Source organism: Streptomyces chiangmaiensis, assembly GCF_036281785.1.
GTDB lineage: Bacteria > Actinomycetota > Actinomycetes > Streptomycetales > Streptomycetaceae > Streptomyces > Streptomyces chiangmaiensis.
Window position 1 is genome coordinate 1 of record NZ_JAYWVC010000053.1, and the last position, 42,258, is coordinate 42,258.

The window sequence follows — 42,258 nt, forward strand, 5'->3', positions numbered from 1 at the left end:
AAGTCCAGGGCCGGAACCCATCGAGGGTTCCGGCCCTGGCGCATGTGCGGCCGGAGCACCGCCGCACCCCGCTGTCGGTGGCCGCGTGGTCCCTGCAGAGCGCCGGCGCACGACAAAGGACCCCGGCACCTCGGTGGTGCCGGGGTCCTTCGCAGAGCCTTGGTTACGCCGCCGCGCAGTCCGGGCACAGGCCGCGGTACGTCACCTCGACGTCCGAGACCGCGAAACCGAAACGCTCGGACTCCGGGAGGTCGGCGAGCGGGTTGCCGGTCGGGTGGACGTCCCGGATCGAGCCGCAGCGGGCGCACACCAGGTGGTGGTGCGGCCGGTGCGCGTTCGGGTCGTAGCGCTTGGCGCGCCGGTCCGTGGCGACCTCGAGCACCTCGCCGAGGGAGACCAGCTCGCCCAGCGTGTTGTACACGGTCGCGCGGGAGATCTCGGGCAGCTTGGCAACGGCCCGTGCGTGCACCTCGTCGGCCGTCAGATGGACGTGCTCGCCGTCGAGGACCTCGGCCACGACACGTCGCTGCGCGGTCATCCGCCATCCGCGTCCGCGCAGCCGTTCCAACAGGTCACTCATGGCAACCAGCCTAGCAGCAAGAGGGCCAGATTCCGAACGGGTGTGACTTTGGAAGGCTGCTTGACTTAGATAATGTCCATTGTAGGATCGAAAACGGCTTTGGCCAGAGATAGGACTTGCACAGAAAGACGCAGGAGGAGCACGTGACGCAGGGACCGCTCACGACGGAGGCCGGTGCTCCGGCCGCCGACAATCAGAACAGCGAGACCGCGGGCGTCGGCGGCCCGGTGCTCGTTCAGGACCAGCTCCTGATGGAGAAGCTCGCGCACTTCAACCGCGAGCGCATTCCGGAGCGTGTGGTGCACGCCCGTGGAGCGGGCGCCTACGGCACCTTCACGGTCACCGCCGACGTCACCCGGTACACGCGCGCCAGGTTCCTCTCCGAGGTCGGCAAGCAGACCGAGACCTTCCTGCGCTTCTCCACCGTGGCCGGCAACCTCGGTGCCGCGGACGCCGTCCGCGACCCCCGGGGCTGGGCGCTGAAGTTCTACACCGAAGAGGGCAACTACGACCTCGTCGGCAACAACACCCCGGTGTTCTTCGTCAAGGACGCCATCAAGTTCCCCGACTTCATCCACACCCAGAAGCGCGACCCGTACACGGGCTCGCAGGAGGCGGACAACGTCTGGGACTTCTGGGGTCTGTCGCCCGAGTCCACGCACCAGGTGACCTGGCTGTTCGGCGACCGCGGCATTCCCGCCTCGTACCGCCACATGAACGGCTACGGCTCCCACACCTACCAGTGGAACAACGAGGCCGGCGAGGTCTTCTGGGTCAAGTACCACTTCAAGACGGACCAGGGGATCAAGAACCTCACCCAGGAAGAGGCCGGCAAGCTCGCGGGTGAGGACCCCGACTCCCACCAGCGCGACCTGCGCGAGGCCATCGAGCGCGGCGAGTACCCGAGCTGGACCGTGCAGGTCCAGATCATGCCGGCCGCCGATGCCGCGACCTACCGCTTCAACCCGTTCGACCTCACCAAGGTCTGGCCGCACGCGGACTACCCGCCGATCGAGATCGGCAAGCTGGAGCTCAACCGCAACCCGGAGAACATCTTCGCCGAGGTCGAGCAGTCGATCTTCAGCCCCGCGCACTTCGTGCCCGGCATCGGTCCTTCGCCGGACAAGATGCTCCAGGGCCGCCTCTTCGCCTACGGCGACGCCCACCGCTACCGCGTCGGCATCAACGCCGACCACCTGCCGGTGAACCGCCCGCACGCCGCCGAGGCGCGTACCCACTCCCGTGACGGCTATCTGTACGACGGCCGCCACAAGGGCGCGAAGAACTACGAGCCGAACAGCTTCGGCGGCCCGTTCCAGACGGACCGTCCGCTGTGGCAGTCGTTCGACGGCTTCACGGCAGGCACCGGCAACCACGAGGCGCCGGTCCACGCGGAGGACAACGACTTCGTGCAGGCGGGCAACCTCTACCGGCTGATGTCGGAGGACGAGAAGGAGCGCCTGATCGCCAACCTGGCGGGCTTCATCGCCAAGGTCTCGCGCGACGACATCGCCGAGCGCGCGATCGGCAACTTCCGTCAGGCCGACGGAGACTTCGGCAAGCGCCTGGAAGCCGCAGTCCAGGCCGTGCGCGGCTGACCCGGGTTGGACCGCTTGTCGTAGGGGACGGGCCGGAATCCCTGTGGGGGTTCCGGCCCGTTCGCGTGCGCGAGCCTAGGAGGCGGTGGCGGCGACGTGCTCCCGGGCCGGTGCCCAGCAGCGGATGATGTCGCGGACCGAGACGACCCCGACCGGTTCGCCGCGTTCGAGGACCACCAGATGCCGGAAGCCGCCGTGGGCCATCGCGCTCGCGGCCTCCTCGAGGGTCCAGCCCGGTGTGGCGAAAACGACGTCCGTCGTGGTGTGGGCGTGGACCCGCTCGACGTCCGGGCTCTGACCCAGACCCACGGAGTTGAGAATGTCACGCTCGGTGAGGATCCCGAGACCGCCTGCGTCCGGGTCGAGGACCACGGCCGCGCCGACGTGGCGAGCGGACATCAGGGATGCTGCCTGGCGGAGGGTATGTGCGGGGCCGATGGTGAGGACCACCGTGCTCATGGCGTCGCGGACGAGCATGGGGCGGAGCCACCTCCTAGGTACGCGGGGGGAACGCACAGGCGCAGGGTTCCGGAGCCGCCGGATTCGGGCCGCCGGTGAACCTGTGCAAGATTTCACAAATTCACAAGTGGGGGGACTTTCAGAGTCGCAGGCAAAGGGCGGGTCAACAAGGGGGCGCGCGATGTGAGTTCAGGGGCGCCTGCGGTGCACAGGGGTACCGCAGGCGCCTAGTACCGGCCGCTCAGATAGTCGAGCAGGCTGTCGTGGAGGATGCCGTTGGACGCGGCCGCGTTGCCGCTGTGCGGGCCGGGGCGGCCGTCGAGGCCTGTGAAGGAGCCGCCCGCCTCCGTGACGACGATCGCGTTCGCCGCCATGTCCCACAGGGACAGCTCGGGCTCGGCACAGATGTCGACCGAGCCCTCGGCGACCATCATGTACGGCCAGAAGTCCCCGTATCCGCGGGTGCGCCACACCGCGCGCGTCAGGTCGAGGAAGCCGTTCAGCCGGCCCTGCTCCTCCCAGCCCGACAGCGAGGAGTAGGCGAAGGACGCGTCCGACAGCCTGGAGACTCGGGAGACGCGCAGCCTGGACGCCGAGGACAGGCTGCGCCCGGTGAACGCGCCGTGCCCCTTCGCGGCCCACCAGCGGCGGCTCAGCGCGGGGGCGGAGACGACGCCGACGACGGGCTGGTAGCCGCCCTCGCCCGCCTGCATGAGAGAGATCAGCGTGGCCCACACCGGCACGCCGCGCACGTAGTTCTTGGTGCCGTCGATCGGGTCGACCACCCAGCGGCGCGGGCCCGTGCCCTCGATGCCGTACTCCTCGCCGAGGACCGCGTCGCGCGGCCGGGCGCGCTGCAACTGGCCGCGGATCAGTTCCTCGGCGGCCTTGTCGGCCTCGCTCACCGGCGTCATGTCCGGCTTGGTCTCGACCTTGAGGTCGAGGGCCTTGAAGCGGTCCATGGTGGCGGCGTCCGCGGCGTCCGCGAGCACATGGGCGAGCCGTAGGTCATCGAGATAGTCGGGCATGACCGAACGGTATCTGCCCGATGCACGGCACTTCCACACGGCCCGGAGGATCTTCGGGGGTCACTTTCGGCCTCCCGGCCCGGCGGTGCGGATCACCGCCGTGTGATCACGGAGTGCGGTGGCCGATGCACGCCCCCGGCGCCGCCGCGAACCCTTGACAGTGAATGTGTGCGCGTCAAACCTGTCCGTCAGAGCCGCCATGCCGGCCCCGAGGGAGGCGACGATGCCTGCAGCGCGGGAATCCCTACTGGATGCCGCCTCTATGGCGCTCCAGCGCCGCCCCTGGCCGGCCGTGCGCATGGTGGACGTGGCCGCCATGGCCGGTGTCTCCCGCCAGACGCTCTACAACGAGTTCGGCAGCAAGGAGGGGCTCGCCCGGGCATTGGTGCGCCGGGAGGCCGACGGATATCTGGCCGGTGTCGAGCGGGTACTCCTCGCCCCCGCCGATCGCCGCGAGCGGCTGATCGCCCTCGCCGAGTGGATCGTGTCGGCCGGCCGCGGCAGCGCTCTCGTGCGCGCCATGCTCACCGGCTGCTGGAGCGAGCGGCTGCCCTCGCCGACGCTGTCGGCGGTGCCGTCCAGCTCCGCGGTTCCCGCGCAGCGGCGGGCGGACGGCCCGCTGCCGTCGCCGTCGGACTTCGTGGCACTGGTCCGCGACCGGGCCGTCGCGGCGATCGCCGGTCCCGGAGTGAGCAAGGGAGACGTCGCGGAGCTCGCCCGTTCCTGTGAGCTGGTCATCCGGCTCTCGCTGTCGTGCGTGACGGCTCCGCCCGGCGAGGGTGGGGTCTCGGAGCTGGTGCGGATCGTGTGGCCGCGGCAGGTTCGGTGAGGGGTGTGCCCTTCAGGGCGCATCTGCCGAAGCGCCTCTCAGCGCGCCGATCCCGACAGCTGCAGACCGATCACTCCCACGATCACCAGGGTGATCGAGACGATCTTCAGCGTCGAGACCAGGTCACCCAGGAAGATCATGCCGTAGATCGCCGTACCGGCCGCGCCGATGCCGGTCCACACCGCGTAGGCCGGACCCACGTCCAGCTTCTTCAAGGACAGCGTGAGGAGACCGAAGCTGCCGAGCGCGAAGATGCAGAACGCGACCGTCGGCCAGAGCCTGGTGAAGCCGTGTGAGAGTTTGAGGCCGACGGCGAAACCGGTCTCGAGAAGCCCCGCCACGATGACCAGCAGCCACGCCATTGTCTTGTCCTCCCGCATCCCCACGTCGACTGCCTCGTCCGGTCGGATCAGGCCCGGCGCGAGGTAAGCATTTACCTGCCCGCGACGGACCCAAACACCGTAGAGGTCAGTCCCCTTCCTTCCGCTCGCGGGTGGCGAGCAGTCTGCGCAGCGAGTACAGCCGCGCCGGGTCCGCGTGCCCCTCCGCCACCCACGCGTCCAGCGCGCAGTCCGGTTCGTCGTGGCTGCATGCACGGGGACAGCCCTCGGTTCCCGGCTCCAGGTCCGGGAAGGCGTGGATCACGCGGGACGGATCGATGTGCGCAAGGCCGAAGGAGCGTACGCCCGGGGTGTCGATGACCCAGCCTTCCCCGGACCCTTGGTCCGGTTCGGGCAGGGGGGAGTCCCCGGCTTCCTGCAGCGGCAGCGCGAGGGCCGACGTCGTGGTGTGCCGCCCGCGGCCGGTCACCGCGTTGACATGGCCCGTGGTGCGCCGCCGCTCCTTCGGCACCAAGGCGTTGACCAGCGTCGTCTTGCCCACTCCGGAATGCCCGACGAAGGCCGTGACCTTGCCGGCCAGGTGTTCGCGCACCCGGTCCGCGGCGTCGCCGTTCTCCAGCTCTTCGCGGCTGGTGACGACATAGGGGATGTCCAGCGCCCCGTACAGCTCCAGCAGCGTGTCGGGCGGGGCGAGGTCCGACTTCGTCATCACGAGCAGCGGGTCGAGGCCGCCGTCGTACGCGGCCACCAGGCAGCGGTCGATCAGACGCGGGCGCGGTTCGGGGTCGGCGAGCGCGGTGACGATGGCCAGCTGGTCGGCATTGGCGACGACCACACGCTCGTACGGATCGTCGTCGTCGGCGGTACGGCGCAGGAGGGACGTGCGCTCCTCGATGCGGACGATGCGCGCGAGGGTGTCCTTCGCGCCGGACAGATCACCGACGAGGGCGACGCGGTCGCCGACCACCGCGGCCTTGCGGCCCAGCTCCCGGGCCTTCATCGCCACGACCGTACGGCCGTCGACGAGGCAGGTGAGCCGGCCGCGGTCGACGGTGAGGACCATGCCCTCGGCCGCGTCCTCGTGCTTGGGCCGGATGTGGGTGCGTGGCCGGTTGCCCCTGCGGTTCGGGCGGGTGCGGATGTCGTCCTCGTCGGTGTGCTTGCCGTAGCGCCGCATGATCTCAGGTCCGCCCGTCAGTCCCCGAGCATCCCGGTCCACAGGTCGGGGAAGTCCGGCAGTGTCTTGGCCGTCGTCGCCACGTTCTCGATCTGCACGCCGTCGACCGCGAGTCCGATGATCGCGCCCGCCGTGGCCATGCGGTGGTCGTCGTAGGTGTGGAAGACCCCGCCGTGCAGGCGGCGCGGGCGGATGTGCAGGCCGTCGGCGGCCTCGGTGACGTCGCCGCCCAGCTCGTTGATCTCCTTGGTGAGCGCGGCCAGCCGGTCCGTCTCGTGCAGGCGCAGATGGGCCACGCCGCGCAGGGTGGACGGCGAGTCCGCGAGGGCGGCGACCGCAGCGACGCCGGGCGTCAGCTCGCCGACCTCGCCGAGGTCCACGTCGATGCCGTGGACGGCACCCGATCCGGTGAACTCCAGGCCACGCTCGGTCAGAGTGCAGGAACCGCCCATCTCGGTGAAGATCTGGCGCAGCCGGTCCCCGGGCTGGGTCGTGCGGGCCGGCCAGTCGGGGATGACGACCTTGCCGCCGGCCACCAGGGCGGCCGCGAGGAACGGCTGGGCGTTGGACAGGTCCGGCTCCACGGTCAGGTCCCGGCCGAGCAGGGCTCCCGGGGTGACCCGCCAGACGTCGGGTTCGCCGCCGGACTCCGGGGTGTCCACCTGGGCGCCGACCGCGCGCAGCATGTCGACGGTCATGCGGATGTGCGGCATGGAGGGCAGCGTCGAGCCGGTGTGGCGGACCTCGACGCCCTGGTTGAAGCGCGGCGCGGACAGCAGCAGGGCGCTGACGAACTGGGAGGACGAGGACGCGTCGATCGACACCGGGCCGCCGTCCAGAGCGCCGCCACCGTGCACGGTCAGCGGCACCGCGCCGCGGCCGTCGTCGTCGATCCGGGCGCCGAGGACCCGCAGGGCGTCGATCACGCCGTTCAGGGGGCGCTCGTACGAACGCGGATCCCCGTCGAAGCGGATGGGCCCGTCGGCAAGGGCGGCCACCGGGGGCAGGAAGCGCATCACGGTGCCTGCGTTGCCGACGTCGACCGTGGCCGGGCCGTGCAGTGCGGCGGGGATCACCCGCCAGGTCTCGCCCGAGCCGTCGGGGCCGACCCCTTCCTCGATGCCCACGCCCATCGCGCGCAGGGCCGACGCCATCAGCAGCGTGTCGCGGGAGCGCAGGGGCCGGCGCAGCCAGCCGGGCTCGGAGGCGAGGGCGGCGAGGACGAGGGCGCGGTTGGTGACCGACTTGGATCCCGGCACGTGGACCGTCGCATCGACGGCTCCGCTCGCGTGCGGGGCGGGCCAGAGGACGGTTTGCGCGGGGTTCACGGTCATGGACCCCACTGTAGTGGCTGGTTCAGTTCGTAGATCTTGATCAAAGGCGGCGAAATCTGAGCGAAACCGTTGTCTGATATGTCGGGCAGAGCGTGCTGTGGACGGATGCACGGCACCGGCGGTCGCCCATCCGTGGCCGCCGGCGTGCCGGGCCTCTCAGATCCGCAGGAGCCACCGGCCTCCCCCCATCAGCGAGCACAGCGACACCACATGGAACAGGAAGAGCCACAGGCCCGCCGGCACATGGGTGAGCCGGGACAGCTGGTCCGCGTCCGAGTCCCCGGCACCGCCGCGCGACCGCTTCGCCTGCAGTTCGAACGCCGGACGTACGCCGCCGACCAGCAGGAACCACACCACCGTGTACGCGAAGGCCGCCTGGACCTGCGGACCGGCCAGCCACGACACCAGCAGGAACATGCCCCCGGTGAGGACCACGGTCAGCGCCCCGTAGGCGTTGCGGATCATCACCAGCATCACCAGGAGCAGGGCCGTGGCCAGCCACAGCAGCAGGGTGATGTGTCCGGCGGCAAGCAGCGCCGCGCCACCGAGGCCGAGGAGCGGGGGAGCGGTGTAGCCCGCGGCCGCCGTGAGGATCATGCCGAGGCCGTACGGCTTGCCGCGGCTGACGGTGAGGCCACTGGTGTCGGAGTGGAGCCGGATACCGGTCAGGGTGCGCCCGGTGAGCAGCGCGACCAGGCCGTGGCCGCCCTCGTGCGCGATGGTGACGGTGTTGCGCGATATCCGCCACGCGCCCTGCGGGACGACCACGGCGAGCGCGGCGACCAGGGTGGCGATCACCACCCACAGATCGGGATCGGGCTGGCTCCCGAAGATCCGGTCCCAAAGGTCGGGCAGCGCGCTCAGCGATGTCGAGGCGAGGGTGTCCATGGGGGGTGGTGGCTCCTGGGCTCTCGTCGGGTCTGGCAGTGTTGCACGTATGTGCGGACGGTATGCAGCGAGTCGCAGGCCCGAGGATCTCGCAGGAATCTTCGAGATCGAGATGGGGGTCCCCCCTGCACGAGCGGAGCCGAGTGCTTGGGGGAGGGGGCCGGAGGAGGCCCTGGCCCCCGACTACAACGTGGCTCCGACCAAGGAGGTCTATGCGGTCCTGGACCGTCCAGTGAAGGACGCCGACGACCAGCGGCCGGTTCGCCAGCTGCGCAGGCTCAAGTGGGGCCTCGTCCCGTCCTGGGCGAAGTCGCCCGAGGGCGGGGCCCGGATGATCAACGCGCGCGCCGAGACGGTGCACGAGAAGCCGTCGTACCGCCGCGCGTTCGCGACCCGGCGCTGCATCCTGCCGGCCGACGGCTACTACGAATGGGTCACCGGCAAGGACGAGCGCGATCTGGAGGTGGAGGGCAGGAAGAAGAGGCCACGCAAGCAGCCGTACTTCGTACTGCCCGCCGACGGCTCGGTCTTCGCGATGGCCGGCCTGTACGAGTTCTGGCGGGATCGGACCCTGCCCGACGACCACCCCCAGGCCTGGTGGGCGACCTGCTCGGTGATCACGACGGAGGCGGAGACGACGCCGCTGGCCGTGGCCCCGGCCGAGGGCCCGTACTCCCTGTCCGAGATCCACCCGCGTATGCCGCTCATGCTCACCCCGGACCGCTGGGACGCCTGGCTCGACCCCTCCCGCACGGACACCGACGATCTGCGCTCCCAGCTCGACGCGCCGCCGCCCGGTCTGATGCGCGCCTACCCGGTCTCCACGGCGGTCAGCAACGTCCGCAACAACGGCCCGGAGCTGATGAAGGAGATCGCCGGGCCCGAAGCGGGCACACTGTTCTGACGTGACGGATGTGACAGAGAGCGTCGCGACCGACGCCGGAACGGCCCGCGTCACCTGGCACAGGGCGAAGAGGCCGAGACTCGTGCTCGCCCTGAGCCACGGTGCCGGCGGGGGCATCGGGGCTCCCGACCTGCAGGTCCTGGCCCGGGTGCTGCCCGCACACGCCGTGAGCGTCGTCCTGGTGGAGCAGCCCTGGCGTGTCGCCGGCAAGAAGGTGGCACCCGCTCCGAAGACGCTGGACGTGGGCTGGCGCGGGGTGTGGCCCGTCCTGGAGAAGCCCGGGCTGCCCGTGATCGCCGGAGGGCGCAGTGCCGGGGCCCGGGTCGCCTGCCGTACGGCGGGCGAGCTCGGCGCCGCCGCCGTTCTCGCGCTGAGCTTCCCCTTGCACCCGCCGGGCAGGCCGGAGAAGTCCCGGGCCGACGAACTGCTCGGTGCGGGCGTGCCCACGCTCGTCGTGCAGGGCGGCAACGACCCGTTCGGTAAGCCGGAGGAGTTCCCGAAGGGCTCGTACGACATCGTCGAGGTGCCGTACGGCGATCACGGCCTCGCGGTTCCCCGGCGCGCCGGCATCACCCGGGAAGAGGCACTGGGGACCGTCGCCGACGCTGTCGTGAAGTGGGCCGCGTCACTCGGGTGACTCCCGGGAATGCCGGGGGGCGGACCACTGTTGTGCGGATCAGACGGCACGCCGCATGTGCTGCACCGTACGTACGAGAGGAAGTCCGCCGCATGGGTTCGACCATCTGCCCGAGCCGCCGCAGCAGCGCTGACCTGGACTGGACGGTGTTGCAGGCGGCCAAGGCCACGCCTATTCGGGCGGCGGCGGGTAAGGATGTTCGTCTATCCTCCGATTCCAGTGGGACCGGTTTTGGTCCTGCCACATTGCTGGAGGAGGTGGGTCCGGTACCTGGGACCGACGCAGGGACCGAACACGGCCAGGCGGAGCAGCCCGAGGGCCGGGGCACGGGCGCGGAGACGTCCGGCGAGCGAAGCGCGCGCTTCGAGCGGGACGCGCTCGAATTCCTCGACCAGATGTATTCGGCCGCGCTGCGCATGACGCGCAACCCGGCCGACGCCGAGGACCTGGTCCAGGAGACGTACGCGAAGGCGTACGCGTCCTTCCACCAGTTCCGTGAGGGCACCAACCTCAAGGCGTGGTTGTACCGGATCCTCACCAACACCTTCATCAACTCGTACCGCAAGAAGCAGCGCGAGCCCCAGCGCAGCGCGGCCGAGGAGATCGAGGACTGGCAGCTCGCCCGTGCCGAGTCGCACATGTCGACCGGTCTGCGCTCCGCGGAGTCGCAGGCGCTCGACCACCTGCCCGACTCGGACGTGAAGGAAGCGCTGCAGGCGATCCCCGAGGAATTTCGCATCGCCGTCTATCTCGCGGACGTAGAGGGCTTTGCCTACAAGGAGATCGCGGACATCATGGGGACACCCATCGGCACGGTGATGTCCCGGCTGCACCGGGGCCGCCGTCAACTGCGCGGCATGCTCGAGGACTACGCCCGCGAGCGCGGGCTGGTCCCGGCCGGCGCCGGAGAGTCGGACCAAGCGAAAGGCTCGGGCTCATGAGCTGCGGAGAGCCGCACGAGACGGACTGCAGTGAGGTCCTCGACCATCTCTACGAGTTCCTCGACAGTGAGATGCCGGACGTCGACCGCACCAAGTTCCAGCACCACTTCGAGGAATGCTCGCCGTGCCTGGAGAAGTACGGGCTGGAGCAGGCCGTGAAGAAGCTGGTCAAGCGGTGCTGCGGGCATGACGACGTGCCGAGCGACCTCCGGGCGAAGGTCATGGGCCGTATCGACCTGATCCGTTCGGGCCAGACGGTGCCCGAGCACGATGTGACCGCGACGCCGCAGGAATCCTGAACGCCAGTTCGGGCCCCCGAAGGTCAACCCGCGGTGGATCGTCACCCGAATGTGCTAATCCGCGGGTCATCGACCCGCGGATTCTCCCAATGCCGCCCACGCCGACTGCCTCGCCTCTAGGCTCCGGAGCCTGAAAGGGGCACGACCGGGCCCGCCCGGTGCGGGACGGGTGCGGGCTGCGGGGGAGGTGCGTCATGGGGCCGGTTCGGCCGTGGGCACGCGTGTATGTCGGGTGTGCCGTCCTCGCCGCCCTGCTGTGTGTGGCTCCCGCCCCCGACCTCCCGGTCCATCTGCGGGCGGTCGTGCTGCTCGCCGCGCTCTACGCAGGCTGCGAGCAGATTCCCCTGCCCCGCGTGCTCGGCCGCGCCCGAGCGGGAACGCACCTCGCCGGTCCCCGGGCCCCCGAGGGTATGGGCACTTTCTTCCCCGTGCTGCTCGCCGGGGCCATTCTGCTGCCGCCCTCGGCCGCCGCGCTCGTCCCGCTGCCCGGGGCGCTGTTCGCCCGAGGCGCCGGACGGCCGCCGTGGCTGCGCCGCGCCTGGCGGGCGGCCCAGCTCGCCCTCGCCGTATGGACGGCGTCGCGCACGCACTGGGCGCTCGGTGGCCGCGACGCGGTGGTCGGCCCGCACTTCCCCTACGCGCTCCTGACCGCCGGGGCCGCCGTGGTGGCCTTCTGTCTCACGCTGACCGCGCTCGACGCCGGAATCCTGGCGCTGGCCGAGGGGGTGTCGGGGAGCGCCTCCTGGAGCGGGCTCTTCCTGCGCTCCCTGGCGCCGGTCGCCGTGCACGGGCTCGCCGGCCTGATGATGGCGGTGCTGTGGCGCAGCCCCTACGGGCCGGTCGCCGCCCTGCTCGTGCTGCTGCCCATGTACGTGTCCTGCTGGGTCTTCGCCCAGTACCACCGGGAGCGGGCGGCCCACCAGGCGACGATCCGCGCGCTCGTGCAGGCGGTCGACATCAAGGACGGGTACACCCGAGGGCACAGCGAGCGGGTCGGGCAGGCATCGATGATGATCGCGCGCGAGCTCGGCATGGACGACGAGCGCGTCGAGGTGCTCCGGTTCGCAGGCATCCTGCACGACGTCGGCAAACTCGGTGTTCCCACCCGGCTGTTGCGCAAGGACGGACCGCTGACCCCTCAGGAGCGGCGCATCATCGAACTGCATCCCGAGTACGGCCACGAGATGGTGCGCGGGATCGGGTTCCTCGGCGAGGCGCGGTCCGCGATCCTCCACCACCACGAGCGGCTCGACGGCAGTGGATACCCCTACGGGCTCGTGGGCACCCAGATCCCGGAGTTCGCCCGGGTGGTGGCGGTCGCCGACGCCTTCGACGCGATGACCTCGACCCGCTCCTACCGGCGCGCCCGTCCCGTCCCGGCGGCGCTGGAGGAACTGCGGCGGTGTGCGGGGGCGCAGTTCGATCCGGCGATGGTGCGAGCGCTGATCCACGCGCTGGACCGGCACGGCTGGCATCCGGCGGTGACGGCGGACGAGGAGCACGGGATCGTGCCGGCACCAGTCCCGCCCGTGGCCGGTGAACCGGCGGTGCAGCGCCCCGGCGGGGGTGGTGCATGACCGCCGGCCGTCTTCCCCTCGTCCTCGCCCGCGTGGCGGCCGCGGCTCTGGCCGCCGGCTGCCTCGGCCTCCTCCTCTGGCGTGGCCTCGACCACCCCGTCGTCGCCCTGGCCTTCGGGGTGCTCATCGCCGTGGGGGAGCTGGCCCGGTGGAGCGACGGGGGCGAGCGGGAGCCCGCTCCCCTCGGGGCGGCGGCGGCGCTCTCCTACGCCCTGCTCGGGCAGTACGCCGGGCAGCCGGCCCACCACGGGGTGGAGCAGGTCGTCACCGTCGTCCTCGCGGCCACCCTGGCCGGCTGCGTCCCGCACGCCGCCCGCGGCCATGGGTCGACCGCCGACCACCTCACCCGACGGCTGCTCACCGTCGCCTTCGCCGCCGTCTGCTTCCAACCCATCTACGAGCACGGCAGGTTGCACGGCTGGGGCGGACCCACGTACGACCTGCTCGTTGTCGCGCTGCTCGTACTCACCACCCTGTGCGACGCCGTGCTCGCCGCCGCGCTGGCACACTTCCGGACCCGCTGGCCGTTCGGGCCGCTGCTGCGCGACGAACTGCGGGCCACACTGGGCATCGGCTCGGCCGTGTGCGCGACCGGCGCCGTCATGTCGCTCGCGGTCGCGGTCGTGGGCCTGTGGGCGCTGCCGGTGTTCTCCCTGCCCCTGCTGCTCACCCAGCTCTCCTACCGGCGGTACGCGGCCGTGCGCACCACCTACCGGCAGACGATCACCTCCCTCGCGCGCGCCACCGAGATCGCCGGGTACACGCCCGCGGGGCACGCCCGCCGCGTGGCCGCCCTGAGCAAGGCCGTCGGCCGGGAGCTCGGGCTGTCCGAGCCCGAGCTGACCGTCCTGGAGTATGCGGCCCTCATGCACGACATCGGGCAGCTCAGCCTCGTCGACCCCGTGCCCGCCGGTGCCACCGCTTCGCTGCCGGCCGAGGAACAGCGACGTATAGCGCTCCTGGGCGGGGCCGTCGTTCGCCAGACCGGAGTGGACGCGGAGGTCGCGGTCGTGGTGGAACGGCAGGCGGACCTCTACCGGGAGCAGCCGGTCAACGCAAGAATCGTCCGGACGGTGAACGCGTACGAGGAGATGGCGCGGGAGGAAACGGGTCCGGGGGGACCGCTCAGCGCGCTGGAGCGCCTGCGGCTCGCCTGCGCCCGCGACTACCAGCCGGAGGTCGTGGAGTCACTCGCCAGGGTGCTGCAGAGAGACGGTCTGACCCTGGCCCTGGCGGGGTAACCCATGGGTAATGAGCGCCCGTCCGGCGGTACGTGGTTGGATGCGAGGAGAGGGTGTTCGGGGGCACAGCTCGGCCCGTGGCCCCCGCGGACGTCAAGGAACCGGCAGGCGGGAATCGCAAGGGACTGGCAGGCGGGAATCGTGAGGATCTTCGGGAAGGGACGGCACCGGCCCTCCGCCTCCTGGCGGCAGGCCACCGACCGCGCGTTCACCCTGATCGGCGACGGCCGGTACGAGGACGCAGGGGCGCTGCTGACCCGAGCCGCGGACCTGGAGCCCTGGCTGTCGGAGTCCTGGTTCAACCTCGCCCTGCTGCACAAGTTCCGCCACGACTGGGAGCAGGCCCGCACCGCCGGGCTGCGCGCCGTGGCCCTGCTGGAGAAGGAGTCCGGGGCGCCCGACTGGTGGAACGTGGGCATCGCCGCCACCGCCCTGCAGGACTGGCCGCTGGCCCGTCGGGCCTGGCAGGCGTACGGCCTGAAGGTGCCTGGGGGCCCCTCCCGGCCGAAGGCTGGGGGAGGCGCCGCCGTCTCCGACGAGCTCACCGAGATGGAGCTGGGCAGCGCGGCCGTGCGGCTGTCCCCGGAGGGCGAGGCCGAGGTCGTGTGGGGGCGCAGGCTGGATCCCGCGCGTATCGAGGTGCTGTCCATCCCGCTGCCGTCCTCCGGGCGCCGCTGGGGCGAGGTCGTGCTGCACGACGGCGTACCGCACGGCGAGCGCACGACGGCCGCCGGGCACACCTATCCGGTCTTCGACGAGATCGAGCTGTGGGCGCCCTCGCCGGTGCCCACCTGGGTCGTCCTGCTGGAGGCCGCGACCGAGGACGACCGGGACGCGCTGGAACAGCTGGCCGCCGACGCCGGTTTCGCCGCCGAGGACTGGTCGTCGTCCGTGCGGCTGCTGTGCCGGATGTGCTCCGAGTCCCGGATGCCGGCCGACGAGGGCGACGGCGAGCACCTCGATCCGCACGATCACAGCGAGCCGGGGCACCCTGGGCCGCTGGGGCACCGCACGGACGGGCAGCTGTGGGTGCCGGAGCGCGAGTGCGGCATCGCGGCGCCCGCTTCGCTGGTGCGCGGGCTGCTCGACGGCTGGGTCGCGGACAGCCCCGATTCCCGGGACTGGCGGGACCTCGAAGAGGTCTGCTGAGGCGGACTCCGGGCCACGGATCACGGCGCGGGCGGCAAGGCGCGGCCCCGTAGGCTGTAGTCGCAGGATTTCTCACAGGTTGCAGGAAGGCATACGTCGGTCATGGCGCAGCAGGACACCGATCAGCAGCACGCGGGCGTGCTCCCCGTGGACGACGAGGGCTTCGTCATCGACACCGAGGACCCGGAGGAGCGTGAGACCGCCTGGCGTGAGCGGGGCGTCTCGCGGCCCATCACAGTCGTCGGGAACCCGGTACTGCACAAGGAGTGCAAGGACGTCACCGAGTTCGGCGAGGAACTCCAGCAACTGGTCGCGGACATGTTCACCAGCCAGCGCACCGCCGAGGGAGTGGGTCTTGCCGCCAACCAGATCGGCGTCGACCTGAAGGTCTTCGTCTACGACTGCCCGGACGACGAAGGTGTGCGGCACGTCGGGGTGGTCTGCAACCCGAAGCTGGTGGACCTGCCCGCCGACAAGCGCCGTCTGGACGACAGCAACGAGGGCTGCCTGTCCGTGCCGACCGCCTACGCGCCGCTCGCCCGCCCCGACTACGCCGAGGTGACCGGCCAGGACGAGAAGGGCAACCCGATCAAGGTGCGTGGCACCGGCTACTTCGCTCGCTGTCTGCAGCACGAGACGGACCATCTGTACGGGTACCTCTACATCGACCGGCTCTCCAAGCGCGAGCGCAAGGACGCCCTGCGGCAGATGGCAGAGAACGAGCCCCGCTACCCCGTGGTGGCCAACGACTGACGGTCCTTGCGGCGGCGCCTGGTCGGGTAACCACTCCCGAACAGGCGCCGTTCACATGTGCGTCGCACGTTCGATCCCTTGTGCGCCTGAACTGATCCATATTCAGTCACGCGGGGAGATTCTCGGCACTATGGGGTGGTGAGTGGAGCAAATCCGTTCCCAGACCGGTCAGTTGTAGTGCTCAATGGAAAGCGCGGGGATACGCAACGGCGCGCGCCCGGCACGGCGGGAGGGGTGCGTCGCCAACCGGCGGCTGAGAGGGGTTTGTTCGTGCCAGCTTTCCCACACAGCACTTCATCGACGGCGATCGTGGTCGCGGTTCCACCGGCGCTCTCCTTGCCGGTGATCGAGGCCGAGTTTCCTCGTCGACTGCACCCATATTGGCCCCGCCTGCAGGAGAAGACGCGTTCCTGGCTGCTGGAAAAGCGGCTGATGCCGGCGGACAAGGTCGAAGAACATGCCGACGGACTGTGCTACACCGACCTCATGGCGGGTTACTACATAGGTGCCCCCGACGAGGTCCTGCAGGCGATAGCGGACTACAGTGCGTGGTTCTTCGTCTGGGACGACCGCCACGACCGTGACATCGTCCACCGGCGGCCCGTCGCCTGGCAGCGCCTGAGGTTCCGGTTGCACGAGGCCCTGGACTCTCCCAGGGACCATCTGCACCACCCGGATCCCCTGGTCGCGGGGTTCGCGGACAGCATGGTGCGGCTGTACTCGTTCCTGGGCAAGAAGTGGAACGCACGCTTCGCCCGGCACTTCCACGCGGTGATCGAGGCGTACGACCGGGAGTTCCGCAACCGCACCTCCGGGATCGTCCCGACGGTCGAGGCCTATCTCGAACTCCGCCGGCTCACCTTCGCGCACTGGATCTGGACCGATCTGCTGGAGCCGAGCGCGCAGACAGAGCTGCCGGACGCCGTGCGGAAACATCCCGGATACCGGCGGGCGGCATTGCTGAGCCAGGAATTCGCGGCCTGGTACAACGACCTGTGTTCACTCCCCAAGGAAATCGCGGGGGACGAGGTCCACAATCTCGGAATCAGTCTCATCCATCATGAGGGGTTGACGCTCGAGGAGGCTGTGAAGGAAGTACGCCGACGGGTCGAGGAATGTATATCGGATTTCCTCGTCGCCGAAAAAGAGGCGCTGTGTTTCGCCGATTCCCTCGCGGACGACACCGTGCGCGGCCGGGAATTGAGCGCCGCCATGAAGGCGATCGTCGCGAACATGCGGAACTGGTTCAGCACCGTGTACTGGTTCCACCACGAGTCCGGCCGGTACATGGTCGACAGCTGGGACGATCGCTCGACACCCCCGTACGTCAACAACGAAGCGGCAGGTGAGAAATGACCCTGGAATCGTCCCCCGACCTCTCCGCTCCGCCCGAGAAGGGGGCACCCCCACGGTCCGGGGCCCCGGCGGAGCTCCGCGTCCCGCCGGTCGCCGCGGGCGGCGTGCCCGGTCTCGGCCACGGGTTGAAGCTGGCCCGCGACCCGCTGGGCTTTCTGTCCGGGCTGCGTGACGATGGTGACGTCGTACGGCTGAAGCTCGGGCCGAAGACGGTGTACGCCATCACCACCCCGGAGCTCACCGGCGCCCTCGCCCTCAGCACCGACTTCAAGATCGGCGGCCCGCTGTGGGAGTCGCTCGAGGGGCTGCTCGGCAAGCAGGGGGTGGCCACCACCAACGGGCCGCTGCACCAGCGTCAGCGGCGGTCGATCCAGCCTGCCTTCCGGCTGGAGGCCATCCCCGCCTACGGGCCGATCATGGCGCAGGAGGCGCACGCTCTCGTGGAGCGCTGGCAGTCCGGCGCGACCATCGACGTCATGGCGGAGTCGTTCCGCGTGGCCGTCCGGGTCGCCGCCCGCTGCCTGATGCGCGGCAGCTACATGGACGAGCGGTCCGAGCGGATATGCGCAGCCCTCGCCACACTGTTCAGCGGCATGTACCAACGCATGGTGATACCGCTCGGACCGCTGTATCGCCTGCCGCTCCCGGCCAACCGCGAATTCAACCGGGCGTTGGCCGATTTGCATCTCCTGGTCGACGAGATCGTCGCTGCCCGCCGGGCATCCAGTCAAAAGCCGGACGATTTGCTCTCGGCTTTGCTGGCGGCGAAGGACGAGAATGGCGAGCCCATTGGGGAACAGGAGATCCACGACCAGGTCGTCGCCATCGTCACGGCCGGCAGCGAAACAGTGGGTTCCATGGTCATGTCGCTGCTCCAGGCTCTTACGGATCACCCGGATCAGGCGGACAAGATCCACGGAGAGGTGAAAACGGTCGTGGGCGAGCGGCCGGTCTCATTCGATGATGTCCGAAACTTGCCGCACACCGGGAATGTCATCGTCGAGACAATGCGTTTGCGTCCCGCCGTATGGATTTTGACGCGGCGGGCGGTGACCGACACCGCGCTCGGCGGGTATCGCATTCCGGCCGGGGCCGACGTCGTGTACAGCCCGTACGCCATACAGCGCGACCCCCGGTCGTACGAGCGGCACGCGGAGTTCGATCCCGACCGCTGGCTTCCGGGACGCGCCAAGGACGTCCCCAAGTACGCGATGACCCCGTTCGGCGTGGGCAACCGGAAGTGCCCTGGCGACCACTTCTCGATGGCCGAACTCACGCTCATCACGGCGGCGGTGGCATCCGCCTACCGCTTCGAGCAGGCACCCGGTTCCGACGACAGGCCCCGCATCGGCATCACACTGCGCCCGCGCAGGCTGCTGCTGAAGCCCCTGCCCCGGTGACCGTTCCGGCGCACGTTCAGGCGGCCTGCGGGCCCCTGAACGTGCGCCGGTAGGCGTACGGCGTGATGCCGAGGGCGCGGACGAACTGATGCCGCAGCGCCGCCGCCGTGCCGAAGCCGGTGCGGTCGGCGATCGTGTCCATCGTCTCGTCGGTGCCCTCCAGCAACTCCTGGGCCAACAGCACCCGTTGGCGCAGGATCCAGCGGTACGGGGTGGTGCCGGTCTCCTGCTGGAAACGGCGGGCGAAGGTGCGCGGCGACATATGGGCGCGGACGGCCAGCTGCTCCACGGTCACCTCCTGGTCGAGGTTCCGCTCCATCCACGCCAGCACCTCGGCGACCGTGTCGCACTGCGACCGGGGCAGGGGCCTCTCGATGTACTGGGCCTGGCCGCCGTCGCGGTGCGGCGGAACCACCATGCGCCGGGCGATCTTGTTGGCGACCTCAGGACCCTGCTCCTTGCGCACGATGTGCAGGCAGGCGTCGATGCCGGCGGCGGTGCCGGCGGAGGTGATCACCGGGTCCTCGTCGACATAGAGGACGTCAGGTTCGATGACCGCCCGTGGGTTGCGCAGGGCCAGCTCCCGCGCGTGCCGCCAGTGCACGCTGCACCGCCGCCCGTCCAGCAGCCCCGCGGCGCCCAGCACGAAGACCCCCGAGCACACGCTGAGGACGCGTGCGCCCCGCTCCGCCGCCCGGACCAGGGCGTCGAGCAACTCGGGCGGATAGTCACGCGTGACGTACTCGTTGCCGGCCGGCACGGCGATCAGGTCGGCCTCCTCCAGCCGGTCCAGTCCGTACGGCGTCGAGACCGTGAGACCACCCACGTGGGTGCGGAGCGAGGGGCCCTCCGCCGAGACCACGGCGAAGTCGTACACCGGGAGCCCCTCGTCACTGCGGTCGATGCCGAACACCTCGCACACGACGCCGAGTTCGAAGGGGTGCACACCGTCGAGCAGGACGGCGGCCACGTTCTTCAGCATGCGACCAGTGTGCCTCGGAAGTGGCAGTAATTCGAGAGTGTGCGGCAGCCCTGCCACTGACGGTAAGCAGCATCCGGCGGGACAGTGATGTACATGAACACGAACCAGACGGAAGCCCTGATCGGCATGGCCGTCGTCCTCGCAGCCCTGGTTCTCCTGGTCCTCCCGTCACTGATCGGTGCCGCGCACGAGCGGCGCATCGACCGACAGATCAGGGAGGCCCAGGAGGCACGGGAAGGACAGGAGAAAATGCGGACTCAGAAGTCCTCGTCGAGGTCGACGGTGCCCTCGACCGCCACCTGGTACGCCGAAGGACGCCGCTCGAAGAAGTTGGTCAGCTCCTGAACACCCTGGAGTTCCATGAAGGAGAAGGGGTTCTCGGAGCCGTACACGGGGGCGAAGCCGAGGCGCGTGAGGCGCTGATCGGCGACGCACTCCAGGTACTGCCGCATCGAGTCGGTGTTCATGCCGGGGAGGCCGTCACCGCACAGGTCGCGCGCGAACTGCAGCTCGGCCTCGACGGCCTCCTTCAGCATGTCGGTGACCTGCCGCTCCAGCGCGTCGTCGAAGAGGTCCGGCTCCTCCTTGCGCACGGTGTCCACGACGTCGAAGGCGAAGGACATGTGCATCGTCTCGTCGCGGAACACCCAGTTGGTGCCCGTGGCCAGACCGTGCAGCAGGCCACGGCTGCGGAACCAGTAGACGTAGGCGAAGGCGCCGTAGAAGAAGAGGCCCTCGATGCACGCGGCGAAGCAGATCAGGTTGAGCAGGAAGCGCCGGCGGTCCGCCTCGGTCTCCAGCCGGTCGACCTGCTCCACCGAGTCCATCCATGTGAAGCAGAACTCGGCCTTCTCGCGGATGGAGGGGATGCTCTCGACCGCGGCGAACGCCGCCGCCCGGTCCTCCGGGTCGGGCAGGTAGGTGTCCAGCAGCGTCAGATAGAACTGGACGTGCACCGCTTCCTCGAAGAGCTGCCTGCTCAGATACAGGCGTGCCTCGGGGGAGTTGATGTGCTTGTAGAGCGTCAGCACCAGATTGTTCGCCACGATCGAGTCGCCCGTCGCGAAGAACGCGACCAGACGGCCGATCAGATGCTGCTCGCCCGGCGTGAGCTTGGCGAGGTCGGTGACGTCCGAGTGGAGGTCGACCTCCTCCACGGTCCAGGTGTTCTTGATGGCGTCGCGGTACCGCTCGTAGAAGTCGGGGTAGCGCATCGGGCGCAGAGTCAGCTCGAAGCCGGGGTCGAGCAGGTTCCGGGGTCGGTTCATCACTGTCGGCGCGAAGCGCCGTCCTCCTGGGGTGGTGGTCGGGTGGCGGGGTCGGTTTATTACTGTCGGCGCGAAGCGCCGTCCTCCTGGGGTGGTGGTCGGGTGGCGGGTGGGAATTACTGGCAGGCCTCGCAGGACTCGGGGTTTTCAAGGGAGCAGGCGACGGCTTCGGGGTCGGCGACCTGCTGGAGGGGGATGGCCGGGCGGGCCTGGGCGGCGCGGGCGATGCGGGTCGCGGGACGCGAGCGCAGATAGTACGTCGTCTTCAGGCCCTGCTTCCACGCGTACGCGTACATCGAGGAGAGCTTGCCGATGGTCGGTGTCTCCATGAAGAGGTTCAGGGACTGGGCCTGGTCCAGGAACGGGGTCCGGGCGGCGGCCATGTCGATCAGGCCGCGCTGCGGAATCTCCCACGCGGTGCGGTACAGCGTGCGCACGTCCTCGGGGATCCAGGCGAAGTCCTGCACCGAGCCGTTCGAGTCGCGCAGCGCCTCACGGGTGCGTGCGTCCCAGACGCCCAGCTCCTTGAGGTCCTTCACCAGATACGAGTTGACCTGGAGGAACTCGCCGGACAGTGTCTCGCGCTTGAAGAGGTTGGAGACCTGCGGCTCGATGCACTCGTACACGCCCGCGATGGAGGCGATGGTGGCGGTCGGCGCGATGGCCAGGAGCAGCGAGTTGCGCATGCCGACGGCGGCGATCCGCTCCCGCAGGGCCGACCAGCGTTCCGGCCAGGTCGGCTGAATGCCGTAGTGGTCGGGGTGCAGCACGCCCCGGGCGGTACGGGTCTTCTCCCAGGCGGGCAGCGGGCCGTTGCGCTCGGCGAGGTCGGCGGAGGCCTCGTACGCGGCGAGCATGATGCGCTCGGCGATCCGGGTGGAGAGGGCCTTGGCCTCGGGGGAGTCGAAGGGCAGACGCAGCTGGAAGAAGACGTCTTGCAGACCCATGACGCCGAGGCCGACAGGACGCCACTTGGCGTTGGAGCGGCCCGCCTGCTCGGTCGGGTAGAAGTTGATGTCGACGACGCGGTCGAGGAAGGTGACGGCGGTGCGGACGGTGGCGTCCAGCCGCTCCCAGTCCAGATCGCCGTTCGCGGGGCCGACGAACGCGCCGAGGTTGACGGAGCCCAGGTTGCAGACCGCCGTCTCCCCGTCGTCCGTGACCTCCAGGATCTCCGTGCAGAGGTTGGAGGAGTGGATGACATGGCCCCGCTCGGCCGTCTGGTTGGCGGTGCGGTTGGCGGCGTCCTTGAAGGTCATCCAGCCGTTGCCGGTCTGCGCGAGGGTGCGCATCATCCGGCCGTACAGATCCCGCGCGGGCATGGTCTTCTTCGCCAGACCCGCCGCCTCGGCCCCCCGGTAGGCCGCATCGAACTCCTCGCCCCACAGGTCGGCCAGCTCCGGCACGTCCGACGGAGAGAACAGCGACCACTGCCCGTCGGCGTCGACCCGGCGCATGAACTCGTCCGGGACCCAGTGCGCGAGGTTGAGGTTGTGCGTGCGGCGGGCGTCCTCGCCGGTGTTGTCGCGCAACTCCAGGAACTCCTCGATGTCGGAGTGCCAGGTCTCGAGATAGACGGCGGCGGCACCCTTGCGGCGGCCGCCCTGGTTCACGGCGGCGACGGAGGCGTCGAGGGTCTTCAGGAACGGGACGATGCCGTTGGAGTGCCCGTTCGTGCCCCGGATGAGGGACCCGCGGGAGCGGATGCGCGAGTACGACAGACCGATGCCGCCGGCGTGCTTGGACAGGCGGGCGACCTGGTGGTAGCGCTCGTAGAGGGAGTCCAGCTCGTCCTTCGGGGAATCGAGCAGGTAGCAGGACGACATCTGCGGGTGCCGCGTGCCGGAGTTGAAGAGCGTGGGGGAGGAGGGCAGGTAGTCGAGGCGGCTCATGAGCCCGTAGAGCGAGGCGACTTCGTCCACCGAGCGGGTGGTGTCGTCCCCGGCGAGACCGGAGGCGACCCGGAGCATGAAGTGCTGGGGCGTCTCGATGACCTTGCGGGTGATCGGGTGCCGGAGGAGATAGCGGCTGTGGAGGGTGCGCAGGCCGAAGTAGCCGAAGCGGTCGTCGGCGTCGGAGTCGACGAGGGCGTCGAGGTAATCGGCGTGCAGGCGTACGAACTCGGCGGTGCGGTCGGCGATGAGCCCTTCCCGGTGTCCCACCGCGACGGACTCGGTGAAGGAGGTGACGCCCTGGGAGGCGGCCTCGGCACGGATGCCGATCGTCAGCAGCCGGGCGGCCAGCTTCGAGTAGGCGGGGTCCTCGGAGATGAGGCCGGCGGCCGCCTCCGTGGCCAACTCGCGCAGTTCCGTGACGATCTCGGAGTCCCCGCGAGCGGACCGGCCGCGCAGTGCGGCGGCGGCGACCCGTGCGGGGTCGGCGTCGGGGAGGTCGGCGGTCAGCCCGGTCAAGGTCCGCAGCAGCGCGGCACCGGGACCGTCGGTCACCGTCGGTGTCGTGGACGGTGTCGCTGAAGCCCGATCGGCTGGCGCGATGGTCACGTGGGGCTCTCCCTCGCTCGGCACGGGGGCCTGGCGGAGGGCAGGGGGCAGCTCACGAGCGCACGCGGCGTCGCGTCCACCGGCCCATTCCACGAGACCCGGACGTCGGGCGCCCGGGCCGGACCGGCCGGGCGCACTGTCGGCAGGTCCTCGGACTGACGCGAGCACGCGCCCGTCGGGGGGACGGACACGCACAAGTACACCGTTGCGGGACAGTTCCGGATTCGCACCGGATTCCCCTGCGGCGACAGCGAGCATGAGCATACATCTTGTGCCGGACGGGGGCGCCACCCCCAGATGTTGTGTCGCGCTCGTCTCGGAGCGTCAACGCGTAGGCGAGGAGAGTGATGTCGTCGAGATCGGGGAGGGGATTCCAGTCCCGCTCGGGTGTACGAACGAAGCCCTGACGTTCGTAGAGGCGATGGGCGGAGTGCATGATGCGCTGGGTGGACAGCACGATCCGTTTGCAGCCCTCCGTGGCCCGGGCGTGGTCGACGCACGCGCGGACGAGCGACTCGCCTGCGCCACCGGCCGCGCGCGGCGTGGGCGACCGCGAGCGGTGCCCGACAGGTACGACAACGGGCCGCCGCATTTCAGCTGCCGGCGGCCCGTTGGGGGTCGTACGTGGCGGGGCGCCCCCAGGGGCGGAGCCGCTCAGGGGAACGGTCCCACGCCCTGGGGAGTCGTCCTCGTGTCGGTCAGTGGGTCGTTCCCGCAGTCGCGGACGGCAGGTCCACCTCGACGCCCGGGTCGCCCGCGTCCGCCGTGTAGTCCCCGGGCCGGGTCTCGTCGGTACCCTCCGGAGCCTTGACCGCCTTCAGGACGAAGGTCAGCACCACCGTGACGACGACGTTCAGCAGGAACGCCGTCAGGCCGATGTAGCCGATCTCGCCGATGCCGGGGATCTCCGTGGCCGAGCCGCCGAAGTGCTTCTGGGTGGGTGAGGCGACGCCGTACGCAGCGACCGTGCCGTACACCATGCCGACCGCCCAGCCCGCGAGCAGCGCCCAGCGGTGGAACCAGCGGGTGAACAGACCGCCGACCAGGGCCGGGAAGGTCTGCAGGATCCAGATTCCGCCGAGCAGCTGGAAGTTGATCGCCACCGTCTTGTCCATGGTGAGGACGAAGACCAGGGCGCCCACCTTCACCAGCAGCGACACGATCTTGGAGACCCTGGTCTCCTGCGCGGGCGTGGCGTCGGGCTTGATGAAGTCCTTGTAGATATTGCGCGTGAAGAGGTTCGCGGCCGCAATGGACATGATGGCCGCCGGGACGAGCGCGCCGATGCCGATCGCCGCGAAGGCCACGCCGGCGAACCAGTCCGGGAACATGTTCTCGAACAGCTGCGGGATCGCCAGCTGCCCGTTCTGCACCTTCACACCGGCCGCGATGGCCATGAAGCCGAGCAGTGCCAGCAGGCCCAGCATCAGCGAGTACAGCGGCAGGATGGAGGTGTTGCGGCGGATCACCTCACGGTTGCGCGAGGACAGCGTCGCCGTGATCGAGTGCGGGTACATGAACAGCGCGAGCGCCGAGCCCAGGGCGAGTGTCGCGTAGGTCCACTGGCCCGCCTCCGGAGGTGCGAGGGCGCCACGCGGCTTGCCCGTCGCCGGGTTGACCTCGCTGAACGCCTGGCCCGCCTTCGCGAAGATGTCGTCGAAGCCGCCCAGCTTGATCGGTATGTAGATGATCGCCACCGCGATGACGATGTAGATCAGCGTGTCCTTCACGAATGCGATCAGCGCGGGCGCCCGCAGACCCGAGGAGTACGTGTACGCCGCCAGGACACCGAAGGCGATCAGCAGCGGCAGGTCCTTCACGATCCAGTTCGTGTTCTCACCGCCGCCCACGCCCATCACGTCCAGCACGGCCTGAATGCCGACCAGCTGGAGCGCGATGTAGGGCATCGTCGCCAGGATGCCGGTCACCGCCACCGCCAGCGACAGCCCCTTGGAGCCGAAGCGGCCGCGCACGAAGTCCGAGGTCGTCACGTATCCGTGCCGATGTGACACCGACCACAGGCGGGGCAGGAACGTGAAGATCAGCGGGTAGACGATGATCGTGTACGGCACCGCGAAGAAGCCCGCCGCGCCCGCCGCATAGATCACCGCCGGTACGGCCACGAAGGTGTATGCCGTGTACAGGTCACCGCCGAGCAGGAACCAGGTGACCCAGGTGCCGAACGAGCGACCGCCGAGGCCCCACTCGTCGAGGCTGTGCTCGTTCTCCGCCCTGCGCCAGCGCGCCGCCAGGAACCCCATGACGGTGACGGCCAGGAAGAAGAAGATGCAGACGCCGAGCGCGACGCCGTTCACGCCGTCCTTCATTCCGCCGCACCTCCCTTCCGGCCGGTGCGGGCACGCTGGTCACGCTGCCACAGCTTGTACGCGATCATCGTCAGCGCCGTGGAGATCAGCACCCAGAGCATCTGGTACCAGTAGAAGAACGGGATGCCGATGAAGGCGGGGTCGGTCTTCGCATAGGAGCCGACCCACAGCATGGCTACGAAGGGTGCTACGAGGCAGAGGGCGATGACGACGCGCATGGGCGTCACCACCGCTGCTCTGCTCGCATCTGGCTGATTTGACATCGAGCGGTTCCGTCCCCTCACTGATCACCGATGTAACGCGCAGGCAATGTAGGTGACGTGCAGGGAAAGCGGAAGCCCCCGTCCGCATATCGGTTTCCAACAGAAATGGAAACCCCGCGGCGAGGGCGTGCCGATCTTCACGAATGGGGAGGGGCAGGTCAGGGCCGGGCGCGGGAGCGCATGCGTCCGCGCACGACGATCCGGGGACCCAGGGGCATCGGGCGTTCGCGGTGCGTAACGACCTCCCTCGGCGCTGTGCGGCGCCGGAAGGACCGCGGGGCGGAGGCAGCGGCCCCGCCACACTCCGTGCCGGACCGCGCGTGGCTCATTCCTGTGGCCGCTTGAGCCTGGCCACGAACTTGTACCGGTCCCCTCGGTACACGGACCGCACCCACTCCACCGGGTTGCCCTCCCGGTCCAGTGAGTGCCGGGAGAGCATCAGCATCGGCAGGCCCACGTCCGTGCCGAGCAGACCGGCCTCGCGCGGGGTGGCCAGTGACGTCTCGATGGTCTCCTCGGCCTCCGCGAGGTGGACGTCGTACACCTCCGCGAGCGCCGTGTAGAGGGAGGTGTACTTCACCAGCGACCGCCGCAGCGCCGGGAAGCGCTTGGCGGACAGATGCGTCGTCTCGATCGCCATCGGCTCGCCGCTGGCCAGCCGCAGCCGCTCGATGCGCAGCACCCGGCCGCCGGCCGAGATGTCGAGCAGCCCGGCGAGCGTGTCGTCGGCTGTGATGTAGCCGATGTCCAGCAATTGAGAGGTCGGTTCCAGGCCCTGGGCGCGCATGTCCTCGGTGTACGAGGTGAGTTGCAGCGCCTGCGAGACCTTCGGCTTGGCGACGAACGTGCCCTTGCCCTGGATGCGCTCGAGGCGTCCCTCGACGACCAGTTCCTGGAGGGCCTGGCGCACGGTCGTCCGCGAGGTGTCGAACTCCGCGGCCAGTGTGCGCTCCGGCGGTACCGGCGTACCGGGCGGCAGTGTCTCCGTCATATCGAGCAAATGCTTCTTCAGACGGTAGTACTTGGGCACGCGAGCGGTGCGGACGGTCGGCCCACCCTCGCTCTCCGCACTGCTGACGTCGGCGTTCATGCTCTGCCTTCCCGGCTCCGGGTGCCGAAGCGACCGACACGCCGTCGGCCTCGGCTCACATCGTGGCACGGCTGCACGAGGGGTCACCCCGCATGCTCCGCGATCCCCGTCAAGCGGCCGGGGATCCCCTCTGTATACCTTCGGCACTCCCGATGGTCTAGTCCACCAGGCCGAAGTGGTCCAGTCGAGCACGCTCGAAGTGGTCTACCCGTTTTCGCAGGGTTCTTGCTTATTTTCGCCGGGCTCCTACTTAAAGGTTCTTGCATATATAGGTCCCATAACGGCGGCCTTGAGCGCGGTGAACACCCTTGACACTCCTATTGGTCTGGGCCAAGCTTCCCGCACTGGTCTACACCATTGGTCCAGTTCCCGGCCCCACGGGCGGTACTCGTCGTCAGTCGCCGCGGGGACAAGGGGGGTTGGTGGCATCCCTGAGGAGGATGGCGTGAAGCGCAAGCTGATAGCCGCGATCGGAATCGCGGGCATGATGGTCTCCATCGCGGCGTGCGGGGACAGTGGCAGCAAGTCCGGGGGGTCGGACAAGGGAGCGGACGCCAAGCAACTCACCGTCTGGCTGACGGTCGACGCCCAGAACAACTGGCCCGCCCTGGTGAAGGCCGCCGACGACGCCGTGACGAAGAAGCACCCCGGCCTCAAGATCAAGCACGAGTACTACGGCTGGCCGGACAAGAACACCAAGCTCGACGCCGTCCTCGCCACCGACAAGGCGCCCGACGTGGTCGAGATGGGCAACACCGAGATGCTCGGCTACATGGTCAAGGGCGCCTTCGCCCCCGTCGACCCGTCCGCGTTCGAGAACTCCGGACAGTGGCTGGACGGCCTCAAGGCCTCGGTGACGTACGAGGGCAAGACGTACGGCGTCCCGTACTACGCCGGCGGCCGCGTCGCCAACTGGCGCAAGGACGTCGCCGCTTCGGTCGGCATCAAGGCGCCCCCGAAGACGTACCAGGAGCTGACCGCCGACCTGGACAAGATCCAGAAGAAGGAGGGCGCCAAGTTCAACGCCTGGTACCAGCCGACGCGCGACTGGTACGCGGCGATGTCCTTCGTCTACGACGCGGGCGGGTCGATCGCCAAGGAGGAGGGCGGCCAGTGGAAGGCCAGCCTCTCCTCGCCGGAGTCCCTCAAGGGGCTGAACGAGTTCAAGACCATCGTCGACACGTACATGCACGGCGACAAGACCAAGGACGAGTCGGACCGTTACATCGTCTACGGCCAGGGCAAGTCCGCCATGATCTTCGGTGCCGCGTGGGAGGGCGCGACCGCGGCCGACCCGAAGAACGACAAGACCGGCGAGCTCAAGGACAACCTCGAGAACTTCGTGATGCCCGGCCCGTCCGGCAAGAACATCCCGGTGTTCCTCGGCGGTTCGGACCTCGCGATCCCGGTGAAGTCCAAGGCACAGGCGCTGGCCGCCGAGTGGATCAACGCGTTCACCGGCCCCGAGGGTCAGAAGGGCCTGATGGCCAAGGGCAACCTGCCCAACAACAAGACCGACCTCGCCACGCTGAAGAACGACCCGGCGACGGCGGTCCCGGCCACCGCGGCCGAGTCCAACTGGTTCGTCCCGATGGCACCGGGCTGGGGCCAGGTCGAGAAGGCACAGATCCTGCAGACCATGCTGCAGAACATCGGCACCGGCAAGAAGACGGTCGAGGCCGCCGCGAAGGACGCGGACGCCGCGATCGACAAGGTCATCAACGTCAAGTGACCTGAGCGCAGGGCTCCGTGACCCCGTGGGACTTCGGGGCGGGGCCCTGCCTCCCGTACGCCGCGCGGGCGTCACTCCCGTGCGGCGTACGGGATTCCGCCTTCGTACGACCGTGCGGGGCTTCGCCCTCGTACGACCTGAGGGACTCCTGAGGAGCGCGCGATGAGTGCCGCAGACACGACCACCCCCGCCAAGGTGCCGCCGCCGCGGCCGGCGCCACAACGGGCCGTCCCGGATCGGCCACGCAGAGGGCGCACGTCGAACGGGACCGCGGTCCCGTGGGTGCTGCTTGCGCCCTGCCTGCTGATCCTCGTCCTGGTCATGGGCTATCCACTGGTCCGCCTGGTCACCCTGTCCTTCCAGAAGTTCGGTCAGTCCCAGCTCTGGGGCTTCCAGCCCGCCGAGTCGGTCGGGTTGGCCAACTTCGGGACGGTGCTGGGGGACGGCGAGTTCTGGGCCGTCGTGCTGCGCACGATCGTCTTCGCCGCGGGCTGCGTGATCTTCACCATGGTCGTCGGCATGCTGATCGCGCTGCTGCTGCAGCGGGTCTCCGGCTGGCTGAAAACGCTGATCAACATCGTGCTGGTGGCCAGCTGGGGCATGCCGGTCATCGTGGCCACCACGGTCTTCAAGTGGCTCTTCGACTCGGACTACGGCATCCTCAACGCGCTGCTGAGCAGGCTGCCCGGAGTGGAGCTGATCGGGCACAACTGGTTCGCGAGCGGACCGCAGGGCCTTGCCGTGATCATGCTTCTCGTGGTGTGGGGGGCGGTGCCGTTCGTCGTCATCACGCTCTCCGCCGGCCTGACCCAGGTCCCCAAGGAGCTGGAGGAAGCGGCCCGTCTGGACGGTGCGACCGGGTGGGGCGTCTTCCGCCATGTCACCCTGCCGATCCTCAAGCCGATCATCGTGATGCTCACGACCCTCTCGGTGATCTGGGACATGGGCGTCTTCCCGCAGGTCTTCGTGATGCGCAACGGCCATCCGGAGCCGGAGTTCCAGTTGCTCCAGACCTATTCCTACGACCGCGCGTTCGTCGTCAACGACTACGCACAGGGTTCGGCGATCGCCCTGCTGACCGTGCTGCTGCTGCTCGGTGTGGTCGCCGTGTACATGCGTCAGATGCTGAAGATCGGAGAGGTCGAATGAGCGCCATCGCCACCGGGGGGCGCCGCCGCGCAACGTCCCGGCTCGGCTGGAACCTTCTCGGCCTGCTCGTCTTCGTCACCGCGGGCTTCCCCGTCTACTGGATGGTCGACACGGCCTTCAAACCGGCCAAGGACGCCATCGATCCCGACCCGAGCCTGCTGCCGACGGGCTTCACCCTGGCCAACTTCAGCCGGGCGCTGGACATCGCCGACTTCTGGGGGCCGGTCGGGCGCAGCCTGATCGTGTCGCTGTCCGTCGTCGCCGTCGGCATCGCCGTCGGCCTGCTGGCCGCGCTCGCCATCTCCCGCTTCGCCTTCCGCGGCCGGAAGATCGTGATCGTGGGCATTCTGGCGGTCCAGATGGTGCCGGCGGTCTCCATGATCATCCCGGTCTTCCTGCTCCTCAACGACCTCGGCCAGTACGACAAGTTGACGGGCCTGATCATCACCTACCTCACCTTCATCCTCCCGTTCACGGTGTGGACGCTGCGGGGGTTCGTCGTCAACATCCCGCGCGAACTGGAGGAGGCGGCGATGGTCGACGGCTGCTCGCGCACCGGCGCGTTCCTGCGCGTGGTCTTCCCCCTGCTCGCCCCCGGCCTGGTCGCCACCTCGGTCTACGGCTTCATCCAGGCCTGGAACGAGTATCTGTACGCCCTGATGCTGATGAGCCAGGAGAACCAGACCGCGACCGTCTGGCTCGGCAACTTCACGACCAAGCACGGCACCGAGTACGCCCCGATGATGGCCGGTTCCACGATGATGGCGGTGCCGATCGTTCTTCTCTTCCTCCTCGTCCAGCGCAAGATGGCCGCGGGCCTCACCGCGGGCGCCGTGAAGGGATAACTCCACCCCGATGACGACATTCGCCAGCGGCACCGACACCCTCACGCGCGACGCGCTGACGGTCCTCCAGCCCGGCTTCACCGGTACCACCGCCCCCGACTGGCTGCTGCGGCGCCTCGGCGAGGGCCTGGCGTCGGTGGGACTGTTCGGCCGCAACATCGCCTCGCGGGAGCAACTTGCTGCTCTGACTGCCCAATTGCGCGCCGAACGCGACGACGTGCTCGTCGCCGTCGACGAGGAGGGAGGTGACGTCACCCGTCTGGAGGTGAGAACGGGGTCCTCCTTCCCGGGCAACCACGCTCTGGGCGCGGTGGACGACGTGGACCTGACCCGCCGGGTGGCACACGAACTCGGACGCCGGCTCGCCGAGTGCGGGGTCAACCTCGACTGGGCCCCGTCGGCCGACGTGAATTCCAATCCCGCGAACCCCGTCATCGGGGTGCGCTCCTTCGGCTCGGACACGGATCTGGTGGCCCGGCACACCGCCGCATACGTCACCGGCCTTCAGTCGGCCGGTGTCGCGGCCTGCACCAAGCACTTCCCCGGACACGGTGACACCGCGGTCGACTCCCATCATGCGCTGCCGCGCATCGACGCGGGTCCTTCGGCGCTCCAGGAGCGCGAACTCGCACCGTTCCGCGCGGCCATCGCCGCCGGTACGCGCGCCGTGATGAGCGCGCACATCCTGGTTCCGGCCCTGGACCCGGAGCGCCCGGCGACGCTGTCCCGACGCGTCCTGACCGAGCTGCTGCGGGGCGAACTCGGCTACGACGGGCTGATCGTCACCGACGGCATGGAGATGCAGGCCATCGCCGGGACATACGGCATCGAGCGCGGCAGCGTCCTCGCCATCGCGGCCGGAGCGGACGCCATCTGTGTGGGCGGCGGCCTCGCGGACGACGAGACGGTACGGCGGCTGCGGGACGCCCTGGTCGCGGCCGTGCGTGAGGGCGAACTGGCCGAGGGAAGGCTGGCCGAGGCGGCGGAACGCGTACGGGCCCTGGCGCGGTGGGCGGCGTCGGCTTCGGCGGGAGCCGCGGCGGCGCGGCCGTCCACCGATGACGGCGTCGGCATGGTCGCCGCCCGGCGCGCGCTCACGGTCTCCGGCGCGCAGGGCTTCACCCCGCTCACCGAGCCGCCCTACGTCGCAGCCCTCACCCCGGTCGCCAACATCGCGGTGGGCACGGAGACCCCGTGGGGGGTGGCGGCGGAACTGTCCCGGCTGCTTCCGGGGACGGGGACGGGCAGCTTCGCGGGGGAGGAGGCGGGGCGGGCCGCGCTGGAAGCCGCCGGGGCGCGGCGGCTCGTGGCCGTGATCCGGGACGAGCACCGTCACCCGTGGATGGCCGCGGCCCTCGACACGATCCTGGCGGAACGCCCCGAGACGATCGTGGTCGAGATGGGCGTCCCCCAGGCCGTTCCCCGCGGCGCGCTGCACATCGCCACGCACGGCGCGGCGCGGGTCTGCGGGCGGGCGGCGGCGGAGGTCATCGCGGGCGCCCAGCCGGTATGACGCAGGCGCCGGCCTCCCCCCGAGGGGCGGCCGGCGCCCGAGTGTGATCTCCGTGGCCCCTAGTGCGGCGACCGGAAAGGTTCACCGGCAGACCTTTCCGGCCACAGCACTAGATGCCCTGCCAGTGGGGTTTGTTGGCGTAGGTGTGCCGGAAGTAGCCGGCGAGCTTCAGCTTGGACGCGGCGGCCTCGTCCGCGACGACCGTCGCGTGGGGGTGGAGCTGGAGCGCGGAGGCCGGGCAGATCGCCGCGACCGGGCCCTCGACCGTGGCGGCGACCGCGTCGGCCTTGCCTTCGCCGGTGGCCAGGAGCACGAGGTGCCGCGCCTCCAGGATGGTTCCGATGCCCTGGGTGATCACGTGCTGCGGCACCTGGTCGATGTCGCTGTCGAAGAAGCGAGCGTTGTCGATCCGGGTCTGCTGGGTCAGTGTCTTGATCCGCGTGCGTGACGCGAGCGAGGAGCACGGTTCGTTGAACCCGATGTGCCCGTCGGTCCCGATGCCGAGCAACTGCATGTCCACGCCGCCTGCCGCGGCCAGCCCCCGGTCGTACGCCTCGCACGCCGCCTGCACGTCCTCGGCGGTGCCGTCCGGCCCCATGAACGCGTCCATGCCGATCCCGAGTGGCTCCAGCACCTCGCGCCGGAGCACCGAACGGTACGACTCCGGGTGCTCGGCGGGCAGCCCCACGTATTCGTCGAGCTGTGCGATCCGGGCCCGCGAGGTGTCCACGGCACCGGCGGCCACCTTGGCGGCCAGCGCCTCGTAGACGGGCAGCGGGGTCGACCCGGTGGCCACCCCGAGCAGGGCGTCGGGCTTGCGCCGGAGCAGCTGCGCCATGGCCTCGGCGATGAGCTCGCCACCCGCCTTGGCGTCCGGAACGATGACAACTTCCACGCTGGGCCTGCCGATCTGGAGAGGGCTCGCCGGGAACCGAAGGAACAAATGTGGTATAGACCAATCTAGCAGACGGCCGCTCCGGAGGGCGGCCGCCGAGGCCCGGGTCCCCGTGCCCATCATGTCCGGTTCGTCCCCCGGATGCGCGGATGGCCGGACGGGGGAGTGGGATGGAGTCGGCCGACGCCCTGCGTCAGGACGAGGTCCGCGCCCTCGCCAAGGTGACGCAGACACGCTGAGGCGACGCGGGGGCCGGACGAGCGGGCCCCCGGCCGTCTCCACCCGGCTGCCCTTGATCACCGTCCGGCGTGGGGAATGCCGGCCCGGACCGTGGTGGGCGACGCAGTGCGGGCCCTTCGCGAGGGCTTTTTTCTCTAGCACCCGCTATAAAATCCACGCCATGGAGAACAGCCGGGAGAAGGTACTGCGGTCCGGGCCCGCTCCCGCGGCCGACGAGGGACCCACCGCCGGGCGGACGCCGGCCCGGCCGCGCGGTCGCCCCCGTTCCTTCGACCGCGAAGCCGCGCTCGAGAAGGCCGTGCTCGCCTTCTGGGAGCGCGGCTACGAGGCCACCTCCGTCGCCGACCTCACCCAGGTCATGGGCATCGGCGCGCCCAGTCTGTACGCGGCGTTCGGCGACAAGCGGTCGCTGTTCGAGGAGGTCGTCGGCGTCTACACCGACCGGTACGGGTCCTTCGGTGCGCGCGCTCTCGCCGAGGAGCCCACGGTCCGTGGCGCCTTCCAGCGCATGCTCCGCGAGGCCGCCGACCTCTACACGGCCCCCGGGCATCCGCACGGCTGTCTCGTCATCCACGCCGCCACCAACTGCACGACCCCCGAGGTCGAGGAGTCGCTCCGGGTGCGGCGCAACGAGGACATCGCCGCCTTCGAGAGCAGGGTCGGAGCCGGGATCGCCGCCGGTGAACTACCCGCCGGCACCGACGCCCGCGCGCTTGCCCGGTATGCCCGCGCGATCATCCAGGGCATGTCCCAGCAGGCGCGCGACGGCGCGAGCCGGGAGGAACTGGCGGCACTCGCCGACATGGCGATGTCGATCTGGCCCCGTGTGCGGGCCGACCGGGTCTACGCTGCCGGTGAGTCGTCGGGGGATGTCCGATAAAGAGACAACAACAAACATCCGCCAACTCATGGACACACGCCCTCGGACGCAGCACCATGGTTCCGGACATGGTCTAGTCCACCAGGGCCAGACACGGTGAGTACAGTGAGTCCCTCGTCGCGCGGGCGAGAGGACGTGACACACAGACCTCCGTCTTCCCCGCACAGGAAGGCGGACCGAGGATCCGGTGCTCTCTGCCCTGACTGCTCCGGCTCCTCGACCTTCGGCCGACCGGGACCGCACACCCCACGGCCGTTGCTGCTCCGGGCTGCGGTGCCGGGAGGGTTGAGGGTCCCTCCCAGGCGCCGCGGCCCGCGGGTGTCTGCGGGGCCGTTCACGGACCGTCACCGGCCGGATCGTCCAGGTCGGCTGATTTCGGTCGTTGCCCGAGCCCCCAGGTACCCTCGCTGACGTGCCCTCCATGAACGAACTGGTCCGCCAGCACACCGCCCTCAGCAACTCCGACCTGGAGTGGCTGCACCTGCTGGTGTCGGAGTGGCAGCTGCTGTCGGACCTCTCCTTCGCCGACCTGGTCCTGTGGGTGCCCACGCGCGACGGCACGCGGTATGTCTCGGTCGCCCAGATGCGTCCCAACACCGGCCCCACCTCGTACCAGGACGACATGGTCGGCCACCTCGTCCCGCGAGGCCGCCGCCCCATGCTGGACGCGGCCCTGGACGAGGGCCGGATCGTGCGCGAGGGGGATCCGGAGTGGCGCGAGGAGGTCCCGGTCCGGGTCGAGTCCATCCCCGTGCGGCGTGAGGGCCGTGTCCTCGGCGTCATCGCCCGCAACACCAATCTGCTGACCGTGCGGACGCCTAGCCGCCTGGAGCTGACCTACCTGCAGAGCGCCTCCGACCTCGCTCAGATGATCGCCGCGGGCTCCTTCCCCTTTCCCGACCAGCAGGTCGACATGGACGCCTCGCCGCGCGTCGGAGACGGGCTGATCAGGCTGGACGTGGACGGGGTCGTCCAGTACGCGTCGCCGAACGCGCTGTCGGCGTACCACCGCCTGGGCCTCGCGTCCGACCTCGTCGGCCAGCATCTCGGCAAGGCCACCGCCGAACTCGCCCCGACTCGGGGTCCGGTGGACGAGGCGCTCGTCAAGGTCGCCAGCGGCTGGGCGCCGCGTGAGTTCGAGATCGAGGCGCGCGACGGAGTGATCCAGTTCCGCGCGATCCCCCTCAAGCCGAAGGGCACACGTATAGGTTCGCTCGTCCTGCTCCGGGACGTCACCGAACTGCGGCGCCGTGAGCGCGAGTTGATGACCAAGGACGCGACCATCCGGGAGATCCACCACCGGGTGAAGAACAACCTTCAGACGGTCGCCGCTCTGCTCCGCCTCCAGGCCCGCCGTATCGAGTCCGAGCGGGGACGGGAGGCGCTCGAGGAGGCCGTCCGGCGCGTGGGCTCGATTGCGATCGTGCACGAGACGCTGTCCCAGAACCTGGACGAGCGGGTGGAGTTCGACGAGATCGCCGACCGGGTGCTCGCGATGGTCGCCGAGATCTCGCCCGGCACAGTGACCGGTCGGCGCAGCGGTCGCTTCGGGATCCTGGACGCCGAGGTCGCGACCCCGCTCTCCATGGTGCTGACCGAGATTCTGCAGAACGCCCTCGAACACGGCTTCCGGCAGGGCGACACCGGGACCGTCGAGGTCTCGGCGGTCCGTGGCGGCACGACGAAGGAAGCCCGCCTGCTGGTCACCGTCCAGGACGACGGGGTCGGCCTGCCCGAGGGCTTCGACCCGCACACGGCGGGCAACCTCGGCCTTCAGATCGTACGGACGCTGGTGGAAGGCGAGTTGGGCGGCACGTTCGACATGGTTCCGGCCCCGGAGCGCGGTACCCGGGTGATCCTGGACATCCCGGTGCGCTCGCAGAAGTGAGAGCCTCGCACGGGTGAGCGGCACCGGACAGCAATGAGCCCCGGACCACAAGTGGCCCGGGGCTAAAGCTCAGTTGTCAGCTATTGCTGCGCATCGTGGGTACTGCGCGCTGCGGCTCGGGGGCGGGAGATGCGTACTCGCTGTACGCGCCGCCAAGCTCAGGCTCGTACGGGGCGGGTGTGTCAGGCGGAGGCCTGACGGGCCCGGTTGCGGGCAGCGCGGCGCTTCATGGCGCGGCGCTCGTCCTCGCTGAGACCACCCCAGACGCCGGAGTCCTGCCCGGACTCGAGCGCCCACTGCAGGCACTGCTCGATAACCGGGCAGCGACGGCAGACGGCCTTGGCTTCCTCGATCTGCAGCAGCGCAGGACCAGTGTTGCCGATGGGGAAGAAGAGCTCGGGGTCTTCCTCGCGGCAAACGGCGTTGTGACGCCAGTCCATGGCTGCTACCTCTCCGTGGTATTACGTGCAGATTGCTTGTGAATGTGAACGCTTTCACGAATCCCTCAACAAGTGAAGGGCCGACCGTCAGACTCACTGACGTGGTCCTGTGGAATGAGGAGGGGTTCGGGCTCTCTGTGGGGCCGATGAAGCGGGCCGTCGCGAGCGCCACGTAGAGACTCGCAAACCTCAGCGGCGGATACAACCCCTTCCGGAAAGTTTTTTTTGATTCCTTGGTGTCGACTCGGTCACAGCCGTACTTCCAAAGGGTGGATCCTGGCCTAAACGTTCGAGTGAAAGGACTTTAGCCTCTTCTGCTCACACAATCACACGCAGTGCACGGCGTACGCCTGTGAACGTCACGCTCGTACGCAGTCCTAGGTGGTCGCCGTCCATCTGGAGGGGCAGGGGAACCTTCGAATGCAAGGTGAAGCCGCTCAGGTCGTGCAATGAGACCACGTGCTTGCCGCGGGGTCCTTGTTCGGGGGACGAAGCGAGCAACTGGGCCGCATACCGGGCAACGGAGACCGTCGACACGCGGCTGAGGCCGAGTACGTCGAGCCCGGTATCGAACGACGCCTTGGGTGACGCGTACACCGGACGATTGCCGAGGAACGTCCAGGGTGCCGTGTTGCAGATTATGGACAGGACGAGACCGGTGACCGGCTCCTCGCCGTCCCGCTCCAGGGTGATCGTTCCGTGCCTGCGGTTCGGTTCGTCCAGAAACTGACGCACCGTCTGGCGCAGATACAGGGCATGGGTCGAGCGCTTGCCCCGCTCCCGCTGCTGCTCCACCCGGCCGACCACACCCGCGTCGAAGCCGAGGCCGGCGTTGAAGGTGAACCAACGGGAGGGCACCGCCTCGTCCGGGGTGCCGGGGGTGCCGGCGGCGAGGCCGAGACCGACCGTGCGCTCGCGCTTCTTGTGCAGGGCGTCGAGGATCGCTCCGGTGGCCTCCACCGCGTGGTTGGGCAGTCCCAGGGCGCGGGCGAAGACATTGGTCGAGCCGCCGGGGACCACGGCGAGGAGGGGGAGCCGGTCGGGGTCGGGCCCATGGTGCAGCAGGCCGTTCACGACCTCGTTGACCGTGCCGTCGCCGCCGAGGGCCACCACCAGGTCGATGTCGTTGCTCTCCGCGGCCCGGCGGCCGAGGTCGCGCGCGTGCCCCCGGTACTCCGTGGTGACCGCCTCGAGCTTCATCTCGCTCGCCAGGGCGTGGATCAGAACGTCACGGGTGCGTGCGCTTGTGGTGGTGGCTGCCGGATTGATCACGAGAAGTGCACGCATAGGTTGCAGCGTACCTACTGGGGAGTACTCGGCCCAGACCGAGGTAGGGATCCGGTAAGAAAGGGGGCGCGGCCGGGGAGAAGGGGCCGGCGGTGGGGGTTCGCCCGACGGATACCCTTCAGGGGTGAGCGCTGAGCAGAACCCCACCCACCGGACCCCCGAAGCCGAGCCCCGTCCCGTGCGGCTGACCGCCGCCGCGGCGCTGGCCGGACTGGAAGGGCTCGCCCTGGTCGTCGCCGGGGTCTGGATTCTCGTCCTGGGCATCACGGGCTCGCCGGACGACCGTGAACAGGCCGTCACCGGCGGCGTCACCCTGATCGTGCTCGCGCTGCTGCCCCTGCTGGCCGCGCGCGGTCTGCTGCTGCGGCGCAGCTGGAGCCGGGGGCCCGCCGTCATCACGCAGATCATGGCGCTGCCCGTGGCCTACAACCTGCTCCAGGCCGACAGCATGGCGATCCCGTGCGGCATCGCGCTCGCGGCCGTCTCGGTGGTGGCGCTGGTGCTCCTTGTGAACCCCGCGACGACGCGGGCGCTGGGCATCCGGGGGCCAGGGAACGCACCGAACCAGAAGTAGACGGCTCGGTGTCGGCGTCCGCCGACCCAGGCACCGCAGGGGCGACCGGATTCCGGTCGCCCCTGCGTCACTCCTCGACCAGCAACTTCTCCCGCAGCTGCGCCAGCGTCCGGGCCAGCAGACGCGAGACGTGCATCTGCGAGATGCCGACCTCCTGCGCGATCTGCGACTGCGTCATGTTCCCGAAGAAGCGGAGCAGCAGAATCCGCTTCTCTCGCGGCGGAAGGTCCTCGAGCAGCGGTTTCAGCGATTCCCGGTACTCGACACCCTCCAGCGCCTCGTCCTCCGCGCCGAGGGTGTCCGCGACCGCGGGGGACTCGTCGTCCGTGTCCGGGACGTCCAGGGACAGCGTCGAGTACGCGTTCGCGGACTCCAGGCCCTCCAGGACCTCCTCCTCCGAGATGGCCAGCTTCTCGGCCAACTCGTGCACCGTGGGGGAGCGGCCGTGCTGCTGGGAGAGCTCGGCCGTGGCCGTCGTCAGGGCCAGGCGCAGTTCCTGCAGACGCCGCGGCACCCGTACCGCCCACCCCTTGTCGCGGAAGTGGCGCTTGATCTCGCCGACGACCGTCGGGGTGGCGTATGTGGAGAACTCGACTCCGCGCTCCGGGTCGAAGCGGTCGACCGACTTGATCAGACCGATCGTGGCGACCTGGGTCAGATCGTCCAGGGGCTCGCCCCGGTTGCGGAAGCGGCGCGCGAGGTGCTCGACGAGCGGCAGGTGCATACGGACCAGCTGGTTGCGCAGCTCCGCGTACTCCGGGCTGCCCTCCTTCAGCTTGCGCAGCTCGACGAACATGGCCCGCGCTCCGGTGCGGTCCTGTGTGTCGTGCTGGGCACCGCCCGGCACGCTCTGCTCGGCGTTTCGCTCGTGCTCGCTCATCGTCCCGCCCGTCACCCTTCCCCAGGCTGTCGGCTCCTCCCTCACCCTCGACTTCGCTCGAGCGGAGGGACCCCTATGAGCCGGGGAGGCCCCACTTACTCCGGACGACGTGCTCCGCGGGGCGGCATCTGCGCCCGTCCGACCGCCGCCCCGGAGGGGAAGCGCCTCGTCCGCCGCGGCCGATCCCGCCTGCGGGGGCGCCGCGACCGCCGAAGCCTCGTCCTCCGGGTGCGCACGGGCCTGTTCGGGGATGCCGTCCACGCCTTCCGTCATGCGCCGCGACCCGCTCGGGTCGCCGCCGTTGCCGGCAGAGAGTTCCCGTGCGCCGCGCTCTTCGTCCCGCACCGGTCCGTCCCCGTTCGTCACGCCGGCCCGGGTCCCGCGCCGCGCTGTTTGTAGAGGCTGATGGACACGGTCTTGTCGTCGGCGACCGCGGAGGAGACCTTGCCGGCCAGGGCCGCCAGAACGGTCCACGCGAAGGTGTCCCGTGAGGGAGCGTGACCGTCCGTGGTCGGAGCCGAGACGGTGACCTCGAGCGAGTCGTCGATGAGCCGGAAGACACAGCTGAGCACCGATCCCGGCACGGCCTGCTGCAGCAGGATCGCGCAGGCCTCGTCGACGGCGATGCGCAGGTCCTCGATCTCGTCGAGGGTGAAGTCCAAACGGGCCGCGAGACCGGCCGTGGCCGTGCGCAGCACCGACAGGTAGGCACCCGCTGCCGGCAGCCGGACTTCCACGAAGTCCTGGGTCGCGGGGTCGCCTGCGATCTGGGACACCCTCACCTCCAAGGTGGTACAAGCTCTTTCGGGGCCGAGGGTCGCCCCCCGGGGTAACGCTCTACGTGGTTCAGCGGTGACGCTATCGCGCTATCGGCTTTCCTGTCCCCGGGGCCCCGACCCCCTGCTGTCACTCATGGTAAACCCATGAATACGCACAGTGGCTAGAGGTCTGCGGGCCCAAATGGGAAGAGCATGCGCCGGTTTGACGTACCCAGACGTCAGACCGCCGAACCGTCCGGATCCAGAGTCACACGAGCGGGGATCCTCCGGTCACACGAGTACATGGTCGACAAAGCACCAGCGCCAGTTCTCGCCCGGCTCGAAGGTGCGCATCACGGGGTGGCCGCTGTCGCTGTGGTGCGACGTCGCGTGCCGCAGGGGCGAGGAGTCGCAGCAGCCCACGTGCCCGCACTCCAGGCACAGCCGCAGCTGCACCGGGTGCGTGCCGGCGGCGAGGCACTCCATGCATGTCTCGCTCTGGGGCTCGGGCTCCGGGTGCGGCAGCGCGCCGGCGTGCGTGCACTGTTTCATGATGGCCAGGTTACGACGGGTCCGCGCGAAGCCGCGCGGAGAGCGGGGCGGGCAGGGCCGGGAAGCCGTGGGGACGACGAGGGCGGGCGAGAGACGATGAATGTGTTGCCATTGCTGTTGCTGGTGGCCGGAAGTGCCGCCGTGGCCGGGACGGCGCGGCGCACCCCGGTGCCCGCGCCTCTGCTGCTGGTCGCAGCGGGTCTCGCGGTCTCGTACCTGCCGGGGGTGCCCGAGTACGCCCTGGATCCCGAGATCGTGCTGCCTCTGGTGCTGCCCCCGCTGCTGTACACGGCGGCCACCGACAGCTCGTACCTGGATCTGCGGGCGCAGATGCGGCCCGTGGCCCTGCTGTCCGTCGGCTACGTGCTGTTCGCGACGCTCGTGGTGGGCTGGGCGGTGTACCTGATCGTGCCGGGCATGCCGCTGACCGCCGCCTTGGTGCTGGGCGCGGTGGTCGCACCGCCGGACGCGGTCGCGGCGACGGCGGTCGCGCGGCGGGTGGGGCTGCCGTCGCGGATCACCACGATCCTGCAGGGCGAGTCGCTGGTGAACGACGCGACCGCGATCACCGCCTACAAGGTGGCCCTCGCGGCCGCGGTCGGCGAGGGTGCGACCTGGGCGGGCGGGCTGCGGGAGTTCCTCGTGGCGGCGATCGGCGGTGTGGCGGTCGGTCTGGTGCTCATGATGCCGATCCACTGGTTGCGTACGCACCTGAAGGAGGCGCTGCTGCAGAACACCCTCTCCTTGCTGATCCCGTTCGTCGCCTACGGCGCCGCGGAGTGGGTCCATGCGTCCGGGGTGCTCGCCGTGGTCGTCGTCGCCCTCTACCTCGGCTACCACAACTGGCAGGTCGACTTCGCGACCCGGCTCCAGGAGGAGGCGGTGTGGAAGATGGTCGCCTTCGTCCTGGAGTCGGCGGTGTTCGCGCTGATCGGCCTGCAACTGCCGGTCGTCCTGAGAGGACTCGGCCCGTACGAGGGCACGCGCGCCGCCTGGTATGCGGTGGCCGTGTTCCTCGTGGTCGTCCTGGCGCGGTTCGTGTGGGTGTATCCGGCGACCTTCCTGCCGCGGGCGCTGTTCAGACGCATCCGGGAGCGCGAGGAGCGTCAGACGTGGCAGGGGGCGTTCATCATCGGCTGGGCCGGGATGCGGGGCGTGGTCTCGCTCGCGATCGCCTTCTCGATCCCCCGGACGATGCACGACGGCAGCGCCTTCCCCTTCCGCAACCTGATCCTCTTCCTGACCTTCACGACGGTGATCGGCACGCTGGTGGTGCAGGGGCTGACCCTGCCCCCGCTGATCCGGTTGCTGCGGCTGCCGGGGCGTGACGTGCAGGCGGAGACTCTCGCGGAGGCCAACGCGCAGGCGCAGGCGTCCCGCGCGGCCGAGACATGCCTCGACGCGCTTCTCGACGACGAGCGCAACGCCCTGCCACCGCCGCTCGCCGACCGTCTGCGCGCGGTACTGGAGCGCCGGCGCAATGCGGTCTGGGAGCGGCTCGGGTCGGTGAACCCGATCACCGGCGAAACGCACGACGACACCTACCGGCGTCTGTCCCGTCAGATGATCGGCGCGGAACGGGAGGTCTTCGTGAGGCTCCGCAACCACCGCTACATCGACGACGAGATGCTCCGTACGTTGCTGCGACGGCTGGACCTGGAGGAGGCGGCGGCCTTCCGGGAGACCATGTGAGCCGGTCCGCG

General features: G+C 69.7%; 39 protein-coding genes, 1 pseudogene and 1 riboswitch. Of the genes and pseudogenes, 20 read left to right on the forward strand and 20 right to left on the reverse strand.

Annotated features, from left to right (window positions below; genetic code table 11):
• Positions 1-163: 163 nt before the first annotated feature.
• Positions 164-580, reverse strand: a complete 417-nt coding sequence (locus VXC91_RS17725; protein ID WP_329508228.1) for a Fur family transcriptional regulator — start codon at positions 578-580, stop codon at positions 164-166.
• A gap of 143 nt (positions 581-723) precedes the next feature.
• Here VXC91_RS17725 and VXC91_RS17730 point away from each other — a divergent pair, with 143 nt between their 5' ends.
• Positions 724-2,178, forward strand: a complete 1,455-nt coding sequence (locus tag VXC91_RS17730; RefSeq protein ID WP_329508229.1) for a catalase — start codon at positions 724-726, stop codon at positions 2,176-2,178.
• 75 nt (positions 2,179-2,253) lie between these two features.
• Here VXC91_RS17730 and VXC91_RS17735 read toward each other — a convergent pair whose 3' ends face one another.
• The gene (locus VXC91_RS17735) at positions 2,254-2,655 is read right to left on the reverse strand and encodes a CBS domain-containing protein (RefSeq protein ID WP_329508230.1); all 402 of its coding nucleotides are present in this window, start codon (positions 2,653-2,655) and stop codon (positions 2,254-2,256) included.
• Positions 2,656-2,864: 209 nt separating this feature from the next.
• Positions 2,865-3,665 (reverse strand): histidinol-phosphatase, encoded by an 801-nt coding sequence (hisN, locus tag VXC91_RS17740; protein ID WP_329508231.1) that lies wholly within the window; start codon positions 3,663-3,665, stop codon positions 2,865-2,867.
• Positions 3,666-3,888: 223 nt separating this feature from the next.
• Here hisN and VXC91_RS17745 point away from each other — a divergent pair, with 223 nt between their 5' ends.
• Entirely contained in the window at positions 3,889-4,494 is a 606-nt protein-coding gene (locus tag VXC91_RS17745) for a TetR/AcrR family transcriptional regulator (RefSeq protein WP_329508232.1), read from the forward strand.
• A gap of 38 nt (positions 4,495-4,532) precedes the next feature.
• Here the strand turns inward: VXC91_RS17745 and VXC91_RS17750 are convergent, their stop codons facing one another.
• The 4 genes from VXC91_RS17750 to VXC91_RS17765 form a co-directional block, all read right to left on the reverse strand.
• Positions 4,533-4,856 carry a DMT family transporter gene (locus VXC91_RS17750; protein WP_329508233.1) on the reverse strand — a complete coding sequence of 108 codons (324 nt, stop codon included), beginning with the start codon at positions 4,854-4,856 and terminating at the stop codon, positions 4,533-4,535.
• A gap of 106 nt (positions 4,857-4,962) precedes the next feature.
• The gene (gene rsgA / locus VXC91_RS17755) at positions 4,963-6,012 is read right to left on the reverse strand and encodes a ribosome small subunit-dependent GTPase A (RefSeq protein WP_329508234.1); all 1,050 of its coding nucleotides are present in this window, start codon (positions 6,010-6,012) and stop codon (positions 4,963-4,965) included.
• A gap of 17 nt (positions 6,013-6,029) precedes the next feature.
• Positions 6,030-7,346 (reverse strand): 3-phosphoshikimate 1-carboxyvinyltransferase, encoded by a 1,317-nt coding sequence (aroA, locus tag VXC91_RS17760; protein ID WP_329508235.1) that lies wholly within the window; start codon positions 7,344-7,346, stop codon positions 6,030-6,032.
• 156 nt (positions 7,347-7,502) lie between these two features.
• Complete coding sequence (locus tag VXC91_RS17765; protein WP_329508236.1) at positions 7,503-8,234, reverse strand: M50 family metallopeptidase; 732 nt, start codon at positions 8,232-8,234, stop codon at positions 7,503-7,505.
• A 49-nt stretch (positions 8,235-8,283) separates the two neighbouring features.
• On the opposite strand from VXC91_RS17765, the gene VXC91_RS17770 reads away from it, so the two are divergent.
• The 10 genes from VXC91_RS17770 to VXC91_RS17815 all read left to right on the forward strand — a co-directional run bounded on the left by VXC91_RS17770 (position 8,284) and on the right by VXC91_RS17815 (position 18,491).
• Positions 8,284-9,138 (forward strand): SOS response-associated peptidase, encoded by an 855-nt coding sequence (locus tag VXC91_RS17770; RefSeq protein ID WP_329508237.1) that lies wholly within the window; start codon positions 8,284-8,286, stop codon positions 9,136-9,138.
• 10 nt (positions 9,139-9,148) lie between these two features.
• Positions 9,149-9,775, forward strand: coding sequence for an alpha/beta hydrolase family protein (locus tag VXC91_RS17775; protein ID WP_329508263.1), 627 nt, complete (start codon positions 9,149-9,151; stop codon positions 9,773-9,775).
• A gap of 257 nt (positions 9,776-10,032) precedes the next feature.
• Positions 10,033-10,716, forward strand: coding sequence for an RNA polymerase sigma factor SigR (gene sigR / locus VXC91_RS17780; protein ID WP_329508238.1), 684 nt, complete (start codon positions 10,033-10,035; stop codon positions 10,714-10,716).
• Positions 10,713-11,015, forward strand: coding sequence for a mycothiol system anti-sigma-R factor (gene rsrA, locus VXC91_RS17785; RefSeq protein ID WP_329508239.1), 303 nt, complete (start codon positions 10,713-10,715; stop codon positions 11,013-11,015). The genes sigR and rsrA overlap by 4 nt, the downstream gene beginning before the upstream one ends.
• 194 nt (positions 11,016-11,209) lie before the next feature.
• Positions 11,210-12,592 carry an HD-GYP domain-containing protein gene (locus tag VXC91_RS17790; RefSeq protein ID WP_329508240.1) on the forward strand — a complete coding sequence of 461 codons (1,383 nt, stop codon included), beginning with the start codon at positions 11,210-11,212 and terminating at the stop codon, positions 12,590-12,592.
• Positions 12,589-13,833 (forward strand): HD-GYP domain-containing protein, encoded by a 1,245-nt coding sequence (locus VXC91_RS17795; RefSeq protein WP_329508241.1) that lies wholly within the window; start codon positions 12,589-12,591, stop codon positions 13,831-13,833. The genes VXC91_RS17790 and VXC91_RS17795 overlap by 4 nt, the downstream gene beginning before the upstream one ends.
• Before the next feature lie 141 nt (positions 13,834-13,974).
• The gene (locus VXC91_RS17800; RefSeq protein WP_329508242.1) at positions 13,975-14,982 is read left to right on the forward strand and encodes a tetratricopeptide repeat protein; all 1,008 of its coding nucleotides are present in this window, start codon (positions 13,975-13,977) and stop codon (positions 14,980-14,982) included.
• Between the two features lie 102 nt (positions 14,983-15,084).
• Entirely contained in the window at positions 15,085-15,735 is a 651-nt protein-coding gene (def, locus tag VXC91_RS17805; RefSeq protein WP_329508243.1) for a peptide deformylase, read from the forward strand.
• 270 nt (positions 15,736-16,005) lie between these two features.
• Entirely contained in the window at positions 16,006-17,091 is a 1,086-nt protein-coding gene (gene cyc1 / locus VXC91_RS17810; protein ID WP_329508244.1) for an epi-isozizaene synthase, read from the forward strand.
• On the forward strand, positions 17,088-18,491 hold the full coding sequence (locus VXC91_RS17815; protein WP_329508245.1) for a bifunctional albaflavenone monooxygenase/terpene synthase: 1,404 nt from the start codon (positions 17,088-17,090) through the stop codon (positions 18,489-18,491). The genes cyc1 and VXC91_RS17815 overlap by 4 nt, the downstream gene beginning before the upstream one ends.
• Before the next feature lie 16 nt (positions 18,492-18,507).
• On the opposite strand, the gene VXC91_RS17820 is transcribed toward VXC91_RS17815, so the two are convergent.
• From VXC91_RS17820 to VXC91_RS17850, 7 genes and pseudogenes are all read right to left on the reverse strand, one after another.
• Positions 18,508-19,473: a GlxA family transcriptional regulator gene (locus tag VXC91_RS17820; protein WP_329508246.1), complete on the reverse strand. Its 966-nt coding sequence runs from the start codon at positions 19,471-19,473 to the stop codon at positions 18,508-18,510.
• A gap of 257 nt (positions 19,474-19,730) precedes the next feature.
• Entirely contained in the window at positions 19,731-20,741 is a 1,011-nt protein-coding gene (locus VXC91_RS17825; RefSeq protein WP_329508247.1) for a ribonucleotide-diphosphate reductase subunit beta, read from the reverse strand.
• Between the two features lie 116 nt (positions 20,742-20,857).
• Complete coding sequence (locus tag VXC91_RS17830; RefSeq protein WP_329508248.1) at positions 20,858-23,242, reverse strand: ribonucleoside-diphosphate reductase subunit alpha; 2,385 nt, start codon at positions 23,240-23,242, stop codon at positions 20,858-20,860.
• Between the two features lie 124 nt (positions 23,243-23,366).
• Positions 23,367-23,506, reverse strand: a riboswitch (cobalamin riboswitch).
• 55 nt (positions 23,507-23,561) lie between these two features.
• Positions 23,562-23,799, reverse strand: a pseudogene (locus VXC91_RS17835) (GNAT family N-acetyltransferase); the annotation flags it as partial.
• Between the two features lie 141 nt (positions 23,800-23,940).
• Positions 23,941-25,569, reverse strand: a complete 1,629-nt coding sequence (gene mctP / locus VXC91_RS17840) for a monocarboxylate uptake permease MctP (RefSeq protein ID WP_329508249.1) — start codon at positions 25,567-25,569, stop codon at positions 23,941-23,943.
• Positions 25,566-25,787 (reverse strand): DUF3311 domain-containing protein, encoded by a 222-nt coding sequence (locus VXC91_RS17845; protein ID WP_329508250.1) that lies wholly within the window; start codon positions 25,785-25,787, stop codon positions 25,566-25,568. The genes mctP and VXC91_RS17845 overlap by 4 nt, the downstream gene beginning before the upstream one ends.
• Positions 25,788-26,157: 370 nt before the next feature.
• A complete protein-coding gene (locus VXC91_RS17850) occupies positions 26,158-26,922 on the reverse strand; it encodes a GntR family transcriptional regulator (protein WP_329508251.1) in 765 nt (254 codons plus the stop codon).
• 445 nt (positions 26,923-27,367) lie between these two features.
• Between VXC91_RS17850 and VXC91_RS17855 the strand changes: the two genes are divergently transcribed.
• The 4 genes from VXC91_RS17855 to VXC91_RS17870 all read left to right on the forward strand — a co-directional run bounded on the left by VXC91_RS17855 (position 27,368) and on the right by VXC91_RS17870 (position 32,161).
• Complete coding sequence (locus VXC91_RS17855; protein WP_329508252.1) at positions 27,368-28,654, forward strand: extracellular solute-binding protein; 1,287 nt, start codon at positions 27,368-27,370, stop codon at positions 28,652-28,654.
• Between the two features lie 162 nt (positions 28,655-28,816).
• On the forward strand, positions 28,817-29,803 hold the full coding sequence (locus VXC91_RS17860; RefSeq protein WP_329508253.1) for a carbohydrate ABC transporter permease: 987 nt from the start codon (positions 28,817-28,819) through the stop codon (positions 29,801-29,803).
• Positions 29,800-30,648: a carbohydrate ABC transporter permease gene (locus VXC91_RS17865; protein WP_329508254.1), complete on the forward strand. Its 849-nt coding sequence runs from the start codon at positions 29,800-29,802 to the stop codon at positions 30,646-30,648. Before VXC91_RS17860 ends, VXC91_RS17865 begins: the two co-directional genes overlap by 4 nt.
• Positions 30,649-30,658: 10 nt before the next feature.
• Positions 30,659-32,161, forward strand: a complete 1,503-nt coding sequence (locus VXC91_RS17870; RefSeq protein ID WP_329508255.1) for a glycoside hydrolase family 3 protein — start codon at positions 30,659-30,661, stop codon at positions 32,159-32,161.
• Positions 32,162-32,270: 109 nt separating this feature from the next.
• On the opposite strand, the gene nagB is transcribed toward VXC91_RS17870, so the two are convergent.
• Complete coding sequence (gene nagB, locus VXC91_RS17875; protein WP_329508256.1) at positions 32,271-33,056, reverse strand: glucosamine-6-phosphate deaminase; 786 nt, start codon at positions 33,054-33,056, stop codon at positions 32,271-32,273.
• A gap of 400 nt (positions 33,057-33,456) precedes the next feature.
• Here nagB and VXC91_RS17880 point away from each other — a divergent pair, with 400 nt between their 5' ends.
• Complete coding sequence (locus VXC91_RS17880; protein WP_408057404.1) at positions 33,457-34,176, forward strand: TetR/AcrR family transcriptional regulator; 720 nt, start codon at positions 33,457-33,459, stop codon at positions 34,174-34,176.
• A gap of 412 nt (positions 34,177-34,588) precedes the next feature.
• Positions 34,589-36,064 carry a sensor histidine kinase gene (locus tag VXC91_RS17885; RefSeq protein ID WP_329508257.1) on the forward strand — a complete coding sequence of 492 codons (1,476 nt, stop codon included), beginning with the start codon at positions 34,589-34,591 and terminating at the stop codon, positions 36,062-36,064.
• A 182-nt stretch (positions 36,065-36,246) separates the two neighbouring features.
• Here VXC91_RS17885 and VXC91_RS17890 read toward each other — a convergent pair whose 3' ends face one another.
• A complete protein-coding gene (locus VXC91_RS17890) occupies positions 36,247-36,504 on the reverse strand; it encodes a WhiB family transcriptional regulator (protein ID WP_003992873.1) in 258 nt (85 codons plus the stop codon).
• Positions 36,505-36,822: 318 nt separating this feature from the next.
• The gene (locus VXC91_RS17895; RefSeq protein WP_329508258.1) at positions 36,823-37,791 is read right to left on the reverse strand and encodes a diacylglycerol/lipid kinase family protein; all 969 of its coding nucleotides are present in this window, start codon (positions 37,789-37,791) and stop codon (positions 36,823-36,825) included.
• A 124-nt stretch (positions 37,792-37,915) separates the two neighbouring features.
• Here VXC91_RS17895 and VXC91_RS17900 point away from each other — a divergent pair, with 124 nt between their 5' ends.
• Complete coding sequence (locus VXC91_RS17900) at positions 37,916-38,365, forward strand: hypothetical protein (RefSeq protein WP_329508259.1); 450 nt, start codon at positions 37,916-37,918, stop codon at positions 38,363-38,365.
• Positions 38,366-38,432: 67 nt separating this feature from the next.
• On the opposite strand, the gene VXC91_RS17905 is transcribed toward VXC91_RS17900, so the two are convergent.
• The 3 genes from VXC91_RS17905 to VXC91_RS17915 form a co-directional block, all read right to left on the reverse strand.
• Positions 38,433-39,590, reverse strand: a complete 1,158-nt coding sequence (locus VXC91_RS17905; protein ID WP_329508265.1) for an RNA polymerase sigma factor SigF — start codon at positions 39,588-39,590, stop codon at positions 38,433-38,435.
• 17 nt (positions 39,591-39,607) lie between these two features.
• Positions 39,608-40,021 (reverse strand): ATP-binding protein, encoded by a 414-nt coding sequence (locus VXC91_RS17910; protein WP_329508260.1) that lies wholly within the window; start codon positions 40,019-40,021, stop codon positions 39,608-39,610.
• Positions 40,022-40,294: 273 nt separating this feature from the next.
• Positions 40,295-40,555 (reverse strand): UBP-type zinc finger domain-containing protein, encoded by a 261-nt coding sequence (locus VXC91_RS17915; RefSeq protein WP_329508261.1) that lies wholly within the window; start codon positions 40,553-40,555, stop codon positions 40,295-40,297.
• 96 nt (positions 40,556-40,651) lie between these two features.
• Between VXC91_RS17915 and VXC91_RS17920 the strand changes: the two genes are divergently transcribed.
• Positions 40,652-42,247 carry a Na+/H+ antiporter gene (locus tag VXC91_RS17920; RefSeq protein WP_329508262.1) on the forward strand — a complete coding sequence of 532 codons (1,596 nt, stop codon included), beginning with the start codon at positions 40,652-40,654 and terminating at the stop codon, positions 42,245-42,247.
• Positions 42,248-42,258: the final 11 nt, after the last annotated feature.

Excerpts from the sequence above, each read along its gene's own strand:
- VXC91_RS17860 (WP_329508253.1), top strand. The coding sequence starts at position 28,817 with ATGAGTGCCGCAGACACGACCACCCCCGCCAAGGTGCCGCCGCCGCGG.
- VXC91_RS17735 (WP_329508230.1), bottom strand. The coding sequence starts at position 2,655 with ATGCTCGTCCGCGACGCCATGAGCACGGTGGTCCTCACCATCGGCCCC.
- hisN (WP_329508231.1), bottom strand. The coding sequence starts at position 3,665 with ATGCCCGACTATCTCGATGACCTACGGCTCGCCCATGTGCTCGCGGAC.
- VXC91_RS17815 (WP_329508245.1), top strand. The coding sequence starts at position 17,088 with ATGACCCTGGAATCGTCCCCCGACCTCTCCGCTCCGCCCGAGAAGGGG.
- mctP (WP_329508249.1), bottom strand. The coding sequence starts at position 25,569 with ATGAAGGACGGCGTGAACGGCGTCGCGCTCGGCGTCTGCATCTTCTTC.
- VXC91_RS17795 (WP_329508241.1), top strand. The coding sequence starts at position 12,589 with ATGACCGCCGGCCGTCTTCCCCTCGTCCTCGCCCGCGTGGCGGCCGCG.
- VXC91_RS17745 (WP_329508232.1), top strand. The coding sequence starts at position 3,889 with ATGCCTGCAGCGCGGGAATCCCTACTGGATGCCGCCTCTATGGCGCTC.
- aroA (WP_329508235.1), bottom strand. The coding sequence starts at position 7,346 with ATGACCGTGAACCCCGCGCAAACCGTCCTCTGGCCCGCCCCGCACGCG.
- rsrA (WP_329508239.1), top strand. The coding sequence starts at position 10,713 with ATGAGCTGCGGAGAGCCGCACGAGACGGACTGCAGTGAGGTCCTCGAC.
- VXC91_RS17770 (WP_329508237.1), top strand. The coding sequence starts at position 8,284 with ATGTGCGGACGGTATGCAGCGAGTCGCAGGCCCGAGGATCTCGCAGGA.
- VXC91_RS17725 (WP_329508228.1), bottom strand. The coding sequence starts at position 580 with ATGAGTGACCTGTTGGAACGGCTGCGCGGACGCGGATGGCGGATGACC.
- VXC91_RS17850 (WP_329508251.1), bottom strand. The coding sequence starts at position 26,922 with ATGAACGCCGACGTCAGCAGTGCGGAGAGCGAGGGTGGGCCGACCGTC.
- VXC91_RS17865 (WP_329508254.1), top strand. The coding sequence starts at position 29,800 with ATGAGCGCCATCGCCACCGGGGGGCGCCGCCGCGCAACGTCCCGGCTC.
- VXC91_RS17750 (WP_329508233.1), bottom strand. The coding sequence starts at position 4,856 with ATGGCGTGGCTGCTGGTCATCGTGGCGGGGCTTCTCGAGACCGGTTTC.
- VXC91_RS17765 (WP_329508236.1), bottom strand. The coding sequence starts at position 8,234 with ATGGACACCCTCGCCTCGACATCGCTGAGCGCGCTGCCCGACCTTTGG.
- VXC91_RS17870 (WP_329508255.1), top strand. The coding sequence starts at position 30,659 with ATGACGACATTCGCCAGCGGCACCGACACCCTCACGCGCGACGCGCTG.
- VXC91_RS17895 (WP_329508258.1), bottom strand. The coding sequence starts at position 37,791 with ATGCGTGCACTTCTCGTGATCAATCCGGCAGCCACCACCACAAGCGCA.
- VXC91_RS17880 (WP_408057404.1), top strand. The coding sequence starts at position 33,457 with ATGGAGAACAGCCGGGAGAAGGTACTGCGGTCCGGGCCCGCTCCCGCG.
- rsgA (WP_329508234.1), bottom strand. The coding sequence starts at position 6,012 with ATGCGGCGCTACGGCAAGCACACCGACGAGGACGACATCCGCACCCGC.
- VXC91_RS17820 (WP_329508246.1), bottom strand. The coding sequence starts at position 19,473 with ATGCTGAAGAACGTGGCCGCCGTCCTGCTCGACGGTGTGCACCCCTTC.
- VXC91_RS17890 (WP_003992873.1), bottom strand. The coding sequence starts at position 36,504 with ATGGACTGGCGTCACAACGCCGTTTGCCGCGAGGAAGACCCCGAGCTC.
- VXC91_RS17825 (WP_329508247.1), bottom strand. The coding sequence starts at position 20,741 with ATGAACCGACCCCGGAACCTGCTCGACCCCGGCTTCGAGCTGACTCTG.
- VXC91_RS17920 (WP_329508262.1), top strand. The coding sequence starts at position 40,652 with ATGAATGTGTTGCCATTGCTGTTGCTGGTGGCCGGAAGTGCCGCCGTG.
- VXC91_RS17915 (WP_329508261.1), bottom strand. The coding sequence starts at position 40,555 with ATGAAACAGTGCACGCACGCCGGCGCGCTGCCGCACCCGGAGCCCGAG.
- VXC91_RS17790 (WP_329508240.1), top strand. The coding sequence starts at position 11,210 with ATGGGGCCGGTTCGGCCGTGGGCACGCGTGTATGTCGGGTGTGCCGTC.
- VXC91_RS17845 (WP_329508250.1), bottom strand. The coding sequence starts at position 25,787 with ATGCGCGTCGTCATCGCCCTCTGCCTCGTAGCACCCTTCGTAGCCATG.
- def (WP_329508243.1), top strand. The coding sequence starts at position 15,085 with ATGGCGCAGCAGGACACCGATCAGCAGCACGCGGGCGTGCTCCCCGTG.